This window comes from Streptomyces sp. NRRL S-455 (assembly GCF_000717875.1).
Classification (GTDB): Bacteria; Actinomycetota; Actinomycetes; order Streptomycetales; family Streptomycetaceae; genus Streptomyces.
In genome coordinates this window covers 171670-229340 of the sequence record NZ_JOCT01000005.1, presented here as the reverse complement: position 1 = coordinate 229340, position 57671 = coordinate 171670, and the positions used below count along the sequence as shown (strand labels likewise).

At 71.3% G+C, this 57671-nt stretch carries 44 protein-coding genes (2 of these 44 only partly in view); 31 read left to right on the top strand and 13 right to left on the bottom strand.

From position 1 onward, the window contains the following. Positions 1-973 carry the 5' portion of a cation:proton antiporter gene (locus IE97_RS0110475; protein WP_030235374.1) on the bottom strand. 251 nt of this gene lie to the left of the window's left edge, so 973 of the gene's 1224 nt are visible here — the first part of the coding sequence; the start codon lies at positions 971-973; the stop codon falls past the left edge of the window. Between the two features lie 4 nt (positions 974-977). Then, the gene (locus tag IE97_RS0110470) at positions 978-1463 is read right to left on the bottom strand and encodes a cation:proton antiporter regulatory subunit (protein ID WP_030235369.1); all 486 of its coding nucleotides are present in this window, start codon (positions 1461-1463) and stop codon (positions 978-980) included. A gap of 130 nt (positions 1464-1593) precedes the next feature. On the opposite strand from IE97_RS0110470, the gene IE97_RS0110465 reads away from it, so the two are divergent. The 4 genes from IE97_RS0110465 to IE97_RS0110450 all read left to right on the top strand — a co-directional run bounded on the left by IE97_RS0110465 (position 1594) and on the right by IE97_RS0110450 (position 5696). Then, on the top strand, positions 1594-2655 hold the full coding sequence (locus tag IE97_RS0110465; protein WP_030235365.1) for a sensor histidine kinase: 1062 nt from the start codon (positions 1594-1596) through the stop codon (positions 2653-2655). Then, positions 2655-3308, top strand: coding sequence for a response regulator (locus tag IE97_RS0110460; RefSeq protein WP_030235361.1), 654 nt, complete (start codon positions 2655-2657; stop codon positions 3306-3308). Before IE97_RS0110465 ends, IE97_RS0110460 begins: the two co-directional genes overlap by 1 nt. A gap of 64 nt (positions 3309-3372) precedes the next feature. Further along, positions 3373-4899, top strand: a complete 1527-nt coding sequence (gene miaB / locus IE97_RS0110455) for a tRNA (N6-isopentenyl adenosine(37)-C2)-methylthiotransferase MiaB (RefSeq protein ID WP_030235358.1) — start codon at positions 3373-3375, stop codon at positions 4897-4899. Between the two features lie 83 nt (positions 4900-4982). Then, positions 4983-5696 carry a class III extradiol dioxygenase subunit B-like domain-containing protein gene (locus IE97_RS0110450; protein WP_030235355.1) on the top strand — a complete coding sequence of 238 codons (714 nt, stop codon included), beginning with the start codon at positions 4983-4985 and terminating at the stop codon, positions 5694-5696. A 79-nt stretch (positions 5697-5775) separates the two neighbouring features. Here IE97_RS0110450 and IE97_RS0110445 read toward each other — a convergent pair whose 3' ends face one another. Continuing rightward, complete coding sequence (locus IE97_RS0110445) at positions 5776-6054, bottom strand: hypothetical protein (RefSeq protein ID WP_030235351.1); 279 nt, start codon at positions 6052-6054, stop codon at positions 5776-5778. 181 nt (positions 6055-6235) lie between these two features. On the opposite strand from IE97_RS0110445, the gene miaA reads away from it, so the two are divergent. The 6 genes from miaA (at position 6236) to hflX (ending at position 14575) form a co-directional block, all read left to right on the top strand. Continuing rightward, on the top strand, positions 6236-7174 hold the full coding sequence (miaA, locus tag IE97_RS0110440) for a tRNA (adenosine(37)-N6)-dimethylallyltransferase MiaA (protein WP_030235346.1): 939 nt from the start codon (positions 6236-6238) through the stop codon (positions 7172-7174). 108 nt (positions 7175-7282) lie between these two features. Further along, positions 7283-7828: a hypothetical protein gene (locus tag IE97_RS0110435; RefSeq protein WP_030235344.1), complete on the top strand. Its 546-nt coding sequence runs from the start codon at positions 7283-7285 to the stop codon at positions 7826-7828. Between the two features lie 144 nt (positions 7829-7972). Further along, the gene (dapF, locus tag IE97_RS0110430) at positions 7973-8845 is read left to right on the top strand and encodes a diaminopimelate epimerase (RefSeq protein WP_030235339.1); all 873 of its coding nucleotides are present in this window, start codon (positions 7973-7975) and stop codon (positions 8843-8845) included. A gap of 297 nt (positions 8846-9142) precedes the next feature. Further along, on the top strand, positions 9143-11311 hold the full coding sequence (locus IE97_RS0110425; RefSeq protein WP_030235336.1) for a RelA/SpoT family protein: 2169 nt from the start codon (positions 9143-9145) through the stop codon (positions 11309-11311). A 109-nt stretch (positions 11312-11420) separates the two neighbouring features. After that, a complete protein-coding gene (locus tag IE97_RS0110420; RefSeq protein ID WP_030235333.1) occupies positions 11421-12911 on the top strand; it encodes a M1 family metallopeptidase in 1491 nt (496 codons plus the stop codon). Positions 12912-13081: 170 nt separating this feature from the next. Next, positions 13082-14575: a GTPase HflX gene (gene hflX, locus IE97_RS0110415; RefSeq protein WP_030235331.1), complete on the top strand. Its 1494-nt coding sequence runs from the start codon at positions 13082-13084 to the stop codon at positions 14573-14575. A gap of 110 nt (positions 14576-14685) precedes the next feature. On the opposite strand, the gene IE97_RS0110410 is transcribed toward hflX, so the two are convergent. Beyond that, positions 14686-15909: a trypsin-like serine peptidase gene (locus tag IE97_RS0110410; RefSeq protein WP_030235328.1), complete on the bottom strand. Its 1224-nt coding sequence runs from the start codon at positions 15907-15909 to the stop codon at positions 14686-14688. A gap of 343 nt (positions 15910-16252) precedes the next feature. Between IE97_RS0110410 and IE97_RS0110405 the strand changes: the two genes are divergently transcribed. The 4 genes from IE97_RS0110405 (at position 16253) to IE97_RS0110390 (ending at position 23063) form a co-directional block, all read left to right on the top strand. Next, positions 16253-17707, top strand: a complete 1455-nt coding sequence (locus IE97_RS0110405; RefSeq protein ID WP_030235325.1) for an aminotransferase class III-fold pyridoxal phosphate-dependent enzyme — start codon at positions 16253-16255, stop codon at positions 17705-17707. A gap of 141 nt (positions 17708-17848) precedes the next feature. Further along, a complete protein-coding gene (locus IE97_RS0110400; RefSeq protein WP_030235322.1) occupies positions 17849-19906 on the top strand; it encodes an IucA/IucC family protein in 2058 nt (685 codons plus the stop codon). An 85-nt stretch (positions 19907-19991) separates the two neighbouring features. Beyond that, a complete protein-coding gene (locus tag IE97_RS0110395) occupies positions 19992-20879 on the top strand; it encodes a GNAT family N-acetyltransferase (protein WP_030235319.1) in 888 nt (295 codons plus the stop codon). Between the two features lie 207 nt (positions 20880-21086). Further along, positions 21087-23063 (top strand): ATP-dependent DNA helicase, encoded by a 1977-nt coding sequence (locus tag IE97_RS0110390; protein ID WP_030235317.1) that lies wholly within the window; start codon positions 21087-21089, stop codon positions 23061-23063. A 163-nt stretch (positions 23064-23226) separates the two neighbouring features. Here IE97_RS0110390 and lexA read toward each other — a convergent pair whose 3' ends face one another. Then, on the bottom strand, positions 23227-24006 hold the full coding sequence (gene lexA, locus IE97_RS0110385; protein WP_030235314.1) for a transcriptional repressor LexA: 780 nt from the start codon (positions 24004-24006) through the stop codon (positions 23227-23229). A gap of 622 nt (positions 24007-24628) precedes the next feature. On the opposite strand from lexA, the gene nrdR reads away from it, so the two are divergent. After that, positions 24629-25189 carry a transcriptional regulator NrdR gene (gene nrdR / locus IE97_RS0110380; RefSeq protein ID WP_030235311.1) on the top strand — a complete coding sequence of 187 codons (561 nt, stop codon included), beginning with the start codon at positions 24629-24631 and terminating at the stop codon, positions 25187-25189. Positions 25190-25352: 163 nt separating this feature from the next. Then, positions 25353-28235, top strand: coding sequence for a vitamin B12-dependent ribonucleotide reductase (locus IE97_RS0110375; protein ID WP_030235308.1), 2883 nt, complete (start codon positions 25353-25355; stop codon positions 28233-28235). A 75-nt stretch (positions 28236-28310) separates the two neighbouring features. Here the strand turns inward: IE97_RS0110375 and IE97_RS0110370 are convergent, their stop codons facing one another. Beyond that, positions 28311-28922, bottom strand: coding sequence for a TerD family protein (locus IE97_RS0110370; protein ID WP_420706073.1), 612 nt, complete (start codon positions 28920-28922; stop codon positions 28311-28313). Positions 28923-28999: 77 nt separating this feature from the next. Here IE97_RS0110370 and IE97_RS0110365 point away from each other — a divergent pair, with 77 nt between their 5' ends. From IE97_RS0110365 to IE97_RS0110340, 5 genes are all read left to right on the top strand, one after another. Beyond that, entirely contained in the window at positions 29000-29605 is a 606-nt protein-coding gene (locus IE97_RS0110365; RefSeq protein ID WP_030235305.1) for a YdbC family protein, read from the top strand. 136 nt (positions 29606-29741) lie between these two features. Next, positions 29742-30401 (top strand): histidine phosphatase family protein, encoded by a 660-nt coding sequence (locus IE97_RS0110360; protein ID WP_030235303.1) that lies wholly within the window; start codon positions 29742-29744, stop codon positions 30399-30401. 12 nt (positions 30402-30413) lie between these two features. Continuing rightward, the gene (locus IE97_RS0110355) at positions 30414-31319 is read left to right on the top strand and encodes an ADP-ribosylglycohydrolase family protein (protein ID WP_030235301.1); all 906 of its coding nucleotides are present in this window, start codon (positions 30414-30416) and stop codon (positions 31317-31319) included. Positions 31320-31799: 480 nt separating this feature from the next. Next, the gene (locus tag IE97_RS0110345; RefSeq protein WP_030235298.1) at positions 31800-32501 is read left to right on the top strand and encodes a ribonuclease HII; all 702 of its coding nucleotides are present in this window, start codon (positions 31800-31802) and stop codon (positions 32499-32501) included. Positions 32502-32569: 68 nt separating this feature from the next. Further along, positions 32570-33187 (top strand): hypothetical protein, encoded by a 618-nt coding sequence (locus IE97_RS0110340; protein ID WP_078603163.1) that lies wholly within the window; start codon positions 32570-32572, stop codon positions 33185-33187. Between the two features lie 363 nt (positions 33188-33550). Here IE97_RS0110340 and IE97_RS0110335 read toward each other — a convergent pair whose 3' ends face one another. Further along, the gene (locus tag IE97_RS0110335) at positions 33551-34165 is read right to left on the bottom strand and encodes a hypothetical protein (RefSeq protein ID WP_030235292.1); all 615 of its coding nucleotides are present in this window, start codon (positions 34163-34165) and stop codon (positions 33551-33553) included. Positions 34166-34522: 357 nt separating this feature from the next. Next, positions 34523-36688 carry a RecQ family ATP-dependent DNA helicase gene (locus IE97_RS0110330; RefSeq protein WP_030235289.1) on the bottom strand — a complete coding sequence of 722 codons (2166 nt, stop codon included), beginning with the start codon at positions 36686-36688 and terminating at the stop codon, positions 34523-34525. A gap of 142 nt (positions 36689-36830) precedes the next feature. Between IE97_RS0110330 and IE97_RS0110325 the strand changes: the two genes are divergently transcribed. The 7 genes from IE97_RS0110325 (at position 36831) to IE97_RS0110295 (ending at position 48369) form a co-directional block, all read left to right on the top strand. Next, positions 36831-38564 (top strand): DUF4192 domain-containing protein, encoded by a 1734-nt coding sequence (locus tag IE97_RS0110325; RefSeq protein WP_037844173.1) that lies wholly within the window; start codon positions 36831-36833, stop codon positions 38562-38564. Positions 38565-38759: 195 nt separating this feature from the next. Next, positions 38760-41147 carry a glycogen debranching N-terminal domain-containing protein gene (locus IE97_RS0110320; RefSeq protein WP_420706071.1) on the top strand — a complete coding sequence of 796 codons (2388 nt, stop codon included), beginning with the start codon at positions 38760-38762 and terminating at the stop codon, positions 41145-41147. Positions 41148-41277: 130 nt separating this feature from the next. Continuing rightward, positions 41278-42036 (top strand): NUDIX hydrolase, encoded by a 759-nt coding sequence (locus tag IE97_RS0110315; RefSeq protein WP_030235278.1) that lies wholly within the window; start codon positions 41278-41280, stop codon positions 42034-42036. A 110-nt stretch (positions 42037-42146) separates the two neighbouring features. Continuing rightward, a complete protein-coding gene (locus IE97_RS0110310) occupies positions 42147-44387 on the top strand; it encodes an ATP-binding cassette domain-containing protein (RefSeq protein WP_030235275.1) in 2241 nt (746 codons plus the stop codon). Positions 44388-44548: 161 nt separating this feature from the next. Continuing rightward, entirely contained in the window at positions 44549-45436 is an 888-nt protein-coding gene (locus IE97_RS0110305) for a FadR/GntR family transcriptional regulator (protein ID WP_078603161.1), read from the top strand. A 426-nt stretch (positions 45437-45862) separates the two neighbouring features. Further along, the gene (locus tag IE97_RS42860) at positions 45863-47395 is read left to right on the top strand and encodes an RNA polymerase sigma factor (RefSeq protein WP_030235269.1); all 1533 of its coding nucleotides are present in this window, start codon (positions 45863-45865) and stop codon (positions 47393-47395) included. A 137-nt stretch (positions 47396-47532) separates the two neighbouring features. After that, complete coding sequence (locus IE97_RS0110295) at positions 47533-48369, top strand: S1 family serine peptidase (protein WP_030235266.1); 837 nt, start codon at positions 47533-47535, stop codon at positions 48367-48369. Positions 48370-48500: 131 nt separating this feature from the next. Here the strand turns inward: IE97_RS0110295 and IE97_RS0110290 are convergent, their stop codons facing one another. Beyond that, positions 48501-48731, bottom strand: a complete 231-nt coding sequence (locus IE97_RS0110290) for a DUF7455 domain-containing protein (RefSeq protein WP_003993464.1) — start codon at positions 48729-48731, stop codon at positions 48501-48503. A 442-nt stretch (positions 48732-49173) separates the two neighbouring features. Between IE97_RS0110290 and IE97_RS0110285 the strand changes: the two genes are divergently transcribed. The 3 genes from IE97_RS0110285 to IE97_RS0110275 all read left to right on the top strand — a co-directional run bounded on the left by IE97_RS0110285 (position 49174) and on the right by IE97_RS0110275 (position 53591). Next, positions 49174-51297 carry a DNA gyrase/topoisomerase IV subunit B gene (locus IE97_RS0110285; RefSeq protein ID WP_030235263.1) on the top strand — a complete coding sequence of 708 codons (2124 nt, stop codon included), beginning with the start codon at positions 49174-49176 and terminating at the stop codon, positions 51295-51297. Between the two features lie 177 nt (positions 51298-51474). Further along, the gene (locus IE97_RS0110280; RefSeq protein WP_030235260.1) at positions 51475-52002 is read left to right on the top strand and encodes a DUF485 domain-containing protein; all 528 of its coding nucleotides are present in this window, start codon (positions 51475-51477) and stop codon (positions 52000-52002) included. After that, a complete protein-coding gene (locus IE97_RS0110275) occupies positions 51999-53591 on the top strand; it encodes a cation acetate symporter (protein ID WP_030235258.1) in 1593 nt (530 codons plus the stop codon). Before IE97_RS0110280 ends, IE97_RS0110275 begins: the two co-directional genes overlap by 4 nt. Before the next feature lie 202 nt (positions 53592-53793). Here the strand turns inward: IE97_RS0110275 and IE97_RS0110270 are convergent, their stop codons facing one another. The 4 genes from IE97_RS0110270 to IE97_RS0110255 all read right to left on the bottom strand — a co-directional run. Further along, positions 53794-54474, bottom strand: a complete 681-nt coding sequence (locus IE97_RS0110270) for a response regulator (protein ID WP_030235255.1) — start codon at positions 54472-54474, stop codon at positions 53794-53796. Beyond that, positions 54474-56144 carry an ATP-binding protein gene (locus tag IE97_RS0110265; protein WP_030235252.1) on the bottom strand — a complete coding sequence of 557 codons (1671 nt, stop codon included), beginning with the start codon at positions 56142-56144 and terminating at the stop codon, positions 54474-54476. The genes IE97_RS0110270 and IE97_RS0110265 overlap by 1 nt, the downstream gene beginning before the upstream one ends. A 98-nt stretch (positions 56145-56242) precedes the next feature. Beyond that, positions 56243-57187 (bottom strand): sucrase ferredoxin, encoded by a 945-nt coding sequence (locus IE97_RS0110260; RefSeq protein WP_030235249.1) that lies wholly within the window; start codon positions 57185-57187, stop codon positions 56243-56245. A gap of 54 nt (positions 57188-57241) precedes the next feature. Further along, positions 57242-57671 carry the final stretch of a citrate synthase gene (locus IE97_RS0110255; protein WP_030235246.1) on the bottom strand. It continues 839 nt past the right edge of the window, so 430 of the gene's 1269 nt are visible here — the last part of the coding sequence; its start codon lies off the right edge, out of view; the stop codon is at positions 57242-57244.

Genomic DNA, 57671 nt, shown 5'->3' with positions numbered 1-57671 from the left:
CACGCCAGCGGCCCTTGACCGAGATCCCGGCCCGCCGGGCCGCCCAGTAGCCGGTGGCGATCTTCGTCAGGGCGGTGACGACGGCCAGGCCCAGGGCGGGCAGCAGGACCGGCGGGATGCTGGTCGGGTCGGTGTGCAGTCCGAAGAAGACGAAGAACACCGCCGCGAACAGGTCACGCAAGGGGCTCAGCAGCGTGTGGGCACCCTCCGCCACCTCACCCGACAGCGCGATGCCCACCAGGAAGGCCCCCACCGCCGCCGACACCTGGAGCTGCTGCGCCACACCCGCGACCAGGATCGTCAGGCCCAGCACCACCAGCAGCAGCTTCTCCGGGTCGTCGCTGGAGACGAACCGTGAGATGAGCCTGCCGTAGCGCAAGGCCAGGAACAGCACGAGCCCCGCCGCGCCCAGCGCGATCGCCAGGGTCACGCTGCCGGCCAGCAGCCCGACCCCCGCCACCAGCGCGGTGACGATCGGCAGGTACACCGCCATCGCCAGGTCCTCCAGCACGAGCACGCTGAGGATCACCGGCGTCTCCCGGTTGCCGACCCGGCCCAGATCGCCGAGCACCTTCGCGATCACGCCCGACGACGAGATCCAGGTGACACCGGCCAGGACGACGGCCGCCACGGGCCCCCAGCCGAGCAGCAGCGCCACCGCCGCCCCCGGCAGGGCGTTGAGCGCGCAGTCGACCAGACCGGACGGGTAGTGCGTCTTGAGGTTGGAGACCAGATCGCTCGCCGTGTACTCCAGGCCCAGCATCAACAGCAGCAGGATGACGCCGATCTCGGCGCCCGTGGCGATGAACTCCTCGCTCGCGCCCAGCGGCAGCAGACCGCCCTCGCCGAAAGCCAGACCGGCCAGGAGGTACAGCGGTATGGGCGAGATCCGGAAACGGCCGGCGAACCGGCCGAGCAGGCCGAGGCCGAGGATGATGGAACCGAACTCGATGAGCAGGACAGCGGAGTGCACCGGCTCACTCCCGCTCGAGGATCGTCGCGGCGGCGTCGACGCCCTCACGGGTGCCGACAACGATCAGCGTGTCACCGCCCGCCAGCCGGAAGTCCGGCGCGGGCGAGGGGATGGCCTCGGCCCGGCGCAGCACCGCCACCACCGACGCGCCCGTCTCCGTCCGCATCCGCATGTCGCCCAGCACCCGCCCGTTCCAGCGGGAGGTCGCGGCCACCTCGATCCGCTCGGCGACCAGCCCCAGGTCCGTGGTGTAGAGCAGGCTCGGGCTGTGGTGGGTCGGCATCAGCGCGTCGATCAGTGAACCGGCCTCCGAGCCGGTCAGCCGCAGGGAATGCGCACAGGAGTCGGGATCGTCGGCCCGGTACACGTTGACCGTGCGCGTGCCGTCGCGGTGCGCCACCACCGACAGATGGCGGTGTTCCCGGGTCTCCAGGTCGTACTGGACCCCGATTCCCGGCAGCGGCGTCGCCCTCAGGCGCGGAGCTGACACGTTTCTTCCCCTTGTTCGGTGGTGTGTGTCTTGTTTGCGTCGATGTCGGTGGTGATGCCCGTGCCGTGAGCGGTGCCGATCAACGGACGGGCCACGTCCGCATGCTGCCATCCGGCCGTACGGTGACGACATGGGTGTCGTGACGGATATGCGCGGCCGCCGGTCACGGAAGAGGGTGAACCGGGCGGAGTCGCGTGCGAAGGCCGGAAGGGACGGATCCAGGAACGTGTCGCTGTTCTGGCGGATCTTCTCTCTCAACGCCATGGGCCTGGTCGTGGCCACCGCGCTGCTGCTCGGCCCGGTCACCGTGTCCACTCCCGTCCTCGCGGGCGAGGCGCTGGTACTGCTCGGCGGACTTGCGGTGCTGCTCGCCGGCAACGCGCTCGTGCTGCGCTTCGGCCTGGGGCCCCTGCAGCGGCTGGACCAGGCCATGGCCACCGCGGACCTGCTGCGTCCGGGCTCCCGCCCGGTGGTCGCCGGCCCGGCGGAGACGGCCGGGCTGATCACCACGTACAACAGGATGCTCGACCGTCTGGAGGCCGAGCGGGCCTCGGGCGCCGCGCGGGCGCTGTCCGCGCAGGAGCGTGAACGGCACCGGATCGCCCGGGAACTCCACGACGAGGTCGGGCAGACCCTGACCGCGGTCCTCCTCCAGCTCAAGCGCGTCGCGGACCGGGCACCCGAGGGCCTGCGCGAGGAGGTGGGACAGGCCCAGGAGGCGACCCGGGCCGGCCTGGAGGAGATCCGCCGGATCGCCCGCCGGTTGCGTCCCGGTGTCCTGGAGGAGCTCGGCCTGGCCAGCGCCCTGCGCTCGCTCACCGCCGAGTTCACGACCCACGGGCTGACCGTGCGCCACCGTGTCACCGGCGACCTCCCCGCCCTGAACCCGGAATCGGAACTCGTCGTCTACCGAGTGGCCCAGGAGGGCCTGACCAACACCGCCCGGCACGCCGCCGCCGACCGCGCGGAACTCCGGCTCCAGCCGGTCCCCGGCGGCGTCGAACTCCTCGTCCGCGACAACGGCACGGGTCTCCGCGACGCCCCGGAGGGCGCCGGCATCACCGGCATGCGCGAACGGGCCCTCCTGATCGGCGCCGGCCTCACCCTCGAACCGGCCCCGGGCGGTGGCACCGACGTACGGCTGCGCATACCCGTGACATCGCGCACACCCGTGACAGAAGGACCCCGCTGATGGCCCCACCGATCCGTGTCCTGCTCGCCGACGACCACACCCTCGTACGCCGGGGCGTGCGCCTCATCCTGGACGGTGAGCCGGACCTCACGGTCGTCGCCGAGGCCGGCGACGGTGCCGAGGCCGTCGCACGGGCCCGCGAGACCGCCGTCGACCTGGCCGTCCTGGACGTGGCCATGCCCCGCATGACCGGCCTCCAGGCCGCCCGCGAGCTCTCCCGTCGACTGCCCGACCTGCACATCCTCATCCTGACCATGTACGACAACGAGGAGTACTTCTTCGAGGCGCTCAGGGCCGGGGCCAGCGGTTACGTCCTCAAATCGGTCGCCGACCGCGACCTGGTCGAGGCCTGCCGGGCGGCCGTGCGCGACGAGCCGTTCATCTACCCCGGGGCCGAGCGGGCCCTCGTCCGTTCCTACCTGGAGCGGCTGCGCGGGGGCGGCGGCCTGCCGGAACGGCCCATCACCGAACGCGAGGAGGAGATCCTCAAGCTGGTCGCCGAGGGCCACACCTCGAAGGAGATCGGCGAACTCCTCTTCATCAGCGCCAAGACGGTCGAACGTCACCGCGCCAACCTCCTGCAGAAGCTCGGCATGCGCGACCGCCTGGAGCTGACCAGGTACGCGATCCGGGCGGGGCTCATCGAGGCGTGAGGCCGGTGGCCGGGTTGTCCACAGGCGACCGAGCCAGGTCCGCCGACCGCCTACCCTTGTCCCCATGAGCAGCATCGACCGGAGCCAGGCAGTGGGCGGCACGCGCACCTATGAAGTACGCACCTACGGGTGCCAGATGAACGTCCACGACTCCGAGCGATTGGCCGGTCTGCTGGAGGACGCGGGATACGTGCGCGCCCCGGAGGGCTCCGACGGCGAGGCGGACGTCGTCGTCTTCAACACCTGCGCCGTGCGTGAGAACGCCGACAACAAGCTCTACGGCAACCTCGGCCACCTGGCGCCCAAGAAGGCCAGGCGTCCCGGCATGCAGATCGCGGTCGGCGGCTGCCTCGCGCAGAAGGACCGCGACACCATCGTGAAGAAGGCGCCCTGGGTGGACGTCGTCTTCGGCACGCACAACATCGGCAAGCTGCCCGTCCTGCTGGAGCGCGCCCGCGTGCAGGAGGAGGCGCAGGTCGAGATCGCCGAGTCGCTGGAGGCGTTCCCCTCGACGCTTCCCACGCGCCGCGAGAGCGCGTACGCCGCCTGGGTCTCCATCTCCGTCGGCTGCAACAACACCTGCACCTTCTGCATCGTCCCGGCCCTGCGCGGCAAGGAGAAGGACCGCCGCCCCGGCGACATCCTCGCCGAGATCGAGGCGCTGGTCGCCGAGGGTGTCTCCGAGATCACCCTGCTCGGGCAGAACGTCAACGCGTACGGCTCCGACATCGGCGACCGCGAGGCCTTCAGCAAGCTGCTTCGGGCCTGCGGCAAAATCGACGGCCTGGAGCGGGTCCGCTTCACCTCCCCGCACCCCCGGGACTTCACCGACGACGTCATCGCCGCCATGGCCGAGACGCCGAACGTGATGCCGCAGCTGCACATGCCGCTCCAGTCCGGCTCGGACCCGGTGCTGAAGGCCATGCGCCGCTCCTACCGCCAGGAGCGCTTCCTCGGCATCATCGAGAAGGTCCGCGCCGCCATCCCGCACGCGGCGATCAGCACCGACATCATCGTGGGCTTCCCCGGCGAGACCGAGGAGGACTTCGAGCAGACGCTGCACGTGGTGCGCGAGGCCCGCTTCGCCCAGGCCTTCACCTTCCAGTACTCCAAGCGCCCGGGCACCCCGGCCGCCGAGATGGACGGCCAGATCCCGAAGAAGGTCGTCCAGGAGCGCTACGAGCGTCTCGTCGCCCTCCAGGAGGAGATCTCCTGGGAGGAGAACAAGAAGCAGGTCGGCCGCACACTGGAGCTCATGGTCGCCGAGGGCGAGGGCCGCAAGGACGACTCCACCCACCGCCTGTCCGGCCGCGCCCCCGACAACCGCCTGGTCCACTTCACCAAGCCGGACCAGGAGGTCCGCCCCGGCGACGTGGTCACCGTCGAGATCACCTACGCCGCCCCGCACCACCTCCTCGCCGAGGGCTCCGTCCTCGACGTGCGCCGGACGCGCGCGGGTGACGCCTGGGAGAAGCGCAACGCCGAGAAGTCGGCGAAGGCGTCCCAGCCGACCGGCGTCCTGCTCGGCCTGCCCAAGGTCGGCGTCCCGGAGCCGCTCCCGGTGGCGGCGAGCGGCTGCGGCTGCGACTGAGGCGGGACCGCGGCAGCCCAGGTCGGGCTTGGGGCGTGCCGCTGCCCGCAGAGCAACGCCACCTGAGAGCTACCCTGCCGATCATGCTTGTCGCCGCCGCAGTCTGTCCCTGTCCGCCCCTCCTGGTTCCCGACGTCGCCGCGGGCTCCGCCTCGGAGCTGGACGCCGTGCGGGCCGCCTGCTCGGACGCGCTGGGCGTGCTCGCCGCCGCCCGGCCCGGGCGTCTCGTCGTGGTCGGACCGGTGGCCGGCGCCGGGGCCGAGACGTTCCCGGAGGGCACGCGGGGCTCGTTCCGGGGCTTCGGCGTGGATCTCGACGTACGGCTCGGGGCGGCCGGAGGCGCGGACGCGGAACGGCGACTGCCGTACTCGCTGGCGGTGGCCGCCTGGCTGCTGGAGCGGACGGACCGGTCCGGCGTCCCGGTCGAGGGCCTCGGTGTGGGGGAGCGGCTCGCGTCCGAGCTGTGCGTGCGGACCGGACGGGAGATCGCCGCGCGGGACGAGCGGGTCGCGCTGCTGGTGATGGGTGACGCCAGCGCCTGCCGGACCCTCAAGGCCCCCGGCTACCTCGACGAACGCGCGGCGCCCTTCGACGCGGAGGTCGCCCGTGCGCTCGGCGCGGCTGACCTGCCGGCTCTGACCGCGCTGGACACCGGGCTCGCGGACGAGCTGAAGGTGTCCGGCCGGGCGCCCTGGCAGGTCCTGGCGGGCGCTGCGGAGGGCGCGGACCTCGGCGGATCGCTGTTGTACGAGGACGCGCCGTACGGCGTGGGATACATCGTGGCCGGCTGGTCGTAGACCTGGCGGCCAGCGCGGGAAACGGCGGACGGCCGGGAGCCTTCGTGCTCCGCGGCCGTCCGCCCTCGCGCGGGGGTGGTCACGTACGGGCGCTCTCACCGGCCTCGTTGTCGGCCGCCTGGTCGGTGGACTGCTGCTTGGGGATGTCGACGCTCTCGGTCTCGGTGGCCTCGGCGGCCTCGGCCACCGGTCCGGCCGATTCCGCTGCCCCGTCGGACGCCTTCGCCGGCGTGGCCTCCCCCGTCTCCGGAGCCCTCTCCGCCTCGGAGTCGGCCTTGGTCGCGACGGCCTGAGCCTCGGCGGCAGGCGTCTCCTCCGTGGTCTTCGACCGCCGGAGAAGTCGTGCAAAAACGCCCATATCCACTCCATACGTTACTCGTGCGGGCGAAATCCCGCGTAGCCCGGTGCGTCCGTTTGCCCGACCCGGGTCGCCGCCTCTGTCGTCCGGCGGCAGGAACCTCGAACGGGCAACGACCCTGCGGCTGCGGCGTCACGTAACTCGTTCGAGAGCGGGGTTCGAGGTTTGCGAGACTGGGTCGGTGAGCAGTGCACCCATCGCCCCCCGCGTCATCGCCGTCGTCGGACCAACTGCGGCCGGAAAGTCCGATCTGGGCGTTTTCCTGGCCCAGCGCCTAGGCGGAGAGGTCGTCAACGCCGACTCCATGCAGCTCTACCGTGGGATGGACATCGGCACGGCCAAGCTGACGCCCGAGGAGCGCGGCGGCGTGCCGCACCACCTCCTGGACATCTGGGACGTGACCGTCACGGCGTCCGTCGCGGAGTACCAGCGCCTGGCCCGGGAACGGATCGAGGCGCTGCTCGCCGAGGGCCGCTGGCCGATCCTGGTCGGCGGCTCCGGACTGTACGTGCGCGGAGCCGTCGACAACCTGGAGTTCCCCGGCACCGACCCCGAGGTCCGCGCCCGCCTGGAGGAGGAACTCACACTGCGCGGCTCGGGCGCGCTGCACGCCCGCCTGGCCGCCGCCGACCCCGAGGCCGCGCGGGCGATCCTCCCCAGCAACGGCCGCCGGGTCGTCCGGGCCCTGGAGGTGATCGAGATCACCGGCAGGCCCTTCACCGCCAACCTCCCCGGTCATGACTCGGTGTACGACACGCTGCAGATCGGCGTCGACGTGGCCCGGCCCGAGCTGGACGAGCGCATCGCCCGCCGGGTCGACCGGATGTGGGAGGCCGGGCTCGTGGACGAGGTCCGCGCACTGGAGGCGCAGGGGTTGCGTGAAGGGCGTACGGCCTCGCGCGCGCTCGGTTACCAGCAGGTGCTCGCGGCCCTCGCCGGGGAGTGCACCCTCGAGGATGCGCGGGCCGAGACCGTGCGTGCCACCAAGCGCTTCGCGCGCCGTCAGGATTCGTGGTTCAGGCGCGACCCGCGGGTGCACTGGCTGAGTGGGGCAGCGGCCGATCTCACAGAACTTCCGCAGCTCGCGCTGTCTTTGGTCGAACGACCGGTTACAGCCTGATCACGTCATGGCATCGGGACGCCCAGGCCGTCATCCGGGCCATCGACGGCGTGCCATCATCGAGCTTCGATCGACCGAGTTGAGTCCTAGTTGGGAGGGCGCGTGGCGATGGAGGCCGGCCCTCGCGACACCGCACAGAGCACCGATCACATCACCGCCGAGCGGGATGAACCGGAGCACCGGGGTGGCCCGGAGCACCTGGACGGCCCGGAGAACCTGGACGGACCGGAGCAGGAGGCGGACCGCCTCAGCTCCGACGGGCCCGACGAGGCGCAGGGTGTGACCGACGACGGTCCCGAGCCCGGCGAGATGTTCGCCGAGGTGGAGGTCGAGCTGCGCCCGCAGCGCCGGCTGCGCATCTGGCAGCTGGCACCCATCGTGGGACTCGCGGCACTCGGCTCCCTGATGTTCGCCTTCCCGCTCGCCTTCGACTTCGGCGACAGCGGGGCCGTCATCGCCATGCTCGGCCTGCTGATCTGCTCGTGCGCGGCCGGCTGGGGCATGATGGCGGCCCGCCGCGTGGGTTACACGTGGCCGGGCCTCCCGGCCAGGGGCTCCGGCCGCAGACCGGACTGGCGGGTCGTCCTCGCGTACGCCGTGATGGTGGCGGCGGTCGTCGCGCTGGCGGTCTGGCGCGTGGCAAGGCTCCGCTAGCCATCGCGCCCCCTCAGGGGCGCGGGGCCGTGCCGCTGCCGCGGATCCGCCGCGTGGGCGCGGCCGGCCACGAAGCACCCACACGGCCTCGGCACCCACCACCCGCACTCGGCCCTCCCCGCGGAGCGCCCGTACGATCGAGGCATGAGCACGCGGATCCCCTTCCTCAAGGGCCACGGCACCGAGAACGACTTCGTGATCGTCCCGGACCCCGACAACGCCATCGACCTGCCCCCGGCAGCCGTCGCCGCCCTGTGCGACCGCCGCGCCGGCATCGGCGGTGACGGTCTGCTGCACGTGGTGCGATCCGCGGCCCACCCCGAGGCGAAGAGCATGGCGGCCGAGGCCGAGTGGTTCATGGACTACCGCAACGGCGACGGCTCGATCGCCGAGATGTGCGGCAACGGCGTGCGGGTCTTCGCGCGCTACCTCCAGCGCGCCGGACACGTCACCGAAGGAGACCTCGCGATCGCCACGCGCGGGGGCGTGAAGACCGTGCACGTTTCCAAGGACGGTGACATCACCGTCGGCATGGGCAGGGCGTTGCTCCCCGAAGGCGACGTCACGGTGAGCGTCGGCGAGCGCAGCTGGCCCGCGCGGAACATCAACATGGGCAACCCGCACGCGGTCGCCTTCGTGGAGGACCTGGAGCACGCCGGCGACCTGCTCGCCCCGCCGCCCTTCAGCCCGGCCACCGCCTACCCGGACGGTGTGAACGTCGAGTTCGTGGTCGACCGCGGCCCCGGGCACGTCGCGATGCGTGTGCACGAGCGGGGTTCCGGCGAGACCCGCTCGTGCGGCACGGGCGCGTGCGCGGTCGCCGTGGCCACCGCCCGCCGCGACGGCGTTGACCCGGCGATCACCGGCACGCCGGTGACCTGCACCGTCGACGTCCCCGGCGGCACCCTGGTGATCACCGAGCGGCCCGACGGGCAGATCGAGATGACGGGCCCGGCGGTGATCGTGGCCGAGGGCGAGATCGACGCGGAGTGGCTGGAAGGCACCGCGGGCGCCTGAGCAGGACACACCCGCGCGGAACAGTCGTGCTCCGTCGGCCACCGGGACCTGAAACGCCCGTTGGCAACCGGCCATTTGGCGGGAATGAGGGCATCGCACTCTCGATGTACAGGGGTGCAAACCTCACATACGTCGCTCGAATGGGTGATCAGTTTCACGCTCGACGAGAGACGGTCAGCCACACGTGGTGGGCTCGATAGCATCAAGCACCGGCCCGGACGGGGGACCGAAGCCGCCCCCTGAGCCGTGTCCGCCCTGGGGCACCCCGTCCACCGGTCCACGCAGCCGGAGGTGCCCATGAGTGCGGAGGCCACGAATTCCGTGACCCCAGGCCCGATGCCGAGTGCGGTGTCAGGACCGGTGACGCCGACGGCCCCACGCAGAAAGGCCCGCCCCCGGATCGACCTGCGCCGCCTCGGCCGTGCCGCCCTGCTCGGCCCGGCCGTCCGGGGCCGGCTGCCCGACGCCATCAGCCACGTCGTCGAGGCCCACCGCGCCCACCACCCCGACGCGAACCTCGACCCCCTGCGCCGCGCCTACGTCCTGGCCGAGTCCTCGCACCGCGGCCAGATGCGCAAGAGCGGCGAGCCGTACATCACGCACCCGCTCGCCGTCACGCTGATCCTCGCCGAACTCGGAGCCGAGACCACGACCTTGACGGCCTCCCTGCTCCACGACACCGTCGAGGACACGGATGTGACGCTCGACCAGGTCCGCGAGCAGTTCGGCGAGGAGGTCCGCTACCTCGTCGACGGCGTCACCAAACTCGAGAAGGTCGACTACGGCGCCGCCGCCGAGCCCGAGACCTTCCGCAAGATGCTCGTCGCCACCGGCAACGACGTGCGCGTCATGTCGATCAAACTCGCCGACCGGCTGCACAACATGCGCACGCTCGGCGTCATGCGCCCCGAAAAGCAGGAGCGCATCGCGAAGGTGACGCGTGACGTGCTCATCCCGCTGGCCGAACGACTCGGCGTCCAAGCCCTCAAGACCGAACTGGAAGACCTGGTCTTCGCGATCCTCCACCCGGAGGAGTACGCACACACGAAGGAGTTGATTGTCCGCAACTCCGCCCGTGCGGACGACCCGCTCGCCGAGGTCGCCGACGAGGTGCGTTCCGTTCTGCGCGAGGCGGACATCGCGGCCGAAGTCCTCATCCGCCCACGTCACTTCCTCTCCGTGCACCGGGTCTCCCGCAAACGCGGCCGGCTCCGCGGCTCCGACTTCGGCCGCGTCCTGGTACTCGTGAACGAGGATGCCGACTGTTACGGCGTCCTGGGCGAACTCCACACCTGCATGAAGCCGGTGGTCTCGGAGTTCAAGGACTTCATCGCCGTACCGAAGTTCAACCTGTACCAGTCCCTGCACACGGCCGTGGCGCGAGAGGACGGCCAGGTCGTCGAAGTCCTGATCCGCACGCACCAGATGCACAAGGTCGCCGAGGCCGGAGTCGTCGCGCTCGGCAACCCGTACGCTCCGGCCCCCGACGACCCGGCCGACGGCGAGCGCGTCGACCCCACCCGCCCCGGCTGGCTCTCCCGGCTCCTCGACTGGCAGGAGGCGGCGCCCGACCCGGACCACTTCTGGTCGACCCTGCGCGAGGACCTCGCCCAGGACCGGGAGATCACCGTGTTCCGGCCCGACGGCGGCGCGCTCGGCCTGCCCGAGGGAGCGACCTGCGTGGACGCCGCCTACGCGCAGTACGGCGAGGACGCGCACGCGTGCATCGGCGCCCGCGTCAACGGCCGCCTGGCGGCGCTGAGCAGCGTCCTGAAGGACGGCGACACCGTCCAGCTCCTCATGGGGCAGGACCCGGCGTCCGAGCCCTCCCGGGAATGGCTGGAGCACGCCCACACACCCGCGGCCCGGATCGCCATCCAGCGGTGGCTGGCCGCCCACCCGGTGCAGGCCGAGGCCCAGCGGACCGAGACCCAGGAGGACCGGCAGACCGAGGAACGCGCGGCGGCTCCCCGGCCCGGTACCGCCGACGCGTCAGACCCGGACGGCCCCACCCCCGGCAACGTCATCACCGACCGGGCCGGCGCGACCGTACGGCTGGCCGGCTGCTGCACACCAGTGCCACCCGACGAGATCATCGGCTTCGCCGTACGCGGGGGAGCCGTCACCGTGCACCGCGTGGAGTGCGCCGCCGTGACCCGCATGAAGGACGGGGCGCGTACCGAGGTCGCCGTGCGCTGGGGGGAGGCCACCGACTGCCGGGTCACACTGGTCGCCGAATCGTTCGTCCGCCCCCATCTGCTCGCGGACCTCACCGAAGCCATGGCCCTGGAAGGCGCCGAGATCGTCTCCGCCACCGTCGAACCCCCGGCCCAGCAGCAGGTCCGCCACACCTACACCGTCCAACTCCCGGACGCCGCCCACCTGCCCGCCCTGATGCGCGCGATGCGCAACGTGGCCGGGGTGTACGACGTGGGCCGGGCCCAGCCGCAGCCGCAGGAAAGCTGAGCCGTCCGGCCACCGGGAGCGGCCACCGGCGCGGGCGCCGGTCCCCGGTTCGGGTGGGCCGGACGCGTGTCGTCCCCGTCCCGCGCGCGCCCGCTGATAGCCGTGGGGCATGTTCCTCACCCCCCACAGTCACGCTCCGCGCACACGCCGTCGGAGAACGGCGGCGGTGCTCCTCGCCTCGGCCGTCTCCGTCAGCCTCGTCGCCGCGAGTGCCCCCGTCGTTCCGCTCGGCGTCGGCGACCGCCTCTTCCCGTACCTGGGCAACCCCGGCTACGACGTGGCGGCGTACGATCTCTCCTTCACCTACCCCGGTACCAACACTGAGCCGCTGCGGGCCGTCACCACCATCGACGCCTGGACGACCGCCGACCTGGAACGCGTCAACCTCGACTTCGCCCACGGCACGGTCCGCTCGGTCGAGGTCGACGGCGAGCCCGCGAAGTTCGCCGCCGCCGGTGAGGACCTGGTGATCACGCCCGGGAAGCCGGTGCCGGACGGCAACCGCATGCGGATCACCGTGCGGCACACCAGCGACCCCGTGCCGCCCAAGGGCCGCGAGGGCGGCTGGGTGCGCACCGCGGACGGCCTCGCGATGGCCAACCAGGCCGACGCCGCGCACCTGGTCTTCCCCGGCAACGACCACCCCTCGGACAAGGCGATGTTCACCATCCGGGTCACCGCACCCGAGGGCCACACGGTCGTCGCCAACGGCCTGCCCGCCGGTACGCACCGGTCCGGCGGTTCGACCACCTGGACCTACCGCACCTTGCACCCTATGGCCACCGAACTCGCGCAGATCTCCATCGGCCGCTCCACGGTGCTGCACCGCGCCGGCCCGCAAGGGCTGCCGGTACGGGACGTCGTGCCGACCCGGCACCGCAAGGCGCTCGAACCCTGGCTGAAGAAGACCCCCGGCCAGATCACCTGGATGCAGAGCAAGGTCGGCCGCTACCCCTTCGAGACCTACGGCCTGCTCGTGGCCGACGTCAGCACCGGATTCGAACTCGAGACCCAGACGCTCTCCCTCTTCGAGCGGGAGCTCTTCACCGAGCCCGCCCACCCGAAGTGGTACGTCGAGTCGATCATGGTCCACGAGCTGGCTCACCAGTGGTTCGGCGACAGCGTCAGCCCCCGCACCTGGTCCGACCTGTGGCTCAACGAGGGACACGCCACCTGGTACGAGGCCCTCTACGCCGAGGAGCGGGGCGGCAAGCCGCTGCGGGACCGGATGAAGTCCGCGTACGGCGTCTCCGACGGCTGGCGCGAGGCCGGCGGCCCGCCCGCCGCCCCGAAGGCACCGGAGCCCGGGAAGAAGATCGGCATCTTCCGGCACAACGTGTACGACGGCGCCGCGCTCGTCCTGTACGCCCTCCGCCAGGAGATCGGCGGCACGGCCTTCGAACGCCTGCAGCGCGCCTGGGTCAGCCGCCACCGGGACGACACCGCCTCGACGGCCGACTTCGTCCGGCTCGCCGGCGAGATCTCCGGGCGCGACCTGGCCGCCTTCTTCCAGGACTGGCTGTACGGCGAGAAGACACCGCCGATGCCGGGACACCCGGACTGGAAGACGACCGCGCACTCCGGAGCAGCCGCCCGATAACCCGGTGACGAGACGCCCCGTGCCGTGCGACCATCGACAGGTCGGCGCGGCACGGAGCGCCGGGAATCTCCCGGAGTGCTCGTGCGTTGAGGACACTGACGGACCAGTTCCGGCTTGTCCGGGGCAGCGCTCCGCCGCCGCAAACGGTTTCCCAGCTACGTAAGGATCCAATGACCTCCTCTTCTTCCCCTTCCCAGGACACCAAGCGCTTCGCGCACAGCCACCCCGAGGGTCTTCGGGCCGATGCCCTGATGGAAGAGGACGTCGCCTGGAGCCACGAGATCGACGGAGAGCGGGACGGCGACCAGTTCGACCGCTCCGACCGCGCGGCCCTGCGCCGTGTGGTGGGCCTCTCCACCGAGCTCGAGGACGTCACCGAGGTCGAGTACCGCCAGCTCCGTCTGGAGCGGGTCGTCCTCGTCGGCGTCTGGACCTCGGGAACCGTGCAGGACGCGGAGAACTCCCTCGCGGAGCTCGCCGCCCTCGCGGAGACGGCGGGTGCGCTGGTGCTCGACGGTGTGATCCAGCGCCGCGACAAGCCCGACGCGGCCACGTACATCGGCTCCGGCAAGGCCGAGGAGCTGCGGGACGTCGTCCTCGAGACGGGCGCGGACACCGTCATCTGCGACGGTGAGCTCAGCCCGGGCCAGCTGATCCATCTCGAGGACGTCGTCAAGGTCAAGGTCATCGACCGCACGGCCCTGATCCTGGACATCTTCGCCCAGCACGCCAAGTCCCGAGAGGGCAAGGCGCAGGTCGCGCTCGCGCAGATGCAGTACATGCTGCCGAGGCTGCGAGGCTGGGGTCAGTCGCTGTCCCGGCAGATGGGCGGCGGTAAGGGCGGCGGCCTCGCCACGCGTGGTCCCGGTGAGACCAAGATCGAGACGGACCGGCGGCGGATCCGCGAGAAGATGGCGAAGATGCGCCGGGAGATCGCGGAGATGAAGACCGGCCGCGAGATCAAGCGCCAGGAGCGTAAGCGCCACAAGGTGCCCTCGGTCGCCATCGCGGGCTACACCAACGCCGGCAAGTCCTCGCTGCTCAACCGCCTCACCGGCGCGGGCGTACTGGTCGAGAACGCCCTGTTCGCGACCCTCGACCCGACCGTGCGCCGGGCCGAGACCCCGAGCGGACGGCTGTACACGCTGGCCGACACGGTCGGCTTCGTCCGTCATCTGCCCCACCACCTGGTCGAGGCGTTCCGCTCCACGATGGAGGAGGTCGGCGAGTCCGACCTGATCCTGCACGTGGTCGACGGATCGCACCCGAACCCGGAGGAGCAGCTGGCCGCGGTGCGCGAGGTGGTCAGGGACGTCGGCGCCACCGACGTACCCGAGATCGTCGTGATCAACAAGGCGGACGCGGCCGACCCGCTGACGCTGCAGCGCCTGCTGCGCGTCGAGAAGCGCTCCATCGCCGTCTCGGCCCGCACGGGCCAGGGCATCGAGGAACTGCTCGCACTCATCGACGACGAGCTGCCGCGCCCGTCGGTCGAGGTCGAGGCGCTCGTGCCGTACACGCACGGCAAGCTGGTCGCCCGTGCGCACGACGAGGGCGAGGTGATCTCCGAGGAGCACACCCCGGAGGGCACCCTGCTCAAGCTGCGGGTGCACGAGGAACTGGCGGCCGAGCTCGCGCCGTACGTCCCGGCGCCGCTTGCCTGACCTGGCAGTGAAGAGGCCCGCCCCCGAGTTGATCGGGGCGGGCCTCCTCCGTGTCTGAGGGTCAGCGGCCGCCGTAGGCCCTGCTCATGTTCCGGTGGAGCGTCGCGGTCTCACCGGCCCGCGAACTTCTTGCTGACCGAGTCGTAGACGCCCTCGGCCACGTCGCCCAGCCGCGGTCCGGCCAGCCAGCCCGACCTCACCGGGCCGATCGACGTGTTGGACACCAGTGCCGGCCGGCCGTCCGAACCGGCCGCGACCCAGCCGCCACCGGAGGAACCGCCGGTCATCGAGCAGCCGATGCGGTACATCGTCGGATCCGACGCGGTCAACGACAGCCGGCCCGGCCGGTCCTGGCACCGGTACAGCTTCTGTCCGTCATACGGTGTGGCGGCCGGATAGCCGATCGCGGTCACACTCTTCACCTTCGGTACGGCAGGGGCGCCGAACTCGACCGGCAGTGCCGAACCCACCGTCTCCTCCAGCGACTTGCCGCCGCTGCCCTTCTCCGGTGTCACATGGATGACCGCGAAGTCGTACGGCGCGCCGTCCCCGCCCGTCGAGCCCCCCTGCTCGATCCACTGGTCCGAGGTCTGCGCCCAGTCACCCCACCAGATACCGTAGGGAGCGACGTCCTCCCGGGTGGCGTTCTCCAGTTCGGCGACCGGCCTGCCGTCGTCGTTGTACGAGGGTACGAACGCGATGTTGCGGTACCAGCCGCCCTTCTTGCCCGCGTGCACGCAGTGGCCCGCCGTCCAGACCAGGTTGGACTTGCCCGGGTGAGCCGGGTCCTTCACCACCGTCGCCGAGCAGACGGCCGAGCCCTCGGGGGAGTCGAAGAAGACCTTGCCGGCGGTGGGGGCGTTCGCGTGGTACGACGGCGGCACGGCCTGCGCCTCGACCGGCTCGGGCGTGGGGTCGGTCACGCCCTGGTCGCCGGAGAGGTCGCTGTCGTCGACGCTCTGGTCGGGCTCCTCGGCGTCCCGCATACGGTCCGGGTTCCAGAGCCCCTCGATGATCGGGTTGATGTACTCGTTGGCCTCGCGCAGCCAGTCGTCCCGGTCCCAGTTCTTCCAGGCGCCGTTCTTCCACTTGTCGACGTCGATACCGTGCTCGCGAAGCCGGTCGCGGATGTCGTCGGGGATCCTCAGCTTGCCGTCGTCCGAGGCGCTCGCGGACGCGGAGGCCTCACCACCCGCCGCGACGTCGCCCGACTCGCAGGCGGTGGCGGTCAGCGCGAGCGCCGAGGCGAGTGCCACGGCGGCCGGCACGGGGAAGCTCCTGCGGCGCGCCTTCCCCCCTCGGCTGGCGGTGGACGACGGCCGTATGGATCGCATGATCTGACTCCCCGTGATGTGGAACGAACGTGGACGAACCGGTGCTTCGGTCCAGCCTTCCGCTGGCTCAAGAGCACGTCAGGCCGACCGCACGGCGTCCGGGAACGGCACCACACACTATGCGGTGGCTGTGGGGGAGGCCCGACGGAACCGCAACAGTTCCGTCACGGCAAGGATCTTGAGGCAACCCGTAACCCGGTGAGCGGCCCGGGGTTGGTAGCGGTGAGGGGCCTGCTGTCCGTGTGCGGTCCTCTGTGCCCGTGCCCAGTGAGAGGTCAGGGAAGCCGTGGCGGAATCGACCCCGGGGGGACGCACGTGCGAGGAGACCGCTGGGTGTACGCCGGTGAAGGCCCTCGCCGGTGATGCCGACGACGACACGGCACCCGGCGCCCGCACAGCGCACGAGGGGATCCTCCGTCATCAGTCCGCACGCGAGTCCGCGGCCCGCACGTACGCCCGCGCTCTGCCGATCGTGCCGGTGCGGGCCCGCGGGCTGACCATCGAGGGCGCGGACGGCCGCCGCTATCTCGACTGCCTCTCGGGCGCCGGCACTCTCGCCCTCGGGCACAACCACCCTGTCGTCCTCGAAGCCATCCGCAAGGTCCTCGATTCCGGGGCGCCCCTGAACGTCCTCGACCTGGCCACCCCCGTCAAGGACGCGTTCGTCACGGAGTTGTTCCGCACCCTGCCTCCCGGACTCGCCGACCGCGCCCGCGTACGGTTCTGCGGACCGGCCGACACCGATGCCCTGGGGACCGCCTGCGAACTCGCACGCGCGGCTACCGGGCGGACCGGCGTCCTCGCGTTCACCGGCGCCGGTCACGGGCGGGCCACCGAGTCGCTCGAGGCACCCTGGGAGTCCCTCGACGCCGGAGCGGCCCGGGCCACCCCCCTGCCCTACCCGCAGGACCACCGCCGCCCGTTCGGCGTCGGGGACGAGCGAGGCGCCGACCTCGCCGCCCGCTGGACCGAGTCCCTCCTCGACGACACCGGGCGGGGCGTGCCACTGCCCGCGGGAGTGATCGTCGAGCCCGACCTGGGCGGGGGCGGGGTGATCCCCACCCCCGACGCGTGGCTGCGGCGCATACGGCAGCTCACCGCCGACCGGTCCGTCCCGCTGATCGTCGACGAGACGCAGACCGGTGTCGGCCGGACCGGCGCCTTCTGGGCGGTGGAGCACAGCCGAGTGACCCCCGATGTGATGGTCCTTTCCAAGGCCATCGGCGGCAGCCTGCCGCTGGCGGTGGTGGTCTACCGCGCCGACCTCGACGTCTGGGTGCCCGGCGGCCACGCCGACACCTTCCCCGGCAACCAACTGGCCATGGCCGCTGGAACGGCGACCCTCGCCCACGTCCGGGAGAACAACCTCGCCGAGCGCGCTGCGGATCTCGGGGCGTGGATGCTGAGTCGGCTTCAGGGGCTGGTGGAGGAGTTCGCGTGCGTCGGGGACGTGCGGGGGAGGGGACTGATGATCGGGATGGAATTGATGAATCCGGACGGGTCGGGCTCTGACGACCCCAGGGCTCTCGGTGGCGGCGCGGGGGCGCCGGCAATGCCGGACAGCCCGCGCCAACCCTTTCGCACCGCCTCCGAACTGGCGGCCGCGGTCCAGCAGGAGTGCCTGCGAAGAGGCCTCATCGTCGGACTCGGCGGCCACCACACGAGTGTCGTACAGCTGCTGCCGCCCCTGACGATCACCGATGAACAGGCAGCCGCGGTACTGGAGCGCCTGGCCGACGCTGTCGGGGCAGTGGCTCGCTGCCAGGGGTCTTCACCCCTCGCACCGGGCGCGTCATGAGCCTCACCGCGATGAGAGTCCACGACGCGCTGTGCGGCCACGTCGTGACCCTGGCTCTCTCCTGCCGTGCGAGCCGGTCAGGACTCCTCGGTTCACCGGACCCGCCCGCACCACCCGGAACCACCCCACGAGGTACCCGTCTTGAACGCCAACCCTGAGCCCGACGACCACGCCACGACGCCTGGACCCTGCACCGACTGCCCAGCCGCTTCGACATCGGCGCACACGGCGGTTCCCCGGCAGAGGCCCGGGGCGCAGCCCGTCGACCTGCCGGGCGGTCGGGTGCGGGGCGACGGCCCCGTCGCGGACCTGTTGGGCCATCCCGACCCGAACACCGCCGCCCAGGCAGCGGCCGTGGAGACCCTGCTGCGCTGCTGGGTGCGCGAGACCAACCAGCCCGCACCGCGCGACAACCTCCTCCGCATTTCCCTTCCCTCCAGCGGCACGGGCCTGCTCGTACCGGTCCGCTACTGGTCCCCCACGGGCTGGCACCGCTTCGGCATGCCGCGCCTGGCCGACGCCCCCGAGCACGCGCCTCCGGCAGACGCCGTCACCGTCGCCGCCCTGCTCTCCAGGGAGGCGTCAAAAGGTGCCTTCGACACCAGGGGTGCATCCGGTACGGGCACCGGCCACGCCGCCGACATCAGCGTCAGCCAAGCCGCCGACGGCGGTGTCACGAGCCCTTCCGGCCCGCCGGTTGTCGAGGCCAACGGTTTCGACGACGGCGTCGTGCTGCCGGCGGGTGTCGCCGACTCCCTTCGCCGCGCCGCCGTCTTCGTCCGCGACCGCCGGGAACACCCGGTCGACGGCCCCGACCTCTTCCTCTCCGCGGAACAGGCACTCGTCCTCGGCCATCCCCTGCACCCCACGCCGAAAAGCCGCGAGGGCCTCTCCGAGTCCGAAGCGCGCCTGTACTCGCCCGAGTTGCGCGGGTCCTTCCCTCTGCACTGGATGGCCGTCGCCCCCTCCGCACTCGCCACCGACTCCGCCTGGACCGAACGCGGCCGCCCTGTCGCAGCGGCCCGGCTCACCGCACGCCTGGCCGGCCCCGGACTGCCGCTGCCGGACGGGTACACGCTCCTCCCCCTCCACCCCTGGCAGGCGCGCGAAATCCGGCACCGTCCGAAGACCGCTGCCCTGCTGAACAGCGGACTGCTCCGTGACCTCGGCACCCACGGCACTCCGTGGCACCCCACCTCCTCCGTACGAACCGTCTACCGGACCGGCGCCCCCGCGATGCTCAAGCTGTCGCTGGGCCTGCGCATCACCAACTCCCGTCGTGAGAACCTCCGCAAAGAACTGCACCGCGGCGTCGAGGTCCATCGCCTGCTGCGCAGCGGACTCGCTCAGCAGTGGCGGGCCGCGCATCCGGGCTTCGACATCGTTCGCGACCCGGCGTGGCTCGCTGTCGACGGCCTCGACGGCGCCCCGTTGGCCGGGCTGAACGTGGTGATCCGCCACAACCCGTTCAGCCCCTCGGACGATGTCCTCTGCGTCGCCGGGCTCGTCTCGCCACGCCCGTGCTCCCAGGCCCGGCCCGAAGGCGCTCCCTGCCATCCCGAGCCCCACGACCCGGCTCCGCGGTCCAGGCTCGGCGAGGTGGTCACCCGTCTCGCCCGCCGGACCGGGCGGCCCCGCGAAGCCGTCGCCACCGAGTGGTTCCTGCGCTACCTGGAGCATGTCGTGCGTCCCGTTCTGTGGCTGGACGCTGAGGTTGGCATCGCCCTGGAGGCGCACCAGCAGAACACCCTCCTCCTGCTGGATACCGACGGCTGGCCCACGGGCGGGCGCTACCGCGACAACCAGGGCTACTACTTCCGCGAGTCCCGGCGTGCCGACCTCGACGCCAGGCTGCCCGGCATCGGGGAGCAGAGCGACACCTTCGTCCGCGACGAGGTCGCCGATGAGCGCTTCGCCTACTACCTGGCGGTCAACAACGTGCTCGGCCTCATCGGCGCGTTCGGCTCCCAGCGACTGGCCGACGAGAGGCTGCTGCTCGCCGCCTTCCGCCGCTTCCTCGGCGGCGTCGCCTCCGGCCCGGCCAGGCTGCGCACTCCGCTGCCCGCCCTTCTGCTCGACTCACCCGTGTTGCGCTGCAAGGCCAACCTGCTGACCCGGTTGCACGGCCTCGACGAACTCGTCGGCCCGGTCGACACCCAGTCCGTCTACGTCACCATCGCCAACCCCCTGCACTCCTGATCCCTCGGGCTGTCCTCCCGACCACAGCCGCCCTCCTGCACTCCCTGAGGATCCGCCTCACCCCCCTTTCTGAGAGGAGCGTTTGGTGCTTCCCGCCGATCCGATCGCCGGCACCGGTTCCGCCGTCCCCGTCACGTGCGATGCCGGCCCGGACGCCGACTCCAACCCCGGCTCTGGTGCCGACCCCGGTGCCGGTGCTCCTGCCGACTCCGGTGCGGACGGGCACGGCGAGGACACCATGGACCTGCGGCTCCCGGACGAACTCATCGCCTTCGTCGCGGAGGAGGAAACCGGCAGCGACGGAGCACGGAGGACGGGCCACGAGACGACCCAGCCGTCCGTCTCCCGCACCGCGACCCGTGACACCTCCAGCCTCTCCGCCCTCACCGTCCGGGCCGAGGACGTCCTCCTCGACCGCGTCGCCGACTGGGGCCCCATCGACACCTCCGCGGGCGTCTTCCACCTCGTCCCCGCGCGGATCGAACGCGACCTGCCGCTCGTCAGCCGTTGGATGAACGACCCCGCCGCCGAGGAGTTCTGGGAGCTGTCCGGACCGCCGAGCGTGACCGAGGACCATATGCGGGCCCAGCTCACCGGCGACGGACGCAGCCTTCCGTGTATCGGCGTGCTGGACGGAACGCCGATGAGCTACTGGGAGGTCTACCGGGCGGACCTGGATCCGCTGGCCCGCCACTACCCGGCCCGGCCTCACGACACGGGACTGCACCTGCTCGTCGGCGCGGTCGCCGACCGAGGGCGTGGTCTCGGCGGCCTGCTGCTCAGAGCCGTGGCCGATCTCGTTCTCGCACGGCGCCCCTCCTGCGCCCGTGTCATCGCGGAACCCGACATTCGCAACACCCCCTCCATCGCCGCATTCCTGACCGCCGGCTTCCGGTTCTCCGCCGAGGTCGACCTGCCCGCCAAGCGCGCCGCCCTCATGGTCCGAGACCGGTCCCTTCGACATGTGTTGTAGCCCTGTGTCACCATGTCGTCACTCAATGAACGCGGGCCGTGCCACCGCAGTTCCCGCTCACGCCACGGATTCTCGAAATGCCGTCCGGTTCCCCCCGCGGCCGTCGCACGTACGTCCCACGCCCGAGGGGTCCAAGGCCTTGATCCCGCCCCCTGCCCCCGCTTTGATCACCCGTTTGTCAGTGCTGGGTCGTAGGGTGGTCGCGCTATGACGAAGCCCTCACTCCCCGAACTCCTGCACGCTGCCGTCACTGCCGTCGGCGGTACGGAGCGCCCCGGTCAGGTGGCCATGGCCGAAGCCGTCGCTGAGGCGATCGACGACGGCTCCCACCTGCTGGTCCAGGCCGGCACCGGAACCGGCAAGTCGCTGGGCTACCTCGTGCCCGCGCTCGCACACGGGGAGCGGGTGGTCGTCGCGACCGCCACCCTGGCCCTGCAGCGCCAGCTGGTGGAGCGCGACCTGCCGAGAACGGTCGAGTCGCTGCACCCCCTGCTGCGCCGCCGCCCGGAGTTCGCGATGCTGAAGGGCCGGTCGAACTACCTGTGCCTGCACCGCCTGCACGAGGGCGTTCCGCAGGACGAGGAGGAGGGCCTCTTCGACCAGTTCGAGGCAGCCGCTCCCACCAGCAAGCTCGGCCAGGACCTGCTGCGAGTGCGTGACTGGGCCGACGAGACCGAGACCGGCGACCGTGACGACCTCACACCCGGCATCTCGGACCGGGCCTGGGCTCAGGTGTCGGTGTCGTCGAGGGAGTGCCTGGGCGCGTCGAAGTGCGCCTACGGGGCCGAGTGCTTCGCCGAGATGGCCCGGGAGCGCGCCAAGCTCTCCGAGGTCGTCGTCACCAACCACGCGCTGCTCGCGATCGACGCCATCGAGGGCGCCCCGGTCCTCCCGCAGCACGAGGTGCTCATCGTCGACGAGGCGCACGAACTGGTCTCGCGGGTCACCGGGGTCGCCACCGGCGAGCTCACTCCCGGCCAGGTCAACCGTGCGGTGCGCCGCGCCGCGAAACTCGTCAACGAGAAGGCCGCCGACCAGCTCCAGACCGCGGCCGAGGGTTTCGAACGGCTGATGGAGCTGGCCCTGCCGGGACGTCTTGAGGAGATCCCCGAGGATCTCGGCTACGCGCTCATGGCGCTGCGCGACGCGTGCCGTACCGTCATCTCCGCGATCGGCGCGACCCGCGACAAGTCCGTCCAGGACGAGGACGCCGTCCGCAAACAGGCCCTGGCCTCCGTGGAGAACGTGCACGACGTGGCGGAGCGGATCACGAACGGCTCCGAATGGGACGTGGTCTGGTACGAGCGTCATGACCGCTTCGGTGCCTCCCTTCGTGTCGCCCCCATGTCCGTGTCGGGGCTGCTGCGGGAGAAACTCTTCGCGGACCGTTCGGTGGTGCTGACGTCCGCGACGCTGAAACTGGGCGGCGACTTCAACGGCGTCGGGGCCTCCCTCGGACTCGCCCCCGAGGGCTCCGAGGGCGACGACCTCCCGCAGTGGAAGGGCATCGACGTCGGCTCGCCGTTCGACTACCGCAAGCAAGGCATCCTCTACGTCGCCAAGCATCTGGCACGCCCCGCGCGGGACGGCGATCGCGCGGACATGCTCGACGAACTGACGGAGCTGATCCAGGCGGCGGGCGGGCGGACCCTGGGCCTGTTCTCCTCCATGCGGGGTGCCCAGCTGGCGGCGGAAGAGCTGAGATCCCGGATTCCGGAGTTCCCCATCCTCCTTCAAGGGGAGGAAACGCTCGGCGAGCTCATCAAGAACTTCGCGGCCGATCCCGAGACCTGCCTTTTCGGCACACTGTCGCTGTGGCAGGGCGTGGACGTCCCAGGGCCCAGCTGCCAGCTGGTGGTCATGGACAAGATCCCGTTCCCCCGCCCGGACGACCCGCTGATGAGCGCCCGGCAGAAGGCCGTGGAGGAGGCGGGCGGCAACGGTTTCATGGCGGTCGCCGCGACCCATGCCGCTCTCCTCATGGCCCAGGGCGCCGGCCGTCTCGTACGGGCGTCGGGCGACCGCGGTGTCGTGGCCGTCCTGGACCAGCGACTGGCGACGGCCCGGTACGGGAGCTATCTGAAGGCGTCACTTCCCGATTTCTGGTTCACGACGGACCGTAATCAGGTGCGGAAGTCGCTGGCGGCGATCGACGCGGTGGCGAAGCAGGCGGAAGCCGGATGAGTCCCGGGGGTGGTCTGCGGCTGATCAAGCGCATGCCACCCCCTCACGGCGCGGACAGGGGGCGTGCCGGGCTCGGACAGCGCAGGGCCCCGGAACCGGCGCAGAGGTCCCGGGGCCCGGTCAGGGGGCGGGCCGAAGGGCCCACCCGACGCGGCGCGCGGTGTCAGACGCGGCGCAGTACGGCCACCACCTTGCCGAGGATGGTCGCGTCGTCGCCCGGAATCGGCTCGTAGGCCGCGTTGTGCGGCAGGAGCCAGACATGGCCGTCCTCGCGCTTGAAGCGCTTGACGGTGGCTTCGCCGTCGAGCATGGCGGCCACGATGTCGCCGTTCTCGGCGACCGGCTGGCGGCGGACCGTGACCCAGTCGCCGTCGCAGATCGCTGCCTCGATCATCGAGTCACCGACGACCTTCAGGACGAACAGCTCACCGTCGCCCACAAGCTGGCGGGGCAGAGGGAAGACGTCCTCGACGGACTCCTCGGCGAGGATCGGGCCACCGGCGGCGATGCGGCCGACCAGCGGGACGTACGACGCGGCCGGTTTGCCGGCGGTGTCCGTGGGCTGTACCGAGGTGGCCTGGTCGGAACCGCGCACCTCGTACGCGCGCGGGCGGTGCGGGTCGCGGCGCAGGAAGCCCTTTCGCTCCAGCGCCATCAGCTGGTGTGCGACGGAGGAGGTGCTGGAGAGGCCGACGGCCTGGCCGATCTCACGCATCGACGGCGGGTAGCCGCGCCGCTGCACGGAATCCCTGATCACCTCGATCACGCGGCGCTGGCGGTCGGTGAGTCCGGAGCTGTCCGCCCGGATGCCGGGAGGTCGGCCCGGCAGGGAGCGCTTGTGCCCCTCAGGGTTCGTGGCTTCGTTCATCGCGTGCACCGGCTCCAGTCGGCCCTGGGAGCGCTCCTGGGCAGTGATGGTGGCACTGTCTGCGGTGGTGGTCACGTCGGCCCCTCTCGATGGTCTCCCTGCTGGACAACGGTAGTTGCTTTCGAAAGGTTGCGCCAAACACACGTTCGAGTGAAAATCCGCGAATCGCCGGACGCGATCATGCATCCGGGTGTATTGGCGGTCGCGCCACCTGGCAGGCAAAAGGGGCCATTGCTGTACTCTTCACCGCCGGGGTGATCACCTCGTGGACTGTTGCCCCAGTCTGCCATCCGGCATTCCTCCGCCTCGGGGTCAGTCCTCATCTGTGCGGGAGCCCTACGTCTCCTCCTCGCGGCGCCCACGGGATCTCCGCATGTGCCGGGATGGTGCGGCCGTACGTGGGTGCACACGGACGGCGGGTCCGCTGGGCGCGAACCAGCGGTACGACCGCGGGCGCCCGAGCCCCGCGCGACCCGGTCGGTCGCGTCTCACCTGCGCCTGAGCGCGCGACGCGCGCGTACGGCGTGGATGTATGGGCCAATCCCCACATCTAGTGGTTGGATTGCAGCAGCAGCCCACAAGTTGTGGTCCCCCGGGTCTCGGCACTCATGGTCATCACCTATGCTTGGGGCTGCTTCGTGGGGCGCAAGAGGTTCTGCGAGGCTATTGAGTCTGCTGTGAGGAGGGTTGGGAGTTCATGCACTGCCCCTTCTGCAGGCACCCCGACAGCCGGGTCGTCGACAGTCGTACGACCGACGACGGCACGTCGATCCGCAGGCGTCGCCAGTGTCCGGACTGCTCCCGTCGTTTCACGACCGTGGAGACGTGTTCGCTCATGGTCGTCAAGCGGTCCGGAGTCACCGAGCCTTTCAGCCGCACAAAGATCATCAATGGCGTGCGCAAGGCGTGCCAGGGGCGGCCCGTCACCGAGGACGCGCTGGCCCAGCTCGGCCAGCGGGTCGAGGAGGCGGTGCGGGCCACCGGGAGCGCCGAGCTGACCACCCACGACGTGGGGCTGGCCATACTCGGCCCGTTGAAGGAACTCGATCTCGTCGCCTATCTGCGATTCGCCTCCGTCTACCGGGCGTTCGACTCGCTCGAGGACTTCGAGGCGGCCATCGCGGAGCTGAGGGAAGAGACGGGACGCCCCGGCGCGGACGACGGCGACCGCGAGGATGCGGGGGCGGGGAGCCAGGAAGACGACGGCGGGCCCGGAGGGACCACACAGGTCCCCGCGTCCGCGAGCGCCGCCGACTGACCGGCGGGCCGGACCCGGTAGGCAGCTCCGGGCCCGGCCGGGCGGCGGCGTGTGAAGACCTGTTGCGGGCCGTGTGAGTGGGCGCCCGCAGCACCAGACAGAACACCGTGCCACGGGAACAACGGGGCACTTCAGGGCGTTTTCGCCCGTACAGGGAGGCGGCATGACAGAGACGGCGAGCGGTCCGGCACGGAGTTCCCGCGCCAAGGGCACCAAGGCGAGCAAGGGCCTGCGTATCGAGCGCGTCCACACCACCCCCGGGGTTCACCCCTACGACGAGGTGGCGTGGGAGAGCCGTGACGTCGTCATGACCAACTGGCGTGACGGTTCGGTCAACTTCGAGCAGCGCGGCGTGGAGTTCCCCGACTTCTGGTCGGTGAACGCGGTCAACATCGTCACCAGCAAGTACTTCCGCGGTGCCGTCGGCACCCCGCAGCGCGAGACCAGCCTCAAGCAGCTGATCGACCGCATCGTGAAGACGTACCGGAAGGCCGGCGAGGACAACAAGTACTTCGCCTCGCCCGCCGACGCCGAGATCTTCGAGCACGAGCTGGCGTACGCCCTCCTCCACCAGATCTTCAGCTTCAACAGCCCTGTCTGGTTCAACGTCGGCACCAAGCAGCCCCAGCAGGTTTCCGCCTGCTTCATCCTGTCCGTCGACGACTCCATGGAGTCGATCCTCGACTGGTACAAGGAAGAGGGCATGATCTTCAAGGGCGGCTCCGGCGCCGGCCTGAACCTCTCCCGGATCCGATCCTCCAAGGAGCTGCTGTCCTCCGGCGGCAACGCCTCCGGCCCGGTCTCCTTCATGCGCGGCGCCGACGCCTCCGCCGGAACGATCAAGTCCGGTGGTGCCACCCGCCGCGCCGCCAAGATGGTCGTCCTCGACGTGGACCACCCGGACATCGAGGACTTCATCGAGACCAAGGTCAAGGAAGAGGAGAAGATCCGCGTCCTGCGCGACGCGGGCTTCGACATGGACCTCGGTGGCGACGACATCGCGTCCGTCCAGTACCAGAACGCCAACAACTCGGTCCGCGTGAACGACGAGTTCATGACGGCGGTCGAGCGGGGCGGCCAGTTCGGGCTGCGCGGCCGGATGACCGGCGAGGTCATCGAGGAGGTCGACGCCAAGGCGCTCTTCCGCAAGATCGCCGAGGCCGCCTGGGCCTGCGCCGACCCCGGCATCCAGTACGACGACACCATCAACGGCTGGCACACCTGCCCCGAGTCCGGCCGGATCACCGCGTCGAACCCGTGCAGCGAGTACATGCACCTGGACAACACGTCCTGCAACCTGGCCTCGCTGAACCTGATGAAGTTCCTCAAGGACGACGGCAAGGGCAACCAGTCTTTCGAGGCCGAGCGCTTCCAGAAGGTCGTCGAGCTGGTCATCACCGCGATGGACATCTCGATCTGCTTCGCCGACTTCCCGACCCAGAAGATCGGCGAGAACACGCGCGCCTTCCGCCAGCTCGGCATCGGCTACGCCAACCTCGGCGCCCTGCTGATGGCCACCGGCCACGCCTACGACTCCGACGGCGGCCGCGCCCTCGCCGGTGCCATCACCTCCCTGATGACCGGCACGGCCTATCGCCGCTCCGCCGAGCTGGCCTCGGTGGTCGGCCCGTACGACGGCTACGCCCGCAACGCCGAGGCCCACAAGCGCGTCATGAAGCAGCACTCGGACGCCAACGACAAGGCCGTCCGCATGGACGACCTGGACACCCCGGTGTGGGCCGCCGCCAGCGAGGCCTGGGGAGACGTCCTGCGCCTCGGCGAGAAGAACGGTTTCCGTAACTCCCAGGCGTCCGTGCTCGCCCCGACCGGCACCATCGGCCTCGCGATGTCCTGCGACACCACCGGCGTCGAGCCCGACCTCGCGCTCGTCAAGTTCAAGAAGCTGGTCGGCGGCGGCTCGATGCAGATCGTCAACGGCACGGTCCCACAGGCCCTGCGCCGCCTGGGCTACCTCGAGGAGCAGATCGAGGCGATCGTCGCCCACATCGCCGAGCACGGCAACGTGATCGACGCCCCCGGCCTGAAGCCCGAGCACTACGAGGTCTTCGACTGCGCCATGGGCGAGCGGGCCATCTCCCCGATGGGCCACGTCCGCATGATGGCCGCGATCCAGCCGTGGATCTCCGGCGCCATCTCCAAGACGGTCAACATGCCGGAGTCGGCGACCGTCGAGGAGGTCGAGGAGATCTACTTCGAGGCCTGGAAGCTGGGCGTCAAGGCCCTCGCGATCTACCGCGACAACTGCAAGGTCGGCCAGCCGCTCTCCACCAAGAAGTGGGAGGAGAAGGAGAAGGCCGAGGAGCCCGCCCCCGTCGAGGCCAAGGTCGAGAAGGTCGTCGAGTACCGCCCGGTCCGCAAGCGCCTCCCGAAGGGACGTCCCGGCATCACCACGTCCTTCACCGTCGGCGGCGCCGAGGGCTACATGACCGCCAACTCCTACCCGGACGACGGTCTCGGCGAGGTCTTCCTGAAGATGTCCAAGCAGGGCTCGACCCTCGCGGGCATGATGGACGCCTTCTCCATCGCGGTCTCCGTCGGCCTCCAGTACGGCGTGCCGCTGGAGACGTACGTCTCGAAGTTCACCAACATGCGCTTCGAGCCGGCCGGTATGACGGACGACCCGGACGTGCGGATGGCGCAGTCGATCGTCGACTACATCTTCCGCCGCCTGGCGCTGGACTTCCTGCCCTTCGAGACGCGCTCCGCGCTCGGCATCCACTCCGCCGAGGAGCGTCAGCGCCACCTGGAGACCGGTTCGTACGAGCCGTCCGAGGACGAGGTCGACGTCGAGGGCCTGGCCCAGTCGGCCCCGCGTGCCCAGGAGCTGAAGGCCCTCTCCAGGCCGAACGACGACGAGGCCGTCAAGCCCGCCCCGCAGCAGGCCCACACCAGTGCCGAACTGGTCGAGATGCAGCTGGGCATCCAGGCCGACGCACCGCTGTGCTTCTCCTGCGGTACGAAGATGCAGCGCGCCGGTTCGTGCTACATCTGCGAGGGCTGCGGCTCGACGAGCGGCTGCAGCTGACGCCGAGCACCTGAGCCGATGACAGAGGGGCACCGCCTGCGGGTGGTGCCCCTCTCGTCGCTGGCGACCGAGGGCTCAGGGACGGTGTGCCGCGCCCATGGTCCGGGTGAAGGAGACCGGGTCGCCCTCGAAACCGCGGAGGCCCGGCTGGAAACGCCAGGGGCCCGAGCCGTCCCGGACGAACTCCGCCACCGTCGCCGCGGTGGCCCCGAGGACACCGCCGAAGTCGTCCTCGGCAAGGACCGTGTACCCCTCGCGGATGCGCAGGCCGGGATTGGTCACGCTGACGAACGTGCGTTCCGCGGGGCGCTGCTGGATGATCACACCGACCACCACGCGCGCGTACCGGGCGTCGAGCCGGTCGAGTTCCAGCGTCATGACTTCGTCGAAGCCGAAGCCCTGGCCGTCCTTGCTGTCGCGGTTGAGATAGATGGTGCCGTCGGGGGAGCGGCTGTCGAAGTGGACCACATAAGCGGGATCGCCGTACGGGTCGTCCGCCCGATAGGTCGCCGCGACCAGATCCAGATCGGTGGACGGCTGCCCCGCCGGGCTGGGATCCCACCGCATCGCGATCTCGATCTTGCGAAGCCCCTTGTTGATCCCGTCCACCGCGGTCCCCTTCCCCGTACCGACTCGCGCGTTCGCCCCAACTGCCGGGCACTCATGACTGTTTGTCCATCCTGCCACGCGCACGCCTGCGCCCGTGGGAGAGCGGTCCACTCGAGAGTGACCGGCGCCACGCTTCGGGGCCTTACCATGGCGCGGTGCTGGTCAAGTGGATTCGCTGCACCGTGGTGGACCGCCGCGGGTTCGAGCGGGGGCAGCGGAAGTGGGCGGGGCTTCTGGGGGAGCCGGGGTTTCGGGGGCAGGGGGGTGGCTGGAGCCGGGGGCGGCCCGACGTGGCGCACATCTTCGGCTTCTGGGAGAGCCGCGCCTTCTACGACTCCTTCATGGCACGGTCCCACGACCGGCTCGCGTCGGCCCAGTCGGGCACGTTCAAGGACGCTCAGGTCAGGCTCTTCGACTACCGCTTCGACGTGAAGACCGGCTTCGAACCGCGTTTCACGGACGCGGACCTGCTGCGTGTGGCGCTCTGCCGTGTCCACCCGGAGCGGGCCGAGCACTTCGTGCTCATGCAGGAGAAGGTCTGGAACCCGGCGATGGCCGGCTCGCCCGGCATGGTGCGCGGGCTCTTCGGCGAGGCACCCGGGCACGAGTACCTGGTGCTGTCGATGTGGCGGTCGGCGGCGGAGCACGGCAAGTACCGCGCCGAACGCGTGGAACGGCTCGCCCTGAGAGCCCAGACGGAGGCGGACGTGGCGGCGCTCACCGGGGACGTCGTGGACATGGAGCCGAGCTGGACGGTGTGACGCCGGGTGGTGGGGGCTGGAAGGAAGGGTTCCGGTCGGGTACGTGTGTGATCTGTGGTGCGGAATCTGTGTGACCTACGCTGTATGGGTGCGGTACGTGTGCTCGGCGAGGCCTCACCCGATCTAGGGTCTTGGCATGGCACGACCACGGCGCATCGTCCTTGTCCGGCACGGCGAGTCAACGGGCAATGTTGATGACTCCGTGTACGAGCGTGTACCCGACCACGCCCTCGCACTGACCGAGCGGGGCCGGCGGCAGGCGGAGGCGACGGGCGAGCGGCTGCGCGAGCTGTTCGGCGGCGAGCGCGTCAGCGTGTACGTCTCCCCGTACCGCCGCACGCACGAGACCCTGCGCGCGTTCCACCTCGACACCGGCCTCATACGTGTGCGTGAGGAGCCGCGGCTGCGCGAGCAGGACTGGGGCAACTGGCAGGACCGGGACGAGGTCCGCCTCCAGAAGGCCTACCGCGACGCGTACGGCCACTTCTTCTACCGCTTCGCCCAGGGCGAGTCCGGTGCCGACGTCTACGACCGGGTCGGTGGCTTCCTCGAGAGCCTGTTCCGCAGTTTCGAAGACCCCGACCACCCGCCGAACGTCCTGATCGTGACCCATGGTCTTGCCATGCGGCTGTTCTGCATGCGGTGGTTCCACTGGACGGTCGCGGAGTTCGAGTCGCTGTCGAACCCGGGGAACGGCGAGGTGCGGATGCTCGTTCTGGGGGACGACGGCAAGTACACGCTCGACAGGCCGTTCGACCGCTGGCGAGATCCCGAACCGTACGGGATCTCCGGATAGAGTGGCAGGGCGATGACCGCTGACACCTCCCCCGATGCGCGCCTGGACCGCGCCCTGGCCAGCCTGCGCGGACTGTCCGTCGGGGACGCTCTGGGCTCCCAGTACTTCGTGCCGGTGAACTACCCGCTGCTGAAGTGCCGCGAGGTGCCGTCCGGGCCCTGGCAGTGGACCGACGACACGGAGATGGCCGGTTCCGTCGTGGCCGTGCTGGCCGCCCACGACCGCATCGACCAGGACGCCCTGGCGCGCTCCTTCGCCGAGCACCACGACTTCGACCGGGGCTACGGCCCCGCGGTCAACCGTCTGCTGCGACTTGTCCGGGAGGGCGGCGACTGGCGGGAGCTGGCTGCCGCGCTCTTCAACGGGCAGGGGTCCTGGGGCAACGGCGCCGCGATGCGGATCGCCCCGCTGGGCGCCTGGTACGCGGACGACCCGGAGCAGGCGACCCACCAGGCGGAGATCTCGGCGTACACCACCCACCAGCACCGCGAAGCCGTCGTCGGCGCCATGGCCGTCGCCGCGGCCGCCGCGTTCGTCGCCGCCCCCGGCGGGCCGCCCGGCGCCGGCGCGCTGCTCGACGGGGTCATCGACCTGGTGCCGAAGAGCGCGGTCGGCGCGGGACTGCGCCGGGCCCGGGACATGCTCGACTACGGCGACGCGGGTACGGTCGCGGCGGTACTGGGGTGCGGGCGGCGGACCACCGCCCACGACACCGTGCCCTTCGCCCTCTGGTCGGCCGCCAGGAGCCTCGGTGACTACGAGCAGGCGTTCTGGACGACCGCCCAGGCCGGCGGCGACGTCGACACCACCTGCGCCATTGTGGGCGGCGTGATCGCCTCGGGAAAGGCGGGTGCGCCGCCGGGCGAGTGGGTGCAGCGGACGGAGCCGCTCCCGGACTGGGTCCCCGCGCCGATCTAGCTTTCGGAACTTTCCGTGCGCGTCGGGAACTCTGCGTGAACGGCCCGTCGTTGTCGTGCCCCCCGCTGCGCGAGCCATGAGGCCACCCTTCCGGCGGTCGATCCCCTTTCGCGCTTCGCTCGGTGCTTCACGAATGCGACATGGTGCAGGCTGAGCGCTTCCACGCCGTTGTCTTCGAGGGGTGTGGACCCGTCATCAATATGCCGCGTGAGGTCATCGCACGTGGGATCGAGCGCGGCGCGGTGCGTCCGGACGCGGCGAGCGGATAGGTCTTCGACGTCATTCACGCGTTGATGATGAACCGCGCCAAGATGTGCGGCCGCGAACGACGGGACAGTGAAGTTGAGGAAATCAACGCCCAGTTGAGGGTTTCGCCGCTCCGGCCGAGCGGCGCCTGACGGAGGTCGGCGAGGGCCGCGACGACGCCGGGGTGGGGCAGGGTGTCGCGCGCGGGGTCGCGCGGCGTAACCTAGGGGCGCCATGCCGTACGAACCGCCTACTCACACCGTCGAGCGCTCCCTTCGAGCCACGACCGGAGCGAAGATCGTTGCAGGTGTCGACGAGGTGGGGCGCGGCGCGTGGGCCGGCCCGGTCACCGTCTGCGCGGCGATCACCGGACTGCGCCGGCCGCCCGAGGGCCTCACGGATTCGAAGCTGCTCACCATCAAGCGGCGCACCGAACTCGCCGAGGAACTGCGCAAGTGGGTGACGTCGTTCGCTCTGGGGCACGCTTCCCCCGAGGAGATAGACGAGCTGGGTATGACGGCCGCGCTGCGGCTCGCGGCGGGACGTGCCCTGGAGGCCCTGCCGGTCCGCCCGGACGCCGTCATCCTCGACGGCAAGCACGACTACCTCGGTGCGCCCTGGCGGGTCCGTACGGTGATCAAGGGCGACCAGTCGTGCGTGGCGGTCGCGGCGGCCTCGGTGATCGCCAAGGTCCAGCGCGACAAAATGATGGCCGAACTGGGTATCGACCATGCAGACTTCGGTTTCGCGGACAACGCCGGGTATCCCTCACCCGTGCACAAGGCCGCACTGGCGGAGCGGGGCCCCACCCCCTACCACCGGTTGTCGTGGGCGTATCTTGATGCGCTGCCCCAGTGGCGGCACCTCAAGAAGGTCCGCGGCTGGACGGACGGAAGCGTTCCGGAAATCGAGGGTCAGCTCGGCTTCGATTTCTGATGCATTCGTTCGCACGTATGCGCCACCCGCTGACGCGGGCCGTACCAACGTTTGATAAATATCAACTCATGCCTCTCATTCCCGAGGAGCCTCAGATTCACGAGAGTGCCCAGGGTCCCCGCGCCACTCCGGCCGCCGGCCGCACCGCGCCGACCCCTCGTCCCGTACCCGGTCCCCGTCCCGCGGCCCCGTCGCGTCCCGGTCGTCCCGGCCCTCTCCGGGCCACGCCGCCGGTGCAGCGCACGGCGCGTGACGCGGGCGCCAAGCCCGGTCCGTCGGGCCCCGCCGCTCCGGCCGCCCCGCAGATCCAGCTGATCCCCGCTTCCGTCGAAGGCGCGCTCGACGCCGCCGAGGAAGCCGTGGACATGCTCCTGGACTCCGGCCGCGCCCCTGCCGACGTCCTGGTGATCACGACCGGTGAGCAGCACCCGTGGGCCGCCCACGAGCTGTCCTTCGGTGAGACCTCCTACTGGGCCCAGCACGACGCCCGTGAGGACGTCTTCTACACGGACGTCACGGTCGCGGCCCGCGCCGCGTCGCGCCCTGTGGTCGTGGTCGCCGTGAACGGCGGAGCCGAGGCCGCAGCCGCGAGCGCCCTGTCGCTGGCCCATGCGCGCGCCACCGCCCTGCTGATCGTCTGTGGCGATCCGCAGCGGATCAACTCGGTGCTGGGCGCGGGCGTCTGAGCCGGGTGGTGCCGTAGCGTCCGGTCGGCCGGGCGCTGGGGGCGGCGCCACGCGTCGCCTCGGTGTGCTGGGGTCCACTTCTGGTGCCGCTTCGGCGGCTCCGCGGGGTGGGCGGTCGGGCGTGCCCGGGAGGCCGGACGCTGTGCCTGCACTCGGATCCTGCCCTGTCGGGGGAGTGCGTTCTGCTGTACCCGGCCGGCTGTCCGTGCACGTCTCCCGGCCGGGCCCCGCCCGGTTCGGCGCTCTGGTCCGTCCGCGAGGGCCGGCAGTCTCGGGCAACGTGGTGCACGGCTTCCGGAAACGTGGTGCGCCCTACGAGTGCGCACGGTCCCCGGAGCCGTGCTGAGCGGCCTGGCCGGGGCCTCAGCGCGCCGCCGCCGCGCGTCGCAGTATTTCGGATGCGGCGCCACCGGTGCGCGGCAGCGGTGGCGGCGCGTCGGACGTGGCGAACGGCTCCCGTGCCGAGGCGGAGTGCGGGCGGCGTCCGCCGCGGCCCTCACCCAGGACCTGCCAGCCGTCCCGGGTCAGCGTGATGTACGCCCCGCAGCGCAGGCCGTGCAGGGTGCAGGCGTCGCGCAGCCCCCACATCCACGCGCCGTCCTCCTCCGTCCAACGCGCGTCGCCATCACGGCAGTACAGCAGCACCGCGGTGCGCACCGGTGTGCGGCGCCGAAGATCGTGCGGGATGACCCGGCGCAGCTGTGCCAGCAGCACGTTGCGGAACATCCAGCCGTCGGCCGGGGCCGGTCTGCGGACGAACGAGGCGCTCGCCCGGAGCCGCTCATCGGGGTCGAGCACGGCGACGACGGCGGTCGCGGGCTGTGGGTGGTGCCGGGCGTGCAGTCCGCTGACGACCTCGCGGGGGTTGCGAAGCAGCGGGATCCCGGCGGCGGCCCATTCCGCGGGTTCGAGCAAGCGGTTGGCGGACGCGGCGGACATCGACGCCGCTGCCGAGGCCGGAGCGAATCCGAAGGTCACGGTCCTCCCTTCGGCTACGCGCCCACACTGCGGGCGGGGTCGGATTCCTGGGAGCGCGCACCGCGGCAAAGCCCTACCGGATCGGCGGACGTGCCGTGCGGGAGCGGACCTCAATTCTTCCTGTCGAACTTGAATGCGGCAACGAGCAATTGGACCAGCCGACCGTTATCAGATGATGCGCCGCTAATATCCCTACCCCGTGCGCCGACAGACCACCCGTGGGGCGTTCGAGCACGATACGTTCGTACGCCAAGCGGGTACGTGGCGTCCAGAGGCGTGCGCGAGCGAAGAGCCGACCGGTACCTGGCCATGGGCGGTGGGCAGGCCGGGAGGTGCGGTCGCCGCCTCGGTGCGCTGTCAGCCCTGCACGGCCAGCACCAGCGGCAACACCCCCTGCGCACCGGACCGTCGGAGCATGCGGGCGGCCACCGCGAGGGTCCAGCCGGTCTCCGTGTAGTCGTCCACGAGGAGGACGGGGCCCCGGACCTCGGCGAGGGCGGACGCCAGGGCGGGCGGCACGGTCAGGGCGCCGTCGAGCGCCTTCAGGCGCTGGGCGCTGTTGCTCCGCGAACCGGGATGCGCGTCGCCCGTGTACTCGAGGGCGCCCAGCAGCGGCAGCCGGCCGACCTCCGCGATGCGCGCTCCCAGGGAGTCGATCAACCGGGGGCGCGTGCGCGAGGCGACCGTGACGATGCCGACCGGGCGCGGCTGGGCGTCCGGCGAGCCCGGCGCCCAGCCGCCGGGCCCCTTGGCCCAGTCGGCCAGAACGCTGACCACGGCCTTCGCCACGTCGTCCGGAACGGGTCCATCGGGGGCATGAGGGGCGAGCATCGGGCGCAGCCGGTTGCCCCACCCGATGTCCGACAGGCGTCCCAACGCGCGGCCCGGCGCGGCCTGCTCGCCGGCTGGGATACGCCCCTTGAGGTCCACTCCGATCGCCGGCAGTCCCGTAGGCCACATCCGGCGGGGCTCGACCTCGACACCCGCCCGTCCCAGATCCACACGCGCGGCGTCGAGCGCCTCCTCGGACGTGTCCGCGGCGAAGCGCGGGCCCGCGCAGTTGTCGCAGCGGCCGCACGGCTTGGCGGCCTCGTCGTCCAGCTGGCGCTGCAGGAACTCCATGCGGCAGCCCGTCGTCGACGCATACGTGCGCATGGCCTCCTGCTCGGCCTTGCGCTGGCGCGCCACCCACGCGTACCGCTCGGCGTCGTAGGCCCACGGCTGCCCGGTCGCGACCCAGCCCCCCTTGACCCGCTTGACGGCCCCGTCCACGTCGAGGACCTTGAGCATGGTCTCCAGACGGGAGCGGCGCAGTTCCACCAGGGGTTCCAGCGCGGGCAGCGACAAGGGCTTGTCCGCGTGTGCGAGGCAGTCGAGTGTGCGGCGCACCAGGTCTTCCGAGGGGAAGGCGAGCGACGCGAAGTACTCCCAGATCGCCTCGTCCTCCTTCCCCGGGAGCAGAAGCACCTCGGCGTGCGCCACACCGCGTCCGGCTCGGCCCACCTGCTGGTAGTAGGCGATGGGGGAGGAGGGCGATCCGAGGTGCACCACGAAGCCCAGATCGGGCTTGTCGAAGCCCATCCCCAGCGCCGATGTGGCGACCAGTGCCTTCACCTTGTTGCCGAGCAGGTCCTCCTCGGCCTGCTGGCGGTCGGCGTTCTCCGTCTTGCCCGTGTACGAGGAGACCGTGTGCCCGCGCTGCCGGAGGAAGGCGGTGACCTCCTCGGCTGCGGCCACGGTGAGCGTGTAGATGATCCCCGAACCCGGCAGTTCGTCGAGGTGCTCGGCGAGCCAGGCCATCCGGTGCGCGGCGTCCGAGAGCCGGAGCACGCTCAGGCTCAGGCTGTCCCGGTCCAGCGGGCCCCGCAGCACGAGGGCGTCCGAGCCGCCCCCGGTGCCGAGTTGTTCCGCGACGTCGGCGGTCACGCGCGCGTTGGCGGTGGCGGTGGTGGCGAGCACCGGCACACCGGGCGGAAGGTCGGCGAGCATGGTGCGCAGCCGTCGGTAGTCCGGACGGAAGTCATGGCCCCAGTCGGAGATGCAGTGGGCCTCGTCCACCACCAGCAGCCCGGTGGCGGCGGCGAGCCGGGGCAGCACCTGGTCCCGGAAGTCCGGGTTGTTGAGGCGTTCGGGGCTGACGAGCAGGACGTCGACCGCACCCGCGGCGATCTCGTCCTGAACCGCCTCCCACTCCTCGGTGTTCGAGGAGTTGATGGTGCGGGCGTGGATGCCTGCCCGGGCCGCCGCCTCGACCTGGTTCCGCATGAGCGCGAGCAGCGGGGAGACGATCACGGTCGGACCGCTGCCCCGCGCCCGCAGCAGTGAGGTCGCCACGAAGTAGACCGCGGACTTGCCCCAGCCTGTGCGCTGGACGACCAGGGCGCGGCGTCTGTCGGCGACCAGTGCCTCGATCGCCCGCCACTGGTCCTCACGCAGCCGGGCCGCCCCCGAGATGTCCCCGACGAGACGGGCGAGGACCGCGTCGGCCGCCGCCCGGAGATCCGCGTTGCTCGTGTGCTCCATGCGTTCCATACAACAGGACGGCACTGACAGCGCGAGCGGTGCACCGAGGATGCGGACCCGAACCGCTTCTGAATGACGTGCCCCTGATCAGACTTATCCACAGGCTCAAGCGGAGCTTTGCATTCCGCGAGATCGTCTTCGCATGACGAACCACGGCGAAACGACCGGATTCCCTGAGAACGGCGACATCAACGGGCCCGAGGCGCTCGGCGAGCAGCATGACGGTGGGCGGGAGAAGGGGGAGCGCGATCCGGGCGACACGGGGCAGCATGTGCCCGACCCCCCGTACGACGGCCACGGAGGCGACCACCAGGTCACCCTGCGCACACCCGCCGAACTGGCCGACGCGCTGCCGTATCTGCTCGGGTACCGGCCTGAGGACAGCATCGTCCTGGTCGCGCTGCACGACAAGGACGGACGCGGGCGGTTCGGCGGCCGAGCCCGGCTCGGTATCCCCGCGAACGCGGACGACTGGCCGTCCGCGGCCCGGCAACTGGCCAACGGCCTGGTGAGGGGCAGCGAGCGCCGAGGGGGCCGGCCCGATTCGATGGTCGCCTTCCTGTGCCAGGAACCGGAGCGGGGCCAGACAGGGCAGCAGGTCATGGAAGGGCTGCGGCCTTTGGCCCAAAGCCTGCGCGTGGAGTGCGGTTCCCTGGACGTGACGGTGGTCGAGGCGCTGTGCATCTCCGACGGCCGCTACTGGTCGTACTGCTGTGACAACGCGGCATGCTGCCCGTCCGAAGGAGCGCCCATGGGGCTGCCCGGCACCTCAGTGCTGGCCGCCGCGGCCACCTACGCGGGAATCCAGGTCCGCGGCAGCCTCCGGGAGCTCCGGGCCCGGCTGCTCCCGTGGGAGAACGCAGCCGCTCTCCAGCAGGAGGCCGCCCTGGACAGCGCCAGCCTGGCACTGGTTCCGCGGATCCTGGACGACTCGGGCCGCGCCTGCGTGGCGGATGAGACGCTGGAGCTGGCCGCGCGGATCCTGGACCGTTTCGCCGAGGCGCCGCCCGTCTCCGGCACGCTCCTTGCGGATCTCCGCGACGACGAACTTCTCGGGCATGACGAGGCCGCCCGGTTGATTCTCGGCCTCCAGGACCGCGGGACCCGTGACCGGGCGGCCGAGTGGATGGAAGGGGACGCGGCCGGGCGCGCCCTGCGCCTGTGGCGGTCGCTGGCCCGCCGCTGCGTCGGACCCTACGGTGAGCACGCCGCGGCGCCGCTCACTCTCGCCGGCTGGGTCGCATGGTCCACCGGTGACGAACTGGAGGCCAGGGAAGCACTTGCCATGGCGTTGGGTGCGGATCCCGACTACCTCTTCGCCCGTCTCCTGCACCAGGCCTGCAACGAAGGTCTCGACCCGGAGTCGATCCGCAGCTGCTTGCGGGCGGAGCGCGACGGCCGGGCGAGCGTCGGGACGGACGACTCGGAAGCCCGGGACGACGGCCCGGAGGCGAAGGCGGACCGTTCGGTCGGACTGACGGGCGGATCCCCGGGCCGGGCGGACGGCGCCATTGTCCGGGGGGACCGCTCCACGGCTGGGGCGGACGGCTCTGTCGCTCGGACGGCCGGGAGCGAGACAACCGCGTCCGGTCACCAGCCGGAGACCGAACCTGTGACCACGGTGGCGCCCTCACGTCGTCGCCACCGTCCCCGCTCCGTCAACGCGACCGGCGCGGCCCCCGCCCGTACCCGCGGGGCAGATCGTCTCCCGAGCGCACGGGCCCCTCGGCGGCCCAAGCCGCCGGGCACCGCGCGGCCTGCCGGGGCGTCGGAAGCCGGCACACGTGCGCGTACCTCACGGAACGCGGCCATGCCGTGCGCGGACACCGGCCAGGAGGTCGTGCGGCCCGGCCACGGCACCGAAGGGGAGGAGTGAGTGCCGGCCTGGCGGCTTCAACGTGCACAGCGTGGCCCGGACACCGGCGTGACCCGAAGGAGCGTCATGCCGTTCACCCGAGTGGCGGAACGGCTGGACGGGTCGTGACACGCCGCACCACCCCTGCCCCGTCGGAGCTTTCCGGCACCGGCATCGAACCCTTCGAGGCGCACAGAGCGCAGAGGAAGCCTCTCCATGCATCAGCCGACTCCGCCCTCCTCCACCGCCGACCGCCGCTCACCGGCCGGGCCCCTGCCGCCCCACGGGTCGGAGCGCGGTCTGCCCGGCTCGGGTCCAGTGAGCCCGGGCGACCAAGCCGTCCCTCCGCGGACGGCGGCACGTGGCGACGGCTGGGGGCCCTGGCTCCCCGCAGGGGCCTCACGCGCCGTGTCGGCGTCCGGCCCGGACTCGTTCCTACCGTCGCCGCCGGGCCCTGACCGGGCGTCCGCCCGTTGGGCAGGCCGACCCCGTCACCCCGGCTCTTCTTCGCGACACGGCTCGCCCCCGCCTCAGCCACCGGCCTCGGCCCCGGGCCGGAGCCCGGCTGCTCGGGGCCGGGCCCCGTCCTCCGCCGGACCGGTGTCTGCGTCCCCCGCTCCTCCCAGAGGCGCCACCATCCCAGGACTGCGCTGGTCCGCCGACCTGCCGCCCGCCCACGGCGTGATGATCTGCGTCGCCCTCCCCGGCCTGGCCATCTCGACGGAGACGGGGCAGATGACCGGTCGGGGACTGGAGGGGTTCTACCGGGCCGGCCGGCGCGTGCTCTCCCGGTGCGAGATCCGCGTGGCCGGACGGGAGCCCCTCGCTGTTCAGGCCCGGATGGCAGCGGCCGACCGCGCCAGGTTCGTGGGCACGCTCCGCGCGTCTCCCCATGCCGGACCGGATCCGGACGTGGTCGTGGAACGCCACCGCTTCGCGGACGGCACGGAACGGATCACCCTGCACAGTGCGGCGCCCCGCCCGCTGCGTCTGCCGGTCGAAGTGTCCCTGGGCACGGACCTGGCCGACCTCGGGTCGATCGCCTCGGGAAACGTGGGGCCCGAGATCGCTGCCAGTGTCCACGCCTCGGGTTTGCGCTGGTCCTGCGCCACCGGCCACGCGTCCGTGACGGCCCAACCGCCTCCCTCGGAAGCCCTGGCCTCGGCCGGAATTCTGCGGTGGGAGCTCGACCTGCCCCCTGGCGGCAGCAGAAGTGTCGAACTGCGGGTGCGGCCGGACGGTGCCGGTCCTCTCCGGGCCATGGGCCACGCGGCGAGGAGTCCCCTCGCGGCCGCGCGTGCCGAAGGCGACGACCTCAGAGTCTCCGGCCTCCTGCGGACGAGCATCGAGGACCTCCGGGCGCTCCTGCTGCGTGACTCCGACCACCCCGCCGACACCCACCTCGCGGCCGGGGCACCCTGGCGCTGCGGTCTGGCACCCGCCGACGCGCTCGTGGCCGCCAGGATGGCCCTGCCGCTCGGAACCGGTCTGGCAGCGGGGACGCTGCGCACCCTCGCCCGGACCCAACTCACCGGGCCGGGGCCGCGGGCCGGGATGATTCCCGGCCCGACGCGGGACGCCGGGCCCCACCTTCCGCCGCAGTGCACCGGAACGGAGGCCACGCTGCTCTTCCCCGCCCTGCTCGCCGAGGCCCGCCGCTGGGGCCTGACCGAGCAGGAGACGGAGGAGCTGCTGCCCGCGGCCGAGCGCTGTCTGACCTGGCTCCGCACCACCGTGGGCGACGACACGTATGTGCGCGACCCCCACCCACAGGGCTTCGCGCGGTGCGAGACACAGGCCCATGCGCACCGGGCCGCGCTGCTCGGCGCCGATCTGCTCGACGCCTGCGGCCGCACGGGTGGGGCGGCACTGAGACACTGGGCGCAGGACCTGCGGACCGCGTTCCGGAGAGACTTCTGGGTCGATGACCTCGGCGGTGGCCGCCCCGCCGCGGCCCGGGCCCCGGACGGCAGGCCCGTGCCTCATCTGGGCGCGGCCGCGGCCCACCTCCTCGACACCGGCCTGCTGGGCGCGGGCGCCCTGGCACCCGGCCTGCTCGACAAGGTGCAGGTCGAGAAGCTCGCCCGGCTGCTCGGCAGCCCCGTCATGGACTCGGGCTGGGGCCTGCGCGGACTGGGCGCCAAGGAAGCGGGGTTCAACCCGTTCGGCCACCGCGCCGGGGCTGTACGGGTCCAGGAGACGGCACTGGCCGTCGCGGGTCTGGCCGCCGCAGGCTACGAGAAGGAGGCGAGCTCACTGCTGCGCGGCGTCCTCGGGGCAGCCGAGTCCTTCGCCTGCCGGCTGCCCGAGATGTACGCGGGGGAGCAGCGCACGGAGGGGAGCGCTCCTCTCCCGCACCCGGCGGCCTGCCGTCCCGCGGCCACACCGGCGGCTGCCGGAGTCCAGCTGCTGACCACCCTCGCCGGCATCCGTCCCGACGCCCCGGCCGGGACGGTCACCCTGTGCCCCGTGCGCAGCGCGCCCCTGGGCGAGATCTGCTTCACCGGACTGCGGGTGGCGGGCGCCCCGTTCTCCGTGCGGGTGAGCCGGCTCGGCTTCGCCATGGTCGAGGAGGCGGCCGACGGCCTGCAACTGGGGGTGTGAACCGGTACGTGAGCCACCGCCGGAGCAGTGGGAACAGACAGGGGAGCGCGTGTCGGAGCGAAGTGGATCAGCGGCCGATGTGCGCGGCGAATGGAGTGTTTATCGTCAGGCAGACGACTATGATCGCCGCATGCCCTACGACCCGTCAGCCTTTCCGCCCTTCGCCGTCACCGTGGACCTGGTCGTGCTGACCGTGCGCCGCCATTCCCTGTGTGCGCTGGCGGTACGGAGGGGCGAACCGCCGTTCCAGGGGCGTTGGGCACTCCCCGGCGGCTTCGTGCGGGCCGACGAGGACCTGGCACAGGCCGCGGCACGCGAGCTGGCCGAGGAGACCGGACTGCGCGTCCACGATCCGTCCGTGCCCGCCCAGGACAACGGCGCGCACCTGGAGCAGCTCGCCACCTACGGCGACCCCGAGCGGGACCCGAGGATGCGGGTCGTCAGTGTCGCCCACCTCGCGCTCGCTCCCGACCTGCCCGCGCCCAGAGCGGGCGGCGACGCCAGCAACGCCCGCTGGGCTCCGGTCGAGGAGCTGCTGCAGCAGGGCGGTTACGGGCGTGAGGCGGAGCCGGTCGCGCCACTGGCCTTCGACCACGCGCAGATCCTTTCGGACGGTGTGGAGCGCGCTCGGTCCAAGATCGAGTACTCGTCGCTGGCCACGGCCTTCTGCCCGCCCGAGTTCACCGTGGGGGAACTGCGCCGGGTCTACGAGGCGGTGTGGGGTGTGGCGCTCGACCCCCGCAACTTCCATCGCAAGGTCACCGGTACACCGGGCTTCCTCGTCCCCACCGGCGGGACGACCACCCGCCAGGGCGGCCGCCCCGCTCAGCTCTTCCGTGCCGGCGGCGCGACCCTGCTCAACCCCCCGATGCTGCGCCCCGAGGTGTGATGCGGAGCCCGCGGACGCGACCGCCCGAGACAGCACAAACATGATCGCCGTAACCGAGGCAGGTCTTGTGCTGCCCGAAAATCTGGACATATCGCGCTATCTTGCTGCGAGTGATCCAGGCCTTCGGATTGACCAGCAATCCCCGCAAGGAGCTTCCGCCCGCGGCTGACGACGTCTCCTTCGAGGCGCGAGCGGGCCGCGTCACCGCGCTGCTCGGGGCACCCGGCGCCGGCAAGACGACGGTTCTCAGACTCATGCTCGAACTGCAACAGGGCCGTGGTATCACCTACTTCCGGGGCCGCCCTCTGCATCGGATCCCCCATCCCGCGCGCGAGGTCGGTGTGCTGCTGGGTGACGTGCCGGGGCACCCGGCCCGCACCGTCCGCGGCCATCTCCGCATGCTGTGTGCCGCCGCGGGGGTGCCGGTCCGGCGTGCCGACGAGGTTCTCGAGACGGTCGGGCTCGCGAGTCTGCGCGACGAACGCCTCGGCGCCCTGTCGCGCGGCATGGACCGCCGCCTCGGCATGGCCTGCGTCCTCCTGGCCGACCCGCACACGCTCGTCCTCGACGCCCCTGCCCAAGGGCTCTCCGGCCGCGAGAGCAACTGGCTGCACGGGATGCTGCGCGCCCATGCCGCCCAGGGCGGCACCGTCCTGTTCACCACGGCCGACCCCAAAGAGGCCGCGCGCGCCGCCGATCACGTCGTCACGCTGGAACAGGGCAGGCTCGTCGCCGACCAGGAGGCCGCGGAGTTCTCGCGGACCCGTCTGCGTCCCCGTGTCGCCGTACGCAGCCCGCACGCGGCCCGCCTGGCGGCCCTCCTGGCCCAGCAGGCACGCACCTCACAGCGCTCCGTGGAGGTCGTGCACGAGGGCGGCAACCGCCTCTCCGTGTACGGCAGTACTTGCGCGGACATCGGTGAGACCGCGTTCCACCACGGGGTCGTCGTCCATCAACTCGCCGATGAGGTCGGAGACATGGGCCCCGGTGCGGGAGCCGCTCGGGAGGGGGCGCCGGACGGCTGCCGTGACCTGGAGCGTGACGGGGCAAGGCAGACGGCGGTCGAGCGGCATCAGGCCGACAAGGCGGGCGCAACGGAACCACACCCCGACGCGGGAAGCGCTGTGGCGGCCCCCCTGGCAGACACCGCCGAGCCGCGGCCCACGATCGGGTCAAGCCCCCTGATCGAACAACACCCCACTGCTGACGCGCCAGAGCCGGCCGGCGACGCGCATGGGACGACCACTGACGCACCAGAGCAAGCCGCCGCGGCACCTGACCCCGCATCCGAATCACCTGAGCCGGTCTCCCACGCATCCGCTCCGCCCTCCGCTGAGCCGGTGCCCTCCGCCGGCCCCGTGCGGCCCGCTGCCCCGCCGCACGAGCGCCCGGGTGTCCGCGCTGTCGGCCGGCCGTGCGACGCCGCTGGTACTCCCCAGTCGGCCCCGGCCGCCCCTCCTCACCAGCCCGAGCCCCACAAGGCCCCCTCGACCCTCCAGAACCACCCGGCCCACAGGGCTCACAAGCCCCGAACGCTCGACGCGCTGCCCCCTCTGCCGCCCCCCATCTCCGTCCGTCCGGCCCCCAGCCCCCTCCGCCCCCTGCGCTACGAGATCCGACGCGCCGCGGGCGTGGGCACCGGGTCCCTCACCGGGGCTGTCGTGCTCCTGGTGTCCGCTGTGACCGCTGTCGTGCTCGCCCGTATCGGACACACCCCGCAGCCGCGTCTGCTCGCCGCATGGCCACAGGATCTGCCCCTGCCGCCCGCGGCGATCGGCGCGGGGCTGCTCGGCGCGCTGGCCTTCGGGGACGAGTTCCGCCATCCCGCCCTGGCCGCGGATCGCGGCACCGTGCCCCGCCGACTGGGGCTGCTCGCCGCCAAGCTGCTCGTCGCCTCGGTCACCGCGGTGGTGCTGGCCGTCCTCACCCTCGGCTGCGACGCCGAAGTGCTCTATCTCGTCTACGGGCCGGAGCTCGCACGGATTCCCGCCGACTGGCTCGCCCAGAGCGCGAGTTGGGTCGGTCTCGTGGTCGGCTGTGCCTGGGCCGGTGTGCTGGCCGCCGGCGTTTTCCGGTCCACCACGGCCGGACTCGCCGCTGTGGCCGCCGTGCCGGTCCTCGTCGTACCCGTGGTGCACAAAGTCCTGGCGGGGCCGTCCGTGCCGACCGCGGCGGGACTTCCCATGCGGCTGCGAGAAGCCCTGCTGCCACGGTGGCCCTTCGGGGGAGAGCGTTATCTGGAGGCGGCGCTCGCGGTGATCTCCCAACCTGTCGGTGGTGCGCTGGCGTTGTCGCTGACCGCCCTGCTCTGCGCGTATCTGCTCACCACCCTGCGCAGCAGATTCCGGTGACGACTGTCCGTAACGCTTCGTCCGGCCCTGCCCACAACTCCCCGCAGAACGCCCATTTCTTTCCGATAAGGCGTCAATTGCGACGGGGTGAGCGATCACCCTTTCGTGTGCTTTTCACCAAAGACCTCAAGGGAGTTGGAGACGGCGCCGACAAAGGATGCGTGAGTACCCTTGCGCACACCATGATGACCGCCGCCCGCTCCGCTGACTCCGGCCTCGCGAGCCCGGGCGAACTCGACCGCTACCCCTACGCCGAGGCGCCCGCCGTCGACCGCGTCGGGGCCCCTGCCTGGGACGGCGGGGACCCCGAGCTGGGCCGTGTGGGCCGGCGCGCCGCGGGAAGCCGCGGACGCGGACTGCACGGCCAACTCGTACAGCAGCTGGGGCAGATGATCGTCTCCGGCGACCTGGGCGCCGACCGTCCGCTGGTGCCCGAGGAGATCGGGCAGCGTTTCGAGGTCTCCCGCACCGTCGTCCGCGAGTCGCTCCGCGTCCTGGAGGCCAAGGGTCTGGTGAGCGCCCGCCCGAACGTCGGCACGCGCGTACGGCCCGTCAGCGACTGGAACCTCCTCGATCCGGACATCATCGAGTGGCGTGCCTTCGGGCCGCAGCGCGACGACCAGCGGCGCGAGCTGAGCGAGCTGCGCTGGACGATCGAGCCCCTCGCCGCCCGACTCGCCGCCGGGCACGGGCGGGAGGATGTGCAGCAGCGCCTGACGGACATGGTCGAGATCATGGGACACGCCATGGCCCAGGGTGACGCGCTCACCTTCTCCCGTGCGGACTCCGAGTTCCACTCGCTGCTCATCCAGGTCGCCGGCAACCGCATGCTGGAGCACCTGTCCGGGATCGTGTCCGCGGCTCTCCAGGTCTCGGGCGGACCGGTCGCGGGCTGTGACCGGCCGAACGAGACGTCGCTGGCACACCACGGCTGCATCTGTGACGCCCTGGCCGCGGGTGACGGTGCCGCGGCCGAGGCGGCGATGCGGCAACTTCTCACGGTCCACCCCGAAGTGGAACGCGTGGTGCCCGCTCCGCGCGAGCACTGACCGCGTTCCACGGGCGGCGCGGCCGGGCCTGCCACCCCCCTCCTGTGGCAGTGCCCGCCCGGTGATCCGCCTCCCGTCGGACCCCGCGGGGATCCTCGGATCCCGCGGGGTCCGACGGCGCGAAGGGCCGCAGTTCCGTTACAGCGACCAGGTCGCGACACGGAGTGACCTGGTATGTCAGGATTTGAGCAGCTTTGTTCGCCTACGGGGTGTGACTCGGGCCACGCGAAATGGGCGTAACGCTCCTGGGAAGAACGCGATGACCTAAGAGGTGACAGCCGCGGAGGGAATACGGACGCCGTTCACGGCGCTGTGCATCTTCCCGGCCCCCGCCCGCGCCGTCGGCCCATCCCCAAGCCGGCGGTCGGCTCCTGTCCACTGTGGACGGTGCCGGAAGCCGTTTTCCAACGTTCCGAGAGGTTGTTCGTGTCGGCCAGCACATCCCGTACGCTCCCGCCGGAGATCGCCGAGTCCGTCTCTGTCATGGCGCTCATTGAGCGGGGAAAGGCTGAGGGGCAGATCGCCGGCGATGACGTGCGTCGGGCCTTCGAAGCTGACCAGATTCCGGCCACTCAGTGGAAGAACGTACTGCGCAGCCTCAACCAGATCCTCGAGGAAGAGGGTGTGACGCTGATGGTCAGTGCCGCAGAGCCCAAGCGCACCCGAAAGAGCGTCGCAGCGAAGAGTCCCGCCAAGCGCACCGCCACCAAGACGGTCGCGGCCAAGGCGGTGACCACGAGGAAGGCCGCCGCCACGCCGACGGCGCCCGCCACCGAGCCCGCCGCTGAGGAGGAGGCGCCCGCCAAGAAGGCAGCCGCCAAGAAGACGACCGCCAAGAAGGCGGCCGCGAAGAAGGCTCCTGCCAAGAAGGCGGCCGCCAAGAAGACCAGCGCCAAGAAGGACGACGTCGAGCTTATCGAGGAGGAGGTGCTCGAGGAGGCCGCTCCCGGCAAGACCGGCGAGGAGCCCGAGGGCACCGAGAACGCGGGCTTCGTACTGTCCGACGAGGACGAGGACGACGCGCCTGCCCAGCAGGTCGCCGCCGCCGGTGCCACCGCCGACCCGGTCAAGGACTACCTCAAGCAGATCGGCAAGGTCCCCCTGCTCAACGCCGAGCAGGAAGTCGAGCTCGCCAAGCGCATCGAGGCGGGTCTGTTCGCCGAGGACAAGCTGTCCAACGCCGACAAGCTGGCGCCGAAGCTGAAGCGTGAGCTGGAGATCATCGCCGAGGACGGCCGCCGCGCGAAGAACCACCTCCTGGAGGCCAACCTCCGTCTGGTGGTCTCCCTGGCCAAGCGTTACACCGGCCGCGGCATGCTCTTCCTGGACCTCATCCAGGAGGGTAACCTCGGTCTGATCCGCGCGGTCGAGAAGTTCGACTACACCAAGGGCTACAAGTTCTCCACGTACGCCACCTGGTGGATCCGTCAGGCCATCACCCGCGCCATGGCCGACCAGGCCCGCACCATCCGTATCCCGGTGCACATGGTCGAGGTCATCAACAAGCTCGCGCGCGTGCAGCGCCAGATGCTCCAGGACCTGGGCCGCGAGCCCACCCCGGAGGAGCTGGCCAAGGAGCTCGACATGACCCCGGAGAAGGTCATCGAGGTCCAGAAGTACGGCCGCGAGCCCATCTCGCTGCACACCCCGCTCGGCGAGGACGGCGACAGCGAGTTCGGTGACCTCATCGAGGACTCCGAGGCGGTCGTCCCGGCCGACGCGGTCAGCTTCACGCTCCTCCAGGAGCAGCTGCACTCCGTCCTGGACACCCTGTCCGAGCGCGAGGCCGGTGTCGTCTCCATGCGCTTCGGTCTCACCGATGGCCAGCCGAAGACCCTCGACGAGATCGGCAAGGTGTACGGCGTCACGCGCGAGCGGATCCGCCAGATCGAGTCCAAGACCATGTCGAAGCTGCGCCACCCGTCCCGTTCTCAGGTACTGCGCGACTACCTCGACTGAGTTCGAGTCGCACGACGCGGAAGGCCCGGTCCCCTCAAGGACCGGGCCTTCCGCGTGCCTGCCTCACCGCGGGTGCGGGGTGTCGCGGGGTGAATCACTCTGGGTGTCTCACCGACACCATGGAGTGAGGAGTGCGTATGCGTCGTCGCTTGGTCCGAGCCCTGGCCCGGCCGCTGGTTCTGGCGGCTGCGGTATCCGCACTGTCAGCGCATTCCACCCTCGCTGTGGCCGCCGACCGTGTGGTCATAGGAGGTTTCCCCGTCGAAGCGTCGGACAGTCCGTGGACGGTGGCCGTGTCCAGCCGTAACCGGTTCGGCGGTACGCGTGCGGGGCAGTTCTGCGGCGGTGTCGCGGTCGGCCGCAGCACCGTGCTCACTGCGGCCCACTGCCTGAGCGAGGAGGTGCTGGGCGGGCCACTGAAGCGCGTACGCGACCTCAAGGTCATAGCCGGCCGCACGAATCTGCTCTCGGACGATGACGGCCTGGAGGTCGCCGTGCGGTACGTCTGGGTGAATCCGGCGTACGACGGTGTCAGCAACGTCGGCGACTTCGCCGTACTGACCCTGGCCGAACCCCTCCCCGCCGGCTCCGTCATAGGGATGGCGGCCGGAGGTGACCCCGCGTACGCGGTGGGCGGGGTCGCGACGGTGTACGGATGGGGCGACACCACAGGGGCCGGCTACTACCCCAACAGCCTGCGGGCGGCACGGGTGCGCGTGCTCCCCGACGCTCTCTGCGAGGACGCCTATCCGGGAGGTGCCGACGGCGGTTACGACGCCGGGAGCATGCTGTGTGCCGGGGAGACGGACGGCGGCCGGGACGCCTGCCAGGGCGACAGCGGAGGGCCGCTGGTGGCTCAGGGGCGGTTGATCGGGCTGGTGTCCTGGGGTATCGGCTGCGGGCGGGCCGGCAAGCCGGGGGTCTACGTGCGAGTGTCCGATCTCATGCGCACGCTCGGCTGGTCGCGGGGGTGAGTGCGTGAGTGCGCGGGCCCGCGGCGAAGCCTGAGCAGGCCCTGGGACGAGGACGGGCGGCTGCCTCTGCTGTCAGAGGCAGCCGCCCGTTCACCGGCCTGTGCCGGGCTGCTCGTCGTCGGACGCGAGTGTCAGCGCTCTTCTTCGGAGGCAGTCGCGGGAGCGGACGTCAGCCGCTCCGTCTCGTCCTGTATCTCAGCGGCGATCTTCTTGAGTTCCGGCTCGAACTTGCGACCGTGGTGGGCGCAGAAGAGCAGTTCTCCGCCGCTGAGCAGGACGACGCGCAGGTATGCCTGGGCGCCGCAGCGGTCGCAGCGATCGGCGGCCGTCAACGGGCTCGCGGGGGTCAGAACAGTAGTCACGTCGCCTCTTCTCTAGCTCGACGAGCTGTCGTACCAGGGTCAACATCCAACCAGCCCCAAACGTTCCCGCTCGTGGCTTTCCCTTGAAAAAATCTCTCCCAGGTGGCTGTCTGCTGCCGGTTGGCGGCGAATGTGCCGTATTGCGTGTCTATGTGTCTTACGGGGCTTCGCGGTGTATCGGGTGGTCGGTCCTCCCGGCTGGGTTGCCGGTTGTTCATGAGGACGTGCCCGGAGCCTAAATGGTTCATGCCTGGAAGGGAACGTGATGTGTGCTTCACTCCATCGAGGGATCGAACAAGTATACGAGTGTGGACTAGTGTGAGTTTCCGACGAGGGTGGCGTTACAACGGCTCTACCAGGCCTCGGTACCCTCTCACCGGTGACCCAAGCCGCGCCCCTACCCATGAGGGCGTCATCTGAAATTCAGCGAGGAGCGAACCGCGTGACCGCCGAGACGTCCGTGCCGTCCACAGCTCTGCTGGCAGGAGCAGACCGGGACGGTTCCAACTACACCGCGCGGCACCTGCTCGTCCTCGAGGGGCTCGAGGCCGTGCGCAAGCGTCCGGGCATGTACATCGGCTCCACCGACAGCCGTGGCCTGATGCACTGCCTCTGGGAGATCATCGACAACTCCGTCGACGAGGCCCTGGGCGGCTACTGCGACCACATCGAGGTCGTTCTGCAGGACGACGGGTCCGTCGAGGTCCGGGACAACGGCCGGGGCATCCCGGTCGACGTCGAGCCCAAGACCGGCCTCTCCGGAGTCGAGGTCGTCATGACCAAGCTGCACGCCGGCGGCAAGTTCGGCGGCGGCTCGTACGCCGCCTCCGGTGGCCTGCACGGCGTGGGCGCCTCCGTGGTGAACGCCCTCTCGGCCCGCCTGGACATCGAGGTGGACCGCGGCGGGCACACCCACGCCATCAGCTTCCGGCGCGGCGTTCCGGGTGCCTTCGCCGGGAACGGCCCGGACGCCAAGTTCGAGGCCAAGGGCGGGCTGCGCAAGGCCAAGAAGATCCCCAAGAGCCGCACCGGCACACGTGTGCGGTACTGGGCCGACCGCCAGATCTTCCTCAAGGACGCCAAGCTCTCCCTGGAGACGCTGCACCAGCGCGCCCGCCAGACCGCGTTCCTGGTGCCCGGCCTGACCATCGTCGTCCGCGACGAGTTCGGACTCGGTGAGGGCGGCAGCAAGGGCGAGGAGTCCTTCCGCTTCGACGGCGGTATTAGCGAGTTCTGCGAGTACCTGGCGAGCGACAAGCCGGTCTGCGACGTCCTCCGCTTCTCCGGGCAGGGCACCTTCAAGGAGACGGTTCCCGTCCTCGACGACCACGGCCAGATGACGCCCACCGAGGTCACCCGCGAGCTCGGCGTCGACGTCGCGCTGCGCTGGGGGACGGGCTACGACACGACGCTCAGGTCGTTCGTCAACATCATCGCCACCCCCAAGGGCGGCACGCACGTCGCCGGTTTCGAGCAAGCTGTCGCCAAGACGATGAACGAGGTGCTGCGCGCCAAGAAGCTCCTGCGCGTCGCCGAGGACGACATCGTCAAGGACGACGCCCTGGAGGGCCTGACCGCGGTCGTGACCGTCCGCCTCGCCGAGCCCCAGTTCGAAGGCCAGACCAAGGAGGTCCTGGGCACTTCGGCGGCCCGCCGGATCGTGAACAACGTGGTCAGCAAGGAACTCAAGGCGTTCCTGACGTCCACGAAGCGGGACGCCGCCCAGCAGGCCCGGGTCGTGCTGGAGAAGGCCGTCGCCGCGGCCCGTACGCGCATCGCCGCCCGGCAGCACAAGGACGCGCAGCGCCGCAAGACGGCCCTGGAGTCCTCCTCGCTGCCGGCCAAGCTCGCCGACTGCCGCAGCGACGACGTCGACCGCAGCGAGCTGTTCATCGTCGAGGGCGACTCCGCGCTCGGTACGGCGAAGCTCGCCCGGAACTCCGAGTTCCAGGCGCTGCTGCCGATCCGGGGCAAGATCCTCAACGTTCAGAAGTCGTCCGTGACGGACATGCTGAAGAACGCCGAGTGCGGCGCGATCATCCAGGTCATAGGAGCCGGCTCGGGCCGGACCTTCGACATCGACACGGCCCGCTACGGCAAGATCATCATGATGACCGACGCCGACGTCGACGGCTCGCACATCCGCACGCTGCTGCTGACCCTCTTCCACCGCTACATGCGGCCCATGGTCGAGGCCGGCCGGGTCTTCGCGGCGGTGCCGCCGTTGCACCGCATCGAGATCGTCCAGCCGAAGAAGGGGCAGGACAAGTACGTCTACACGTACTCGGACCGCGAACTGCGCGACACGCTCATGGAGTTCCAGAGCAAGGGCATCCGCTACAAGGACTCGATCCAGCGCTACAAGGGTCTCGGTGAGATGGACGCCGACCAGCTGGCCGAGACGACCATGGACCCGCGCCACCGCACCCTGCGCCGGATCAACCTCTCCGACCTGGAGGCCGCCGAGCAGGTCTTCGACCTCCTGATGGGCAACGACGTCGCGCCGCGCAAGGAGTTCATCTCCAACTCGGCGGCCACGTTGGACCGGTCGCGAATCGACGCGTAGCCGCTGCGCCGGGCCCGGGCCGGACGGACCGGGCCCGGGACGCGGGTGACGCCCGGAGCCGCCCGGGAGTTGCTCGTAGCCCGGTGCTGAGCAGGCCCTGCGGGTTGGGTCACCTGATGGGGTGAAGAGGGATGGGAAGAAGAGTCGGGGATCTTCCCGTTCTGTCCATCCTTGGGCATGCAGCCAAGCAAGGGCCGTCCCCGCAGAGGCGGGACCGGCCGGGAGAGTTCGGGCGAGGACGCCGGGCACCTGACGTACGACGATCCCTGGTACGACGCCCTCGCCTCCGGCTGGGGTGAGTCGGCCGGTGCGGGGGAGGCCCCCGCGGCGCTGATTCCGTCGGCGCGAGGGGAAGGCGAGACCGGGGTCGCGGCGTCCGAGGTGTATCTGGAGGTGCAGCGCAGCACGGCATTCCAGGACGTGCGGCGGCGGTACCGGCGGTTCGTGGTGCCGGCCTTCGTCACCTTCTTCGTCTGGTACGTGGGCTACGTCGTGGCGGCCACGACCGCGCCGGAGCTGATGGCGCGCCCCGTGGCCGGGTCGGTGAACGTGGCGATGGTGGCGGGGCTCGGGCAGTTCGCGACCACGTTCCTGCTCACCTGGGGGTACGCGCGGCATGCGCGGTTGCGCCGGGACCGGGCGGCGCTCGAACTGCGCTGGGACACCCAGGAGCTGACCCGCGGCATGAACGGCGGTGCCTCGTGACGGGGGAACACCAGACTCTGGCGCTCCTGCTGTTCAGCGCGTTCGTCGCGGTCACGCTGGCGATCACGACCTGGGTGAGCCGCAACCGGCGCGGCTCGGCCGAGGAGTTCTACGCGGGCGGGCGGCTCTTCTCGCCCATGGAGAACGGATTCGCCATCGCGGGCGACTACATGTCGGCCGCCTCCTTCCTGGGCGTCACCGGGCTCATCGCGCTGTTCGGCTACGACGGGCTGCTGTATGTCGTCGGTTTCCTCGTGGCCTGGCTGGTGGTGCTGTTCCTGGTGGCCGAACTGGTCCGCAACTGCGGCCGGTTCACGCTGGCCGACGTCGTGGCGGCGCGGATGCGGGAACGACCGGTACGGGTCGCCGCGGGAACCTCCTCGGTCGCCGTCTCCGTTCTGTACCTGGTGGCGCAGATGGTCGGCGCGGGCAGCCTGGTGGCGCTGCTGCTCGGGGGCACGAGTGAGGCGGCGCGGGCCTGGACCGTGATCGGTGTCGGTGCGCTCATGGTGATCTATGTGTCGCTGGGAGGGATGCGGGCGACGACGTGGATCCAGATCGTCAAGGCGGTCCTGCTGCTGGGCGGCACCCTCGCCCTGACGGTGCTCGTCCTCGTGCGCTTCCACGGCGATCTGGACCGTCTGCTCCTCACGGCGGCCGAGCGCAGCGGTCACGGGGAGGCGTTTCTGGCGCCCGGGCTGAAGTACGGCGGGGACTGGACCGCCCGCTTCGACTTCATCAGTCTGGGACTGGCTCTGGTGCTGGGTACGGCAGGGCTGCCGCACATCCTGTCCCGCTTCTACACCGTGCCCACCGCGCGGGCCGCACGCCGCTCGGTCGTCTGGGCCGTCGGACTCATCGGCGGCTTCTACCTGATGACGATCGTGCTCGGGTTCGGCGCCGCCGCCATCCTGGGGCCGGACGCGGTGCGCGGGTCGAACGCGGCCGGGAACACGGCGGTTCCGCTGCTGGCGCTCGACCTGGGCGGCGGTGCCGGTTCGACGGGCGGAACGGTCCTCTTCGCGATCGTCGCCGCCGTCGCCTTTGCCACGATTCTCGCCGTGGTCGCCGGGATCACTCTCGCGTCCTCGGCCTCCGTGGCCCACGATCTCTACGCGTCCCTGCGGCGCCGGCGCGGCAAGCCTCACAGCGAGGTGGCCGTGGCCCGGGTCGCCGCCCTCGGGGTCGGGGTGGTGGCGATCGCGCTGGGCCTGCTGGCGCGGGATCTCAACGTGGCGTTCCTGGTGGGCCTCGCCTTCGCCGTCGCCGCTTCGGCGAACCTGCCGGTGCTGCTCTACTCGCTGTTCTGGCGCGGCTTCACGACCCGCGGCGCCGTGTGGTCCGTCTACGGCGGTCTGGTGCCGGCCGTGGTGCTCGTGGTGCTGTCGCCGGTGGTCTCGGGGAGCCCCGACTCGCTGTTCCCGGGCGTCGACTTCCAGTACTTCCCGCTGCAGAACCCGGGGCTCGTGTCGATCCCGCTGGGCTTTCTCGCCGGGTGGCTGGGCACCGTCACCTCGGCGGAGGTGCCGGACGAGGCCAAGCACGCGGAGACGGAGGTGAGGTCGCTGACCGGGGCGGGGGCGGCGTAGGGGGTGCCTTCGTCGTCCGGCCGCAGCGTCACCTCCGCGTAGCGGTGTCCGGGCCGGCCCGTGTCGCCGTGGCCGAGGGAGAGGCGCAGACGGCCGGACGGTCCCGGGCGGCGCAGCCGGCGACTCCAGACGGCTGGACAGGCGGGCCGCTCGGCCGGCCCACCGGCGCTCAGAACGGCTCGAGATCATTCACGGGAAGGCCTCAGGTGCGGGTCGCCCACACGTAACGGTGTTCCGGGCGGCCCGCGTCGCCGTACTTGAGGGTCAGCCTGGCCCGTCCCGTGCGTTCCAGCAGCTTCAGGTACCGCTGGGCGGTCTGGCGGCTCACCCCGGTCCGCTCGGCGATCTCCTGGGCGGACAGCGGCCCGTCGGCGTTCATCAGGGACTGGCGGACCAGTTCCGCGGTGGTGGGGGAGTGGCCCTTGGGCAGGTCGGGCTCCGACGATGCCGACAGCGCACCGAAGATGCGGTCCACCTCGGCCTGCTCGGCTTCCCCACCGCCGTCGAGCGTGCGGCGCAGCTCCGCGTACGCCTCCAGCTTGGCGCGCAGGCCGGCGAAGGCGAACGGTTTGACCAGGTACTGCAGCGCGCCGTGTCGCATCGCCGCCTGCACGGTGGACACGTCCCGGGCCGCCGTCACCATGATCACGTCGGTCTGGTGGCCGCGCCGCCGCATCTCCTGGACGACCGCGAGCCCTGTCTGGTCGGGCAGGTAGTGGTCCATGAGCACCAGGTCCAGCCGGGGCAGCGTCTCCAGCCGGCGCAGGGCGTCCGCGGCGGTGTGGGCCTCCCCGGCCACATGGAAGCCCGGCACCTTCTCGACGTAGGCGGCGTTGACCCGCGCGACCCTGGTGTCGTCGTCCACGACCAGGACCTCGATCATCACGACTCCTCCTTGGCGGTCTGCGGAGCTGACGGCACGGCCAGGGCCGGTTCCGGGCCGGGGGCGGCCAGCGCCTCGGGCAGGACGACGGTGAACTCCGCGCCTCCGCCGTGCGCCTCGTCCACGGTCGCGTTGCCTCCCTGCCGCTCGGCGAACCTGCGCACCAGGGACAGCCCGATGCCCCGTTCACGGTGCGCCGGCGGCTTCTTCGTGGACCATCCCTCGGTGAAAACCAGCTCCCGGTGTTCCGGCGGGACGCCCGGCCCCGTGTCGCGCACCCTGAGGATCGCCGTACGCCCCTCGGCGCGCAGTTCGACCTCCACGCGCGCGTGCGGCTTGCCGGCGACCGCGTCGAGGGCGTTGTCCACCAGGTTGCCGACGACGGTGACGAGTCCTCGGGGATCGATCAGCCGGTCGGGCAGCCGGGTCCGGTCCGACACCCACAGGGTGACGCCCCGCTCGGCCGCGACGGTCGTCTTGCCGACCAGCAGGGCGGCGAGCAGCGGGTCCTCGATCCGCTCGGCGACCTGTTCGGCGGTGGCCCGGTGGTCACCGACCACCTCGCCGACGAACTCGACGGCGTCGTCGTACATCTCCAGCTCGAGGAGCCCCAGGAGCGTGTGCATACGGTTGGCGTGTTCGTGGTCCTGGGCGCGCAGGGCGTCGATCAGACCGCGGGTCGAGTCGAGCTCGCGGCCCAGCTGCTCCAGCTCGGTGCGGTCGCGCAGCGTGGCCACGGCGCCGCCGTCGTCGGTGGGCATGCGGTTGGCGACCAGCACCCGCTGACCGCGGACGGTGAGCAAATCCGTGCCGGTCACGCGCCCGGCCAGCACGTCGGCGGTGCGGCCCGTGCCGAGCGCCTCGTCGGGGGAGGAGCCCACCGCGGTGTCCCCGATGCCCAGCAGGCGCTGCGCCTCGTCGTTGAGGAGGCGGATGCGGCCGGCGCGGTCCAGGGCGACGACGCCCTCCCGGATGCCGTGCAGCATCGCCTCGCGTTCCGACAGCAGCGCCGCGATGTCCGAGAAGGCGAGGTCCCTGGTCTGCCGGTGGACCCGCCGGGAGATGAGCCACGCGGCCAGCGCGCCGACGGCCAGGGCACCGCCGGCGTAGGCGAACAGCCCCGGGATCGCGTGGACCAGCCGGGCCCGGACGCTGTCGTAGGCGATACCGACCGAGACGGCGCCGACGACCCTGCCGTCGCTGTCGCGCAGTGGCACCTTGCCGCGGGCGGAGCGGCCCAGCGTGCCGCTGTCGATCTCCATGACCTCCTTGCCGGCCAGCGCCTGGCCGGGATCGGTCGAGACGATGCCGCCGATCTGCTCGCGGTCCGGGTGCGACCAGCGGACGCCCCGCCAGTCCATCACCACGATGTACTCGGCCTTGGTGGCCTTCCGGATCCGCTCGGCCTCCCGCTGCACCGGACCGTTCGGCGACGGAGCGGTGTCCCGCAGGTCCTCCGCGAGGCCGGGCTGCTGTGCGGTCGTCTGCGCGATCGCGAGCGCGCGGCGCATCGCCTGGTCGTCGAGCTGATCGCCGAGGGGCGCGAGGAACAGCCCGGTCGCGAGGACCGCGACTCCCGCGGCGATGGCCACCTGCATCAGCAACACCTGCGAGAACACCCGCCGGGGCATGCCGAGACGCAGGCGGCGTGCGGGAGGAGTGGGGCTCATACCCAAGACCGTACGTGGGGCTGCCCACCTGCCGAAACGGGTGTGAGGCGGATCTCTTGATCAATGCTTGAGCGGACGCGCCGGAGCCCGGGCCCCGGTCAGCTCGCGAGGGCGGTGGTCACCCTCACCTCACGGATCGCCACCACGTCCATCCGGGCGGGCGATCCGAGGACCGCCGCCCCGCAACTCTCCGGACGGGGCGGCAGGGCCGCCCCCTGGGCGACGCTCACCTGCCAGCGGCGCCCGTCGCAGTGAGCTACCGTCACCTCCCAGCGCGGGGCCGCACCGGTCGTCCGTACGACGCTCAGCGCTTCCGCGGCGGATTCGCCGGTCCTCTCACGCACGGCGAGTTCGGCGGCCTGACCGGGTCGTTCCCAGGCCGAGCCGCCCCGGCACCCCTCCATGACGATCCGCCCCTCGCGCGCACCGAGCAGGACCTCTTTGAGGGTGTGGGCCTGGGCCCTGCCGTAGGCGTATCCGTACGGCAGCACCAGGACCGTCGGGGAGAAGCGGTGACCGCCCAGATGGGTGACCTCCCAGACGCCCTCGACGCCGGACGTGGCGAGTTCGGCAGCGAGGGGCCGGCCGAGGAGGGCGCAGCAGCGGTCGCGTTTGCCGTTGGTGCAGACGAGGGCGAGCGGATCGCCGTCGTGGGGCCGGCCGCCGAGCACGGCCCCGAAGGAGCGGTGGTCGCCCCGGCCGAGGGCGGCGAAGTCGAGATCGAGCAGCTGCCCGGGGTCCGAGGTCGTGGCGGCGTGCAGCCACACGTTCCCCGGGACGGTGTGGGCGACGTACACCCGGCGTGCCGCGGGCATCCGGCGGTCCGCGTGGCGTCCGGGGCGCCGGATGAGCACGATCCGTACGCCCGTGTCCTTCGCGGCCGCCTCAAGGGCACGGCCCAGCGCGGGGTCCAGGTGGCTCGAGGTGAGCGCCTTGGCACCCCAGGGGCCGGGCTGTTCCAGCAACAGCCAGGTCCTCGCGGTGGCCGCGGTTCCCGAAACGGGCTCGTCGAGGTCCCGGGAGACACTTGAGCACGTACTCACAGAGGTGAGCCTAACCTGAGTTGGCTCGCGGTGGCCTCCGGCCCCCGCCCGGTGCTACTCCGGCAGTGGCTGGGGCGGCTTCGGACCCGTGTAAAGACCGCTCGGACGCATGCGCAGGGGGCGTTCGCCGTACTCCTCCAGGGCGTGTGCGATCCAGCCGGCCGTACGGGACACGGCGAAGATCGTCTCGCCCGCGGTCGAGGGCATGCCGCAGGAGGCGGTGAGCACGGCGAGCGCCAGGTCGACATTGGCGTGCAGCGGGGTGTGGCGGGCGGTGGTCTCGACGATGTCGCGGGCCGCGAGGAGGGCGGGCTCCGCGCGCGGGATCCGCTCCAGGAGGGTGAAGAGGGCACGCGCGCGTGGGTCCTCGCCCGGGTAGAGGCGGTGACCGAGTCCCGGGATGCTCCGGCCGGCCCGCAACTCCTCCGCGATGACGGGCGCGGCGTCGCCCCGGTCGAGCACGTCGAGGAGCAACCGGTGGGCA

Coding starts and splice junctions, on each gene's coding strand:
- IE97_RS0110465 (WP_030235365.1), top strand. CDS start 1,594: ATGGGTGTCGTGACGGATATGCGCGGCCGCCGGTCACGGAAGAGGGTG.
- IE97_RS0110460 (WP_030235361.1), top strand. CDS start 2,655: ATGGCCCCACCGATCCGTGTCCTGCTCGCCGACGACCACACCCTCGTA.
- miaB (WP_030235358.1), top strand. CDS start 3,373: ATGAGCAGCATCGACCGGAGCCAGGCAGTGGGCGGCACGCGCACCTAT.
- IE97_RS0110450 (WP_030235355.1), top strand. CDS start 4,983: ATGCTTGTCGCCGCCGCAGTCTGTCCCTGTCCGCCCCTCCTGGTTCCC.
- IE97_RS0110445 (WP_030235351.1), bottom strand. CDS start 6,054: ATGGGCGTTTTTGCACGACTTCTCCGGCGGTCGAAGACCACGGAGGAG.
- IE97_RS0110435 (WP_030235344.1), top strand. CDS start 7,283: ATGGAGGCCGGCCCTCGCGACACCGCACAGAGCACCGATCACATCACC.
- dapF (WP_030235339.1), top strand. CDS start 7,973: ATGAGCACGCGGATCCCCTTCCTCAAGGGCCACGGCACCGAGAACGAC.
- IE97_RS0110425 (WP_030235336.1), top strand. CDS start 9,143: ATGAGTGCGGAGGCCACGAATTCCGTGACCCCAGGCCCGATGCCGAGT.
- IE97_RS0110420 (WP_030235333.1), top strand. CDS start 11,421: ATGTTCCTCACCCCCCACAGTCACGCTCCGCGCACACGCCGTCGGAGA.
- hflX (WP_030235331.1), top strand. CDS start 13,082: ATGACCTCCTCTTCTTCCCCTTCCCAGGACACCAAGCGCTTCGCGCAC.
- IE97_RS0110410 (WP_030235328.1), bottom strand. CDS start 15,909: ATGCGATCCATACGGCCGTCGTCCACCGCCAGCCGAGGGGGGAAGGCG.
- IE97_RS0110390 (WP_030235317.1), top strand. CDS start 21,087: ATGACGAAGCCCTCACTCCCCGAACTCCTGCACGCTGCCGTCACTGCC.
- nrdR (WP_030235311.1), top strand. CDS start 24,629: ATGCACTGCCCCTTCTGCAGGCACCCCGACAGCCGGGTCGTCGACAGT.
- IE97_RS0110375 (WP_030235308.1), top strand. CDS start 25,353: ATGACAGAGACGGCGAGCGGTCCGGCACGGAGTTCCCGCGCCAAGGGC.
- IE97_RS0110360 (WP_030235303.1), top strand. CDS start 29,742: ATGGCACGACCACGGCGCATCGTCCTTGTCCGGCACGGCGAGTCAACG.
- IE97_RS0110355 (WP_030235301.1), top strand. CDS start 30,414: ATGACCGCTGACACCTCCCCCGATGCGCGCCTGGACCGCGCCCTGGCC.
- IE97_RS0110345 (WP_030235298.1), top strand. CDS start 31,800: ATGCCGTACGAACCGCCTACTCACACCGTCGAGCGCTCCCTTCGAGCC.
- IE97_RS0110340 (WP_078603163.1), top strand. CDS start 32,570: ATGCCTCTCATTCCCGAGGAGCCTCAGATTCACGAGAGTGCCCAGGGT.
- IE97_RS0110330 (WP_030235289.1), bottom strand. CDS start 36,688: ATGGAGCACACGAGCAACGCGGATCTCCGGGCGGCGGCCGACGCGGTC.
- IE97_RS0110325 (WP_037844173.1), top strand. CDS start 36,831: ATGACGAACCACGGCGAAACGACCGGATTCCCTGAGAACGGCGACATC.
- IE97_RS0110320 (WP_420706071.1), top strand. CDS start 38,760: ATGCATCAGCCGACTCCGCCCTCCTCCACCGCCGACCGCCGCTCACCG.
- IE97_RS0110315 (WP_030235278.1), top strand. CDS start 41,278: ATGCCCTACGACCCGTCAGCCTTTCCGCCCTTCGCCGTCACCGTGGAC.
- IE97_RS0110295 (WP_030235266.1), top strand. CDS start 47,533: ATGCGTCGTCGCTTGGTCCGAGCCCTGGCCCGGCCGCTGGTTCTGGCG.
- IE97_RS0110280 (WP_030235260.1), top strand. CDS start 51,475: ATGCAGCCAAGCAAGGGCCGTCCCCGCAGAGGCGGGACCGGCCGGGAG.
- IE97_RS0110270 (WP_030235255.1), bottom strand. CDS start 54,474: ATGATCGAGGTCCTGGTCGTGGACGACGACACCAGGGTCGCGCGGGTC.
- IE97_RS0110265 (WP_030235252.1), bottom strand. CDS start 56,144: ATGAGCCCCACTCCTCCCGCACGCCGCCTGCGTCTCGGCATGCCCCGG.